Here is a 57671-nt window from a genome sequence, read left to right on the forward strand (position 1 = left end):
GACGGAGAACTGCTCAGCCAGCACGCGTTCCTCCAGGCTGCGGCCGGCGTCGAACAGCATGCGCAGGCTGATGTGGCGATCCTCCGCCACCTGCACGCTCAAGACGTTTCGCACCTCGTGGTTGTCCGCCACCGCTGAGACCGGGCGCTTGTCGGCCTCCAGAACGTCGAACGTCACCTTGGCTGTGTGGGCCAGCAGGGCGCCGCGCCAGCGACGCGGCCGGAACGCGCTGATCGGCGTCAGCGCCAGCACCCGCGCGTCCAGCGGGATGATGGGCCCGTGCGCCGACAGATTGTACGCGGTCGAGCCGGCCGGCGTAGCCACCAGCGCTCCGTCGCACGACAGCTCGCTCAGCCGCACCCGCCCGTCGATGGAGATGCGCAGCTTGGCCGTCTGCCGCGTCTGGCGCAGCATCGACACCTCGTTGATCGCCAGCGCCACGTGCTCGCCGCCATGGATGTCGCGCGCCCGCATCCGCAGGGGATGGATGGTGGCCTTCTCCGCGGCGTTGATCCGCTCCAGCAGCGCATCCTCGCTGTACTCGTTCATCAGGAAGCCGACGGAGCCGAAGTTCATGCCGTAGATCGGCCGCCCGCCTTCCAGGTGGCGGTGCAGCACTTCCAGCATGAAGCCGTCGCCGCCCAGCGCCACGACCACTTCCGCCTCGTCCTCGGGCGCGTCGCCATAGCGCCTCGCGAGCCGGTCGCGCGCCTCCTGCGCCTCGGGCCGTTCGCTGGCGGTGAAGGCCAGCCGGGTCACATAGGGTTCGGGCTTGAACATGGGCCGGCCAGAAGTCGGCGCCCGCGCCGGAATGTCAAACCGCTCTGACGCGCGTCAGCCGGCGACGGCCGCCTGGCGGAACGCTGCGCCCGCCACCTGCGGGGTCACGGGACCGAACGCGCCCGCCGCCTTGCGCGCCGCTTCGTCCCCGCCGCCGGGGCGGTTGTTGTTCAGCTCGCGCACCATCTGCAGGATGGACGGATAGACGCTGCGGTCGATGCCCACGGCCGCGCAGGCCAGGGCCAGAAGCTCGGGCCGGTCGGAGTCCAGCGCCATGCGGATCTGCCGGCTCTCGAAGCCGCCCAGGTGCGCCAGGGCGGCGATGAACAGGGTCAGGCGGCCTTCGCGCAGCGCCCGGATCAGGTAGCTCGGCCGCAGCTGGCCGGCCGCATACAGCTTGTTGACCAGGCTGCGCTCCATCTCCTCGCGCTGCCCGTCGCGCGCGATGACCACCAGGCCCTCGCCCTGCGGGCGTGCGCCGGCGTGGGCCTCGCTGATCGAGTCGGCCAGGGCGCGGTCCAGAGCCGCCTGGTCCAGCCGGAAGCGTTCCGCCAGGGCGTGGCGCACCGCCTGTCCGACCCAGACGTAGAGCTGGCGGGCCAGCGCTTCGCTGAGCTGCGGATGGCGCGCCAGCGGCGAGCGCAGGGCGGCCACGCGCCCCGCCGCGTCCACCAGCGCCTGCAAGGCGTCGTGCGTGACGTGCGCCGTGGGATTGCCCGCCAGGGCCGTCAGCACCGCCGGCTCGCCCTGCTCGATGATGGCCGAGACCACCTCGTCGCCGATGTTGGGACGCCGGGCGACCTCGATCTGGTGCTCGATGGTGGCTTCCACCAGCAGGCGCACCAGGTCGCCGTCCTTCAGCACCGGGCTGTTGGCGATGATCGGCCGGGCGATCTCAATCTCGTCCAGCGCCAGGACATTGACCAGGGCGGGCGGCGCCCATTCGGCGGACGCAAGCTTCTGGGCCAGCCGGCGGCGCACGTCGCGCTCCACCTCGACCACCAGGCCCATGAAGATGTCGGACAGGATCTGCTGGACCTCGGGCCGGCCGAGCTGGGAGCCCCCATGGCCGCAAAGGTCCGTCACCGCCATGAGCAGCCGCTCCCGGTCGGCGGGCGTACGGCCGCCGGCGAGATGCGTCAGGTCTTCACGGCCGAACGCCGAGCTCACGCCCGATCCCCCATCTTCCACTCTGAACTACCCCAGCGCCATTCTCGTCGCCGCCAATGAAAACAAGCTTAAGGTTCCGCGTTGCCCTTCGACCGGGACTTGGGAGGAAGAACACGCCATGGCCGAACCTCTGATCCTCGCGCTCGATCAGGGTACAACCAGCACAAGGGCCATTCTGTTCGCGGGCGGCCAGGCCCTCGCCGAAGCCGCCCGGCCGCTGCAGCAGTTCTATCCCGCCGACGGCTGGGTCGAGCACGACGCCGACGAGATCTTCGAGGCCAGCGTCGCGGTGCTGCGCGAGGCGCTGGAGACCGCGGGCCGCCGGGCCGAGGACATCGCCGCCGTCGGCATCACCAACCAGCGCGAAACGGTGGTGGTCTGGGACAAGGCGAGCGGCCGCCCCATTCACCGCGCCATCGTCTGGCAGGACCGCCGCACCGCCGACGTTTGCGAGCGCCTGCGCGAGGACGGGCACGAGCCGCGCCTCACCGAGATCACCGGCCTGCTAGTCGACCCCTACTTCTCGGGCACCAAGATCGCCTGGCTGCTGGATCATGTGAGCGGCGCACGCGACGCGGCGGCCCGGGGCGAGCTGCTGGCCGGCACCATCGACACCTGGCTGATCTGGAAGCTGACCGGCGGCCGCGCCCACGTCACCGACGCCACCAACGCTTCCCGCACCCTGCTGTTCGACATCCGCGCCCAGGCCTGGTCGGAGGAGATGGGCCAGATGCTCCGCGTGCCTCTTTCGCTGATGCCCGAGGTGCGCGATTGCGCGGGCCTGTTCGGCGAGACGGAGCCGCGGATCCTGGGAACGCCGGTGCCGATCGCCGGCGTGGCGGGCGACCAGCAGGCGGCGCTGATGGGGCAGGGGTGCATCCACCGCGGCCAGATGAAGGCCACCTACGGCACCGGCTGCTTCATGCTGATCAACACGGGGGAGCATGCGCCGGCTTCGCGCTCGCGCCTGCTCACCACCGTAGCGGCCCGGGTCGGCGGCCGGACCACCTATGCGGTGGAAGGCGCCATCTTCATCGCCGGCGCCGCCATCCAGTGGCTGAACGAGCAGCTGGCGGTCCCAAACGGCCCGCGCGGGGTGCTCGACCTGGCCGCTACGGCCCGGGACGACCATGGGGTGGTGCTGGTTCCGGCCTTCACCGGCCTTGGCGCCCCCTGGTGGGACCCGGACGCCCGGGGCGCCGTGATCGGCCTGACGCGGGACTCCGGCCTGGCCGAAATCTGCCAGGCGGCCCTGGACGCTTCCGCCCTCCAGACCCGCGACCTTCTGGAGGCCATGCGAGCCGACGCGCCGCATGTTTTCGAAGCGGGCGTGGAGCTGCGCATCGACGGCGGCATGTCGCGCAGCCCCTGGTTCAGCCAGCGCCTGGCCGACCTGACCGGCGTCCGCGTCTGCCGCGCCACCTATCAGGAGACCACCGCCCTGGGCGCCGCCCTGTTCGCCGGCCTCGGCGTCGGCGTCTATCGGGATCTGGAGGCCGCCGCCGCCGCCCGACCGGCCACCGAGGGGCTGGAGCCCGCCATGCCCCTCCACCGGCGCGAAGCGGCCTACGCCCGCTGGCTGGACGCCGTGGGCCGCGTGCGCACGTCTTGACGGCGAACCTGGACGGGTGGACGCTTCCTCCAAACAAGCGTTCGACACGCGATACGTTCAGGAGGAAGCACCATGGCGGATGGATCCACCGGTCCCGTCTCGCTCAAGGGCCAGGTCAGCGCCGAGGAGTGGCAGGCGCGCGTGGACCTCGCCGCCCTTTACCGGCTGGTCGCCCTGCATGGCTGGGACGATCTGATCTACACCCACATCTCGGCGCGCGTGCCGGGGCCCGAGCACCACTTCCTGATCAACCCCTACGGCATGCTGTTCGAGGAGATCACCGCCTCGTCGCTGGTGAAGGTCGATCTGAACGGCGCCGTGGTGCAGGAAACGCCTTACTTCATCAATCCGGCGGGCTTCACCATCCACTCGGCCGTCCACGCGGCGCGCGAAGATGCCCGATTTGTGATGCACCTCCACAGCGACCAAGGCGTCGCCGTCGCTTCGCAGCGCGAAGGCCTGCTGCCGCTGTCGCAGCACGCCCTGGTCGTGCAGCCGTTCCTGGCCTATCACGATTACGAGGGCATCGCCCTGAACCTGGATGAGCGCGAGCGCATCGTCGCCGACCTGGGCGACAAGCATCTGATGCTGCTCCGCAACCATGGCACCTTGTCCGTCGGCGCCAGCCCCGGCGACTGCTGGATCGGCATGTACTTCCTGGAAAAAGCCTGCGGCCAGCAGGTGATGGCGCTGTCGGCGGGGCGTGAGAACGTCCTGTTCGCACCGGAATCAGCTCAGCAGGAAGTGCGCGCCACCGTCTCGCGCGGCATGGGCGGCGGCCTCGTCTGGCCGGGCTGCCTTCGCAAGCTCGATCGGGTTCTTCCCGGCTACGACGCCTGATTTGACAGCCTGACGTTGGAGGAGCAGCAGGCGCCTTGCGCAAGGCGCCTGCGAGCCTTGCGCTGCCTGTTTCACGGCCGCAACGCGATGCCATCGTTCTGTTACTGGAAGCTGCGTAACGGAACAGGTACTCGGCCGCGGATTTAGTCGCAGCAGTTCGTTCTAAGGCTCCGGAGCACCTCGGTTTTGTTGAAGCGCCACTTCTTCCTGGTTTTCGCCGTGGCCGTGCTGGTCGTCATGCTGGTGGCAGGCGGCTTCAAGCTGGCGACTGCCAAGAACCAGGGCCCCGGCGGCGGCGGGCCTGGCGCTGCCCAGGGCGGCGGCGGCGGCGGTGGCCGTGGCCCCGGCGGACCCGGCGGCCCCGGCGGGCCGGGCGGTCGCGGCGGGACGATGTCCGTATCCGTGACGCCGGTGGGGGCCCGCACCTTCACCGACGCCATCGAAGTGCTGGGCGTGGCCAAGGGCCGTCAGTCCGTCACCCTCACGGCCGCGGCGACTCAGCTCGTGGAGCGGGTGCGTTTCACCGACGGCCAGAGCGTGCCGCGCGGCGCCGTGCTGGTTGAGCTGCGCGCCACCGAACAGAACGCGGACATCTCCCAGGCCGAAGCGCGCCTTGTGCAGGCCCAGCGGGCCTACGAGCGCTGGCGCCAGTTGGGCGAACGGGGCTTCGCCTCGCGCGCCTCCATCGACCAGTACGAAGCCGAGTACCGCACGGCCCAGGCCGATCTGGCCGCGGCGCGGGCTCGCCAATCCGACCGCCTGATCCGCGCGCCGTTCGCCGGCGTGGTGGGCCTCTCGGACGTGGCGCCGGGCGCCCTGGTGAACCCGGGCGCGCCCATCGTCACCCTGGACGACCTCAGCGCCATGCGGGTCGATTTCCCCGTGCCCGAACAGTACCTCGGCCAGATCCACCAGGGTCAGGCGATCCAGGCGCGCGTCGACGCCTTCCCGGATCAGGTGATCGCCGGGCGCATCGCCAAGATCGACACCCGCGTGGACGAGCGGACCCGGTCCATCATCGCCCGCGCTGAATTCCCGAACCCGGGCGGCCGGCTGAAGCCCGGCATGCTGATGCGGGTCTCCATCTCGCGCGGCGTCCGTCAGGGGATCGCGGTGCCTGAGTCCGCTGTGGCGGTTCAGGGCAGCTCCTCGTTCGTCTTTGTGATCCGCCAGCAGGGCCAACGGACCACCACCGAACAGCGGCCGGTGATCACCGGCCTGCGGCAGGACGGCTTCGTGGAGATCACCGATGGCGTCCGTCCGGGCGAGCGCATTGTCGCCGACGGCCTCAACCGTATCCAGGCGGGGCAACCCGTCCGCATCGCCGGCCAGCGTCCCGCTGGTCCCGGCGCGCAAGCCCAGCCTCAAGGGCGTTCGTCATGATGCTCTCCGACATCTCTGTCCGGCGGCCTGTCTTTGCGGCGGTCGCCGCGATCATGCTGTGCGTCATCGGCCTGGCGGCCTATTTCGCCTTGCCGGTCCGCGAGCTGCCCAGCGTCGATCCGCCGAACATCTCGGTGCAGACCACCTACCGCGGCGCCTCGGCCGAAGTGGTCGAGGAACGGATCACCCAGGTGATCGAGCGCCAGGTGTCCGGCATTCAGGGCATCGACCGGGTGAGCTCGTCGTCGCGGGACGGCAACTCGCGCATCAACATCGCCTTCACCCTCGACCGCGACCTGGACGAAGCCGCCAACGACGTGCGCGACGCCGTCAGCCGGGTCGCCAATCAGCTGCCGGAAGAAGTCGACCCGCCGCAGATCGCAAAGGCGAACGCGGACGCCAGTCCGATCATGTTCGTCACCCTGACCTCGACGGCCATGAACCGGCTGCAGCTGTCCGACTACGCCAACCGCTATCTGGTGGAGCGTATGTCCACGGTTCCGGGCGTGGCCCAGGTCTGGATCGCCGGCCAGCAGCTTTATTCCATGCGCATCTGGCTGGACCCGATCGCCATGGCCGCGCGCGGCGTGACCGTCGATGACGTCCGCAACGCCCTGACCACCCAAAACCTGGAGCTGCCGGCCGGCGCTATCGAGGCTCCGGCCAAGGATTTCACCATCCGCGTCGCGCGTGGGTACTCCACCGCCGCTGAATTCGCGCGCATGCCGATCCCGGTGAACGCCAACGCCGCTGCCGCGGCCGGGCGCACCACCGCCTCCGCCGCCCTCGGGGGCGCTGCGGCCAGCGCCGGCGCGGCGCAGGGCGTGACCACTGCCGTGGGCACGGCCGCCAACTCCGACCAGTACGTCGTTCGTCTCGGCGACATCGCCCGGATCGAGGAAGGGGCTGACGAGCGTCGGCGCCTGTTCCGCTCCAATGGCGAGGATCAGATCGGCCTGGCTATCACCCGTCAGTCGGGCGCCAACGACCTCGAGATCTCCGACGGCGTCAACGCGGCGATCAAGGAGATCAACGAGACCCTGCCGGCCGGCACCAAGATGCAGGTGGCGGTGGACTGGACCGGCTTCACCCGGGAAGCGATCCACGAGGTCTGGGTGACGATGGGCATCTCCCTGGTGCTCGTGGCCCTGGTGAACCTGATCTTCCTCGGCAGCTGGCGGGCGGCCCTGGTGCCCTCCATCGTGGCGCCGATCTGCATTCTCTCCAGCTTCATCGTCCTGGCGCCGCTCGGCTTCTCGCTGAACCTGCTGACCCTGCTGGCCCTGGTGCTCGCCATCGGTCTTGTGGTCGACGACGCCATCGTGGTGGTCGAGAACATCCAGCGCCGGGTGGACGAGGGCGAGCCGACGCTGGTCGCCGCCGAACGTGGGGCCCGGCAGGTGTTCTTCGCCGTCGTGGCGACCACCATCGTGCTGATCTCGGTCTTCGCGCCGCTGATGTTCATGCCGGGCTACAACGGTCGCCTGTTCGTGGAGCTGGCCGTGGCCATCGCCGCCGCCGTCGCCTTCTCGGCCCTGCTGGCGCTCAGCCTGTCCCCCATGCTGGCGTCCAAGCTGCTGAAGCCAGCCCACGGCGAAGGCTTCATCGCCCGCCAGGTGAACCGGGCCATGGACGGTCTCAAGAACTCCTACGAGACCTCCCTGATGGACATGCTCGGCCGGCGGGTCATCACCGCCGTGTCGGTGGTGCTCGTGGTCGTGCTGGGCGGACTGGCCGTCTTCCTCTTCACCACCATGCCCAAGGAGCTGGTGCCCAACGAGGATCGTGGTCGGGTCGACATCAACATCCAGGCCCCCGAAGGCGCCGGCTACGACTACACCCTGACCGCCGCCAAGCAGGTGGAGGCGCGTCTGCAGCAGCTGGTGCGCGACGGCGTGGCCGAACGCTACACCATCTCCCTGCCGGGCTTCGGCGGCTCGCAGTACAACACCGGCGGCGGCAACGTCGTGCTGCCGCACGAGCGGAAGGACGGGGTCACCTCCCAGTCGCTGGCGGCCCAGCTGAACCGGGAGTTCGGCTCGATCACCTCCGCGCGCGTCATCGCTTCGGTTCGCCCGCCGCTTCAGCGGGGCGGCGGCGGCGGCGGAGCTGGCGTCGAGATCATCCTGCTCGGCGACGAGTACCCGCAGATCAATGCGGCGGCCCAAAGCCTCATGGCGGCGGCGGAGCAGAACCCCGGCATGAGCCGTCCGCGTCTGGACTACGAGCCCAGCAGCCCGCGGGTGCTCGTCGACATCGACCGCGAGAAGGCCGCCTCGCTCGGCGTCTCGGCCCAGTCTGTCGGCCGCGCCCTGCAGGCCCTGTTCGGGTCCGAGCAGGTGACCACCTACATCCGCTCCGGCCAGGAGTACGACGTCATCCTGCAGACCGACCGCCCGCAGCGGCAGGCGCAGGAAGACCTCAACAACGTTTATGTGCGGACCACCTCCGGCCAGACGGTGCCGCTGTCGGCGGTGACCACGCTCGAGGTGCGGGGCGACACCCCGAACCGGGCTCGGGTCGACCGGCTGCGCGCCATCTCCCTCTCGGCTCAGCTGAACCCCGGCTACTCGGTGGGCGAGGCGATCCAGTTCTTCGAGACCGAGATCGAGCGCCAGGGCCTCAACGTGAACCACTCCTGGGGCGGCACGGCCCGCGACTTCCTGGAAGGGCAGGGGTCCGTGACGGTGGCCTTCGGCTTGGCGCTGCTGTTGGTGTTCCTGGTGCTGGCGGCCCAGTTCGAAAGCTGGATCCACCCGGCGGTGATCATGCTGACGGTGCCCGTCGCGGCGCTTGGCGGCCTGTTCGGGCTGCTGATGGCCGGCTCCACCATCAACACCTACAGCCAGATCGGATTGATCATCCTTGTCGGCATCGCCGCCAAGAACGGCATCCTGATCGTCGAGTTCGCCAACCAGCTGCGCGACGAAGGCCGCTCGGTGCGGGACGCGGTGATCGAAAGCGCGGCCCTGCGCCTGCGTCCGATCATCATGACCTCCATCGCCGCCGCTGCAGGCGCCATCCCGCTGATCCTGTGGGGCGGCGCGGGCGGTGAAAGCCGCAAGAGCATCGGCGTCACCATCTTCTATGGGGCGATCTTCTCGACCCTGGTGACCCTGTTCATCGTGCCGGTCTTCTACAACCTGCTGGCGCGCTTCACGAAGTCGCCCATGGCCACCGCCCGCCGGATCGAGCAGTTCGAGGAAGACGAGAAGGCCCGCGTGGCCAACGCCGCCGAGTGACATGAAAAAGGCCTCCTCCGTCGCCGGAGGAGGCCTAGTCATCGAGAACTGGATGGCTGTCGGCGGGGGTCACCGTCAGCTTCTCGGCGCCGCCTCAGGAAGACGGCTGGAGGGGATGTCGATCAGATGCAATGTCGACGACCCGAAGCATGCGCCCGGCAATCCATCGCGTCAAGGTTGTCCTTGCAATCTCTCGCGCAGAACGTGCATCACTGCGGCTTGGTCCCGCCCTCCACGGCCAGATAGGCGATCAGGTCCGCGCGGTCCTTGGGATCCTTGATCCCCACGAAGGTCATCTTGTTGCCCGGGACCAGGGTCCTCGGGTTCTCGATCCAGCGGTCCAGAGTGGCCGGATCCCAGGTCAGGTTCGCCGACTTCAGGGCCTCCGAGTAGTTGTACTTCGGATGCACGGCCGCCTTCTGCCCGACCACCCCATGCAGGTTGGGTCCCGTCATGTTCGGCCCGCCCTGTGCGATCGTATGGCAGGACCGGCAAAGGGCGAACCGCCGCTGGCCGTTCTGCAGGTCGGCGGCGTTGTAGGGCGCCGGTAGGCTGGCCAGGATCGTCTGCTTGTCCGCCTCGGTCAGCTCCGCGGCCGCCGTGGCTCCGGGCGTTGCGGGCTGTTCGGAAGAGGCGGCCTGTCCCCGCTGCTCGTCCGCCGCGGTCGGCGATTTCCCGCAGGCTGCAAGCGCCGCTCCCAGGAGTACGAGGCTGACGAGGGGCAGGGCGTGACGACGCATGAGGCAGGCTCTCCTTGAAGCGGCCGGCAAGCTAGCGCAGCGGGCAGGCGATGCAACGTCGCCGCGCCGCTTGTCCCGCCGACGATTCTCGTTGCATTCACGGCCGAGGAGGCGAGGCGCCCTGTGCCACCCAACAAGCCTGTAGAGGGATCGCCAGCCGCAAAGGCCGCCCGCCTGAAGGCTGTGCGACTGGAGCGGGAAGGCGACCTGGCGGGCGCCTTCGACGCCTACCAGCAGGCCGTCGCCTTGGCGCCTAGCGACCCCGAGCTGCTGATGGCGCTCGCGGATTTGGCCAGCCGGCTTGAGATGCACGAGCAGGCGGTGGGGCTCTGGGCCCATCTCAGTCTGTCCGACCCGGACGGCTCGGCCACCGCCCTGGGCCACGCTCGCGCCCTCGTCGCCGCGGGTCGCTTCGCCGAAGCCATGGATGTGCTGCAGGGCGCGCTTCAGCTTCATCCGCAGGAGCCGCGGCTCTGGACGACCCTCGGCCTTGCGCTGACCTACGCCGGCCGGGCGCGCGAAGCGCTGACCTTCTTCGACGAAGCCGTGCGGCTGGGCCCGAGCTTGCCGGGCGGGCTGTACAACCGAGGCCTCGCGCACTGCGATCTCGCCGAACTCGCCGAGGCTCAGGCCGATTTCGCTGCGGCCGCGCAGGTGGCGCGGAAGGGCCCCGAGCGGGCCACCATCGAGTTCTCCCAGGCCACCGTGGCTCTGGCCCGCGGCGACCTCGCCGCCGGCTGGACGCTTTACGAGAAGCGCCTGTCTCCCGACTGGCCCCGCTCGGTCACCTTCCAGGCGCCGGGCCGTCGGCTCGGCCCCAGCGATCCGCTCGCCGGGCGCACTCTGCTCGTTCTCGCCGAACAGGGGATCGGCGACGAGATCATGTTCGCCAACCTCCTGCCGGACCTGACCGGCGAACTCGGTCCGAGCGGACGGCTCATTCTGGCTGTCGAGCCCCGTCTCGTGGAGCTCTTCCGACGTAGCTTCCCGACGGCCGAAGTGGCGGCTCACGCCACCCAGCGCGTCGGCGGCCGCGCGCGGCGGCAGGTCGCGACCCCAATCTCCGGCCGCGTCGATCTCTGGACGCCGCTGGCCTCTCTCGCCCAACGCCTGCGCCCGACCCTGCAGGCCTTCCCGCGCAGGCCCTTCCTCCAGGCTGATCCGACGCGTGTGGAGCACTGGAAACGCTGGCTAGGCGAGGGGGCCTCGGTGGGCCTCACCTGGCGCAGCGGCAAGCTCACCGGGGAGCGCCAGCGCTTCTACCCCGCACTTGAGGACTGGGCAGGCCTGCTGCGAACGCCCGGCGCCCAATGGGTGAACCTGCAGTACGGCGACTGCGAGGACGAGCTGGACGCTCTCGGCGGCCTGGCCGGCGTGGAGATCCGTCGCCCGCCCGGCCTCAACATCAAGGACGACATCGACGACCTCGCCGCCCTCTGCACAGCGCTGGACCTCGTGGTCTCCGTGCAGAACGCCACCGGTGCGCTGGCCGGCGCTTGCGGCGCCTCCACCATCTTCGTCGCGGGCCCCGGCTCCTGGACCCAGCTCGGCCAAGCCTACATGCCCTGGTACGCAGACGCCGTGGTCTGCGCCACCGACACCTTCGCCGACTGGACTCCTGCGCTAACAGCCGCGGCCGCCGAACTGCGCAACAAGCTTGGCCCTAGGCCTGTATAAGCGCCGCCAGCTGCGCTGCCCGGTGCCTCCATAGACCCGACTGCAGCACCTTCTGCCGGGCCCGCGCGCCCATCCGCTCCGCCTCGCCCCCCAGCAGCCGGCTCACCACATGCGCCGCCGTGGCCGGCTTGGTCCGGTTGAAGAAGGCCACCCCGTCTCCGCCCCCCAGCAACTGGTCCAGCGAGCTGCTCTGGTCCGACACCACAGCCGCTCCCGCCGCCGCCCCCTGGATCGCCCGCTCGCAAGCCCCGTTCGCCCCGTTCAGGTTCAGGACGACCCTGGCGTTTCCATACAGTTCTGGCAGCTCGGAGAACTGTACACTGCCGACATAGGTGACGTTCTCGCGTCGTCCCAAGACATCCTCCCACCCATCGCCGCAGATCGTCAGCCGCGCGCCGGACTCCGCAACGGCCCGGATCGTTCGCAGGCGATCCAGGTGCCGGACGTAGGTCAGGGCCTCGCAGAAGAATTTGCGGAGCACCTCGTCCAGCTCCGCGCTCCTGCCGAGCCTCATGTCCAGCTTCAGTCGCGCCACGGCCTCCTCGAAGGCGGAGATCACCGACGGCTCACGAGCATCCATCAGGCGAGCAAGGGTCTCGCGCAGCAGCCGCTTGGTCGGCCCGTCCTCGAAGTCCTCCCACGGCAGGCGCGGCTCGCCGTTGAACGTCGCGGCGACAAAGACTGGCCACTCCCGCTCGGCATGCGGACGGGGCTCGTGCGTCGGCTGGTCCGCGCCAGGCAACATCACGACCGCCTTGCCCGTCACTCCCGCCGCGGCGGCGTAGCGCATGTGGGACGGCTGGGCATAGATCGCACAGCGCTCTTGGAGCGGCGGCGCCAGGCTCTGGCGGGCATAGATCGGGTGGTCCAGCTGCCAGCCCACGAACTTCACGCCGAGCGCGTCGAAGAGCAGGCCGCCATCGGGCAGGCTGGCCGCTGAATAGAACGAGCTGAACGACACCGCCGCGTCGAACACCGTGCGTTCCATCTCGGCCGCTAGCTTGACGGGCGCCGCCGCGGGATCACTCGCGTAGCCGGACAGGTCGCAGATCACGGCCTCGTGGCCGAGTTCGGTAAGCTCGCGCTGCAGCGCCAGACCGAACCGGCTGTAGATGTGACCGGCGGCAAGCGTCTGGAGCAGGAGGATCCTGAGCATGGACGCAAAAGCCTAGTGTGAATCGGAGGCCTGGAGGAGCCGTGGAGAAGGCTCACCAGATGGTGCCGGATGCAGGACTCGAACCCGCGACCTTCGGTTTACAAAACCGCTGCTCTACCAGCTGAGCTAATCCGGCAGCTGTGCGGCGAGCCGCACGATCTCGAACGCCGCTGGGCTTCTCATAGGCGCCGATGAGGTCCGACGCAATGCGTCGGCGCGCATCTAGAACCGGTAGGAGACGCCGGCGTTGGCGACGAGCGGGTCGATGGTGACATCCGCCCGGACGGGCGCCCCGCCCAGAGTGCCCTTGGCGACGGTGCTGACGTAGGCCTTCTTCAAATCGACGAAGAGACCCCAGCGCTCATTCAGCATGAAGTCGGCCCCGACCTGCACCATAGGGCCCACGCTGCTTTCGGCCTTCAGGTTCTGCAGCGCGCCGTCCTTGGTGTCGAAGACCACCAGCACAGCCACGCCAGCGCCGACATAGGGCCTCACAGCACCGATGCGGTCGAAGTGGTACTGGGCCATGACCCCAGCCGGTCCGCCCACCATCTCGCCGGCGGCGCCGAGCCCCGACAGCGTACCCGCGGCGTCCACCCGGAACGTCGGCGGCAAGCCAGCGGCCGCCGCGATAGCGACATTGGGAGTCACGAAGTAGCCGATCTCGCCTTCAACGGTCCAACGTGCGTCCACGGATACGTCGGCGCCTGGAACAGGCGCGCCGCCCGCAAGCATGTCGGCACTCTCATCCGGGATAACCTGCGCCGGGCCGACGTGAACAAACCAGCGGCTCTCGTCTTGGGCTTGGGCGCTCGTGGCGACGGCGGCGAGCGCCATCCCGGCCGCAACGGCGTATCGGAGGGTGGACATTTTCAGACGACCTTTTGGAGGAGGCTCCAATCTCGTCGCCGGATACACCCGTAAACCTTAAGATAAGCTGAGCACTTAAGGCCGTCGCCTTCTTGTGAGCCGGCTATCGACGCCCTGTCTCAAGTTACTGTGCCTGTCACTCATTCTGGGGTTTTGTCGGTCTTAAAAGATGGGCGTCCACCCTTGTTTAATAGGCCGCTGTTATCTCGGCTCAAGCAGAGGGGGTGCTGTAAGTTGTCCATCGGTGCAAGCATTGACGAGCCGCCGCCGAGGATCCTCATTGTCGACGACATCGCAGACAACAGGGCGATCCTAGGACGCCGGTTCCAGCGCCGGGGCTTTGACATCGTCGAAGCCGAGAGCGGCGCCGCCGCACTGGCGATGATCGAGCAACAGGCCGTGGACATCGTCTTGCTCGACGTGATGATGCCCGACATGAACGGCCTCGAGGTGCTGCGGCGCATACGCGCGCGCTTCAGCCTTGTTGAGCTCCCGGTGATCATGGTCACCGGTAAGACCGAGAGCCAAGATATCGTCGAGGCGCTGACTGCCGGCGCCAACGACTACATCACCAAGCCGGTCGACTTCGCCGTGGCCCTCCTTCGGGTCACCACGCAGGTGGACCGCCGACGCGCCGAACAGAAAGTCCAAGAGGCTCACCGCGCGCTTAGCTCCGCCAACGAAGATCTGGAGCGACGGATCGCCGAGCGGACAGCGGAGCTGGTGCATACCAACGCTCAGCTTCGCGTGGCCATGGCCGAGGCCCAGGCCGCGAACCGCGCCAAGGATGAGTTCCTGGTGATCGTTAGCCATGAACTGCGTACGCCGCTGAACGGCATGATCCCGATGGGCCAGCTGTTGGCCCGAAGCTCCCTGGATGACGCGCAGCGACGGATGATCGACATCATCAATACGTCGGCCGATCAGTTGGGCGGCGTCGTAAGCGACCTGCTGGATACGTTGGATCTTACTTCAGGCGGACTGCAGCTGCACGCCGCACCCGTCAATCTAGGGTCTATCGTGCGAGGCGCCGCTGAGCCGGCGGGCCAGCGGGCCATCGGGAAAGGGCTAGGCTTCCGGGTCGACATCGAGCCGGGGGCGGAGGGTGTCTTCGACGCAGACGCTCAGCGGCTCCAGCAGATTGTGAGCAAGCTGCTCGACAACGCGGTGAAGTTCACAGAGGCGGGCGAGGTCGTCCTGACAGTCCGGCGGGCCGCCGACGGCGGGCACATGATCGAAGTCCGCGACACAGGCGTGGGCTTTGATGAGGCCACGCGAGCACGGCTGTTCCGCACGTTCGAGCAAGCCGATGGCTCTTTGACCCGCCGCTTCGGTGGTCTGGGGCTGGGGTTGGCGATCTGCCGCGGGCTCGTCGAGCTCATGGGCGGAGCCATCAGCGCCGAAGGCCGAATCGGTCAAGGCGCGGTGTTCAGGGTCGACCTGCCTCTGCAGCGAAGCGCCGCCAAGGCCGCCTGAGAGCGGGCGCCCACAGCAGCGGGTAGGTCACAAGGAGCCTTCGGCCGCATTACGGGATGCCGGATCCAAAAAAAGGGGGCAGGCGCGCGGCGCCTGCCCCCTTGTCTTTGGCTGTTCAGCAGATCAGGCGGCGACCTGCTTGGCGGCGTCGCTGCCGAAGTCGGCCTGACGCTCTTCGAACTCGGCGCGTCCAGCGCCATAGGCGCTGCGAAGCGCGCTCACGGCGTCACGGATGTTGGCTTCGGTGTGCTCGGCCATCACTTGCATGCGGAAGCGAGCCTGCCCCTTCGGCACAGCCGGGAACTCGACCAGGTTGGCGATGAGGCCGGCGTCGGGCAGGCGGCGGCTCACCAGGCGAGCAAGGCCTTCGGAGCCCATCTTGACGCACACGATGGCGGAGGGATCGCCGTAGACCTCGAAGCCAGCTTCAACCAGTTGGCTCCGCAGGCTGAGGATGTTGGTCATCAGCTTGTCGCGCAGCTGCTGGCCTTCAGCGCTCTCGATGATCTCGAACGCCTTCATCACGGTCGCGGCCTGGGAGGGCGACAGCGCGTTGGAGAAGGTGCAGGGCGGGCTGTAGAACCGAAGGTACTCCTTGATCTCGCGGCTGCGGCACGCGACGAAGCCGCCGTTCGAGCCGAAGGTCTTGGAAAAGCTGCCCATGACCAGGTCGATCTTCCCGAGCATGCCCTGGTCGCCGATGAAGCCCTTGCCGTCCCGGCCGAGGTTGCCGAGGTCGTGGGCCACGTCGACCATCAGGGTGGCGTCGAACTCGTGGCAGAGAGCCTGCAGCGCCGGCAGGTCCGGCGTGTCGCTGTCCATCGAGAACAGGCCTTCGGTCACCACCATGATCCCGTTGGTGGTGTCGGTGCTGCGGATCTTCTCCAGCCAGCGGCGGCACTCGTCCACGCGGTTGTGGCGGAAGAGGTAGATGTTGCGGGTGGCGGCGTTGGCGCCTTCCTGCAGGCAGGTGTGGGCGAGGGCGTCCATGACAACGTGGTCGGTGGAGCGAACAAGGCCCTTTATCACGCCGTAGCCGGCGGCCCAGCCGGTGGGGAACAGGATCGCTTCTTCCGTTCCGAGGAAGTCTGCGATCTTGCGCTCAAGCTTGACAGAGTGGGAGGTGTTGCCGAGCAGGGCGGCCGAGCCGGCGCTGTGCACGCCGAACTCGTGGATGACGTCCAGCGCGACCTGCTTGATGGCCGGGTGGACCGAAAGGCTCAGGTAGTCCTGGCTGGCGAAATTGACGCCGCGGAACTTGCCGCCGGCGTCGTTACGCGCAGCCGTCACGGTCGACGGGCTTTCCTCCGTCGAACGCGAGAACGGCCACATACCGTGGCTGCGGCGCAGATCCTGCCACTTGTAGAAGCCACCCACGCGATCCTGCAGGTCGGCGCCGCGCGGATAGCGGTAGTCGCGCATGCTGCCGCCGAGAGCTTCGTCGGGCACGTATTCTGAATATGCATTCGGCATCTTTAGTCCCCACCGTGTTCTATGGTTGGGTACATCCTATCGATGATCAGTTATCGTCGAGTGTATAGATTTGCACGTCTTAGGTGTGCATCATGTTTAACCGTCAATAACCCTTCCCGTATGGGGTGGTATTCGCGCTTGAATGCTTTCCGGCGCATTCACCCTGTTCGGAGTGATCGGCGTTTTCCGGCGCGGAATTCATGGGCCGCAGACAACAACGGCCGCGACCCTTGTGACAGGTCGCGGCCGTCGTTGGTGCTGCTGAAACGTTCGGCGAGCTAGGCGACCGGCGTCAGGCAGGCGTTGATCTTGCCGAGCAGGCGCGGCAGGTCGACAGGCTTGGTGTCGAAGTCCGCACAGCCGACCTCGACGCTGCGTTGGCGGTCGCTGGCCAGCGCGTGGGCGGTAAGAGCGATGATCGGGATGTGCGCCGTCGAGGCCCGTCCCTTGATGAGAGTGGTGGCCTCCCAGCCGTCCATCTCCCCTAGAGCGACGTCCATCAGGATGAGCGCCGGGCTGTCCTCTTCGGCGAGACGCACGCCGGTCGGCCCGTCGGGCGCGCAGCGCACCTCAAACCCGTGACGGCTGAGCCGCCGGGTCAGCATGTCGCGGTTCATCTCGTTGTCTTCGACGAGGAGGATGCGGGTCATGGGGAGGGTCCGGGAAGAGCGTCTCGAGGGAATTATCAGGCGGCCTGACGTTCGGCGTCGGCTTCCGCGGTTCTCGCCAGCGGCGCCCGAACGGGAAGCGCCAGGCGGAAGCGGCTGCCCTGGCCGAGCTGGCTTTCGGCGGATATGTCGCCACCCATCAGGCGGCACAGCGCCATGGCAAGGGCGAGGCCCAGGCCAGCGTCGCCGTACTTGCTGGCGCTCGCGTCCTCGGCGACCGTGAACTTCTCGAACAGGCGCGGCAGCATTTCGGCCGGCATGCCCGCGCCCGTGTCACACACCGTAATGACGACGGTTTCCTCGTCCGGATCGCCAGTGCGGACGGCCGAGACGTCGATCTCGCCTGCATCGGTGAACTTCACGGCGTTCTCGATGATTTGCCCAAGCGCCTGGGTGACGCGATCGGCATCCCAGAACACGAAGCCGAGGCTGGGGGGTAGGTCTAGCCGTAGCGTCAGGCTCTTGGCCTCGGCAGGGGCCCGATGGCGTTCGGCCGCCAAGGCCAGGAATTCCGACGCCGACAGCTCCTGCGGCGCCAACTCCATTTTACCGGCTTCGATTTTCGACAGGTCGAGGACTTCGTTGACGAGGCGCAGGAGGTGCTGGCCGGCGCCGTGGATCTTGTGCAGGTCCGTCGCCGAAGCCTCGTCGTTGGTGTCCTCGGCCTCTTCAAGCAGCATCTGAGAATAGCCGATCACCGCGTTGAGCGGCGTGCGGAGCTCATGGCTCATGCTGGCCACGAACTCGGCCTTGGCGGCGCTCGCGCGTTCGGCCTCGGCCGTCGAGCGGCGGAGTTGTGCGGCGGTGGCCATGTGCCCACGCATCTCGGCTTCCAGCTCTACGCCGGAGTCGAGGATGCGCCGGTAGTACAGCGCCATCATCGCCACGTAGGCCAGGCACGCGAGGGTCGAGACGATGCCCAACCCCTGCAGGGCTTCCCGCGGCGTGTCGTCCAGCGGGGTCTTGAACAGGTGATAGATGCCGACGAACGCCAGCGCGTTCAGGCCGAACTGCGCAAAGGCCAGCAGGCGCAGCTTGGGCGAGGGGCCGAGATAGCAGAAGGTGAGAAGTGGGATCGTCAGCACCCAGGGCAGGGTGGGTGAGGTCACGCCCCCATAGTAGTAGCAGCTCCAAAGGATGCAGAAGATCAGGTTCTGCACCGAGATGAAGGACAGCAGGTTGTAGCGGCCGAAGGCCTTCAGCAGGAATGGGAACACCCAAAAGCCCGTGATGGACGTGGCCAGCACCGCCACCGGATAGCCTGGCGTCGGATCGAGGAAGTAGAGGGCGCCCGGCACCACGTTGCCGAGGAACGGCCCGAGCACGTGGCTGATCAGGAACATGCGGGCCAGTTGGCGCTTCTCGCGCTCCGCTTTCAGCTCGGGCGGGATGAACCAATCGATCACGCGATCGATCAGGCTCCCACGTTGCTTGGTCGCCGCCATGTTCTCTGCCCCGACTAGCCCAAGGATCCGCATAGAGTTCAAAGCGGATCGACTGATACAACCAAAAGTAATGGCCGGAGGAAGTCTGCCCGGAGGCTGCTTAAAATCGGGTTATCCTGCGCCACCTAGAGCTGTGCACCAGTTCTTAAGGCCTCGCTTGCCAGATGCACTGATGAAAGTCGGAGTGCGGAGGGCGCATGTGGGCGGCGGTCCTTAGACTGATCGACTGGTTCGTACCGGAAGCCGCCAAGCAGGAGCGCTCGGAGCGCGGCTTGGCGCGCAACTTCGTGTTTACGCACCTGGCTGGGCCGCTGATGGCGCAGTCCATCTGCCTGTTCCTTTACCTGACTGACCCGCAGCCGGGGCCTGTCGTCTGGACGATGATCCTGGCCATCTGTTCGTTCTGGCTGCTGCCGTTCGTGCTGAAGTTCACCGGCAATCTGCAGCTTGTCGCCCTGCTGTCGGTGCAGGTGCTCGCCTTTGCGTCCCTGTTCGGCTCCTTCCACTACGGCGGCGTGAGTTCGCCGCTGCTGCCGTGGCTGGTGGTGGCGCTGCTGCTTGGCTTCTTTTACCTCGGCGATCGGCCGTTGCTGGTGCTCGGGATGTTCGCGGGCGACGTGGCCGCCTTCTACGCCGCCTATGCGGTGAATGGGCGGTTCGCCGAGCGCGTGGCCATCGAGCAGCTGACCACCGTCGGCTGGATCTCCATCTTCTCGGCCACCGTCTACATGTCCTGGATGGCCATCTACTACGTGGGCACCATCTCCCTGCGCTCCGAACTGGAGCAGGAGGCGGAGCGCCACCGCCTGACAGCCGAGCGCGTGCGCCAGGCCAAGGAGCACGCCGATCAGGCCAACCTTTCACGCTCCATTTTCCTGGCCAAGATGAGCCACGAGTTCCGCACGCCGCTGAACGCGGTGATCGGCTACAGCGAGCTGCTGCTGGAGACTGGCGAGGACGAGGGCGCGGACGAGCAGAAGCTGGCGGATCTGCGCCGGATCAACGCGGCGGGCCAACACCTGCTGGCGCTCGTGACCGACGTGCTCGACCTGTCCCGGATCGAAGCCAACGCGGTGGAACTGAGCACCGAAACCTTTGGGTTGGCCGCCTTCATCGAAGGCGTGGTGGCCACCGCTCGTCCGCTCACCGACCAGAAGGGCAACGAGCTCGTCATCCGCACGAGCGGCGAACTCGGCGAAGTCATCACCGACCAGACCAAGCTGCGTCAGGTGGTGCTGAACCTGCTCAGCAATGCCGCCAAGTTCACTTCCGCCGGGCGTATCACTCTGACGGTCCGCCGGGATCGCACGCCGGCCGGTGACTGGGTGGAGATCCGAGTGGATGACACGGGGATCGGTATCGCCGAGAAGGACCTTCCGAAGCTTTTCCAGGACTTCGCCCAGATCAGCGCCAAGACCGCGGGCCAGTACGGCGGCACCGGTCTCGGCCTGGCTGTGAGCCAGAAGCTCTGCGCTCTGATGGGCGGCGCGATCTCGGTCACCAGCGAGGCCGGGCGGGGCTCCTCCTTCACGCTCCGCATCCCAGCCGTGCTGGCGCTGGAAGAAGTTCGGAACGAGGCCGCCGCGCCCGCCGAGGCTGCGTAAGGCTGTGGTTAACCGCAGCCGCCTTAGATGCTGCGATCCTGCGCCGGCTGCGTCCGGCATAAGAACTTCTGGAGTTGACGTGTCTGTCGAGATCTCCCCCCGCCGGCTTTCTCTGGCTCTGATGCTGGGCGGCGCCGCTGTTGCGCTGGCGCAGCCCGCGCTCGCCAACGGCTTTGCTGTTCCGGTGATCTCTGTCGAGGGGGCGGGCCGCGCGAACGCCGGTGAAGCCGCGCGCATGGGTGTCGGGGCGCTCTGGTCCAATCCGGCCGCCATCGCTCGCGAGAGCGGCGGCGTCAGCCTGGGCGCTCACTATCAGAGCCTGTCCACCGAGTTCACCGACCAGGGCAGCACGGTCGTGCGCCCAATCCCGCCGAGCGGCCTGACCACCCCGGTTGGCGGGCGCAGCCGCGTCTCCGACGCTGCAGGCGACTACGTCGGCTTCTTCGGTGCGGCGGCGACCCGGATCAACGATCGCTTCGCCGTCGGCCTGTCGGTCACTCGTCCGTTCCACATCGAGACCGACTTCGGCTCCGACGCCTGGACGCGTTACGACACGATCAGCAACAAGATCGACGCCATCGACGTGCAGGTCACCGGCGCGGTGCAGGTGAACCCCTGGCTGGACGTCGGTGTCGGGGTCAGCGCACAGCGTGTCGACGCCTTCCTGGACAGCGCCTATCCGAACCTCGACCCGTCGGCGCCGGACGGCCACTCGCACCTCAATGCGAAGGATTGGGCTTACGGCTGGACCGTTGGTGCGCAGTCGCACGTCAATGAAGTCACCTTCGGCGTCAGCTACCGCTCCGCAATCGAGCACGAGATGGACGGCGACCTGCGCGTCAGCGGCCTTCTTGGGCCGCTGGAAAGCGCCAACTTCCAGGCGCCCTCGGTCACCAGCTTCACCCTGCCTTGGAACCTGACGGCGGCCGCCCGCTGGCAAGCCACCCCCCAGCTGACGCTGAGCACCCAGCTGGTCCGGACGGGTTGGAGCAAGTACGACGCCATCCACGTGGCCTTCGCCGGCCAAGTGGCTGAGATCGAGCAGAATTTCCGGGACACCACCTCGATCAGCTTCGGCGCGGACTACACCCTGGACGACGTTTGGACCGTCCGCGCGGGCGTGGGTTTCGAGCCGACCCCGACGCGCAACACGCTGCGCGAGTCCGGCGTGTTCGACGCCGATCGCCGCGTCGTCGCGGTGGGCGCCAGCGGCGTTCTGACGTCCGTGCTGACAGTGCACGGGGCGCTGACCTACACCGACTTCGCGTCGGCCCCGATCGTTGATCTGAACGGCTTCTACCAAGGCACGCCCGCCAGCACCGTCTCGCCGGCGTTCGGCGAGTTCGACGGGCACGGCCTCGCGGCCTCGGTCGGAATGGACTGGCGGTTCTAAGGGAGAAGGGGGAGGGCGCCCGTTCGACGGGCGCCTCTCAGAGCGCGTGGGCCCTGAGGTCCACGCCTGAGGCTTCGGCCTCGGCGACAGCCCGCGAGATCGCATCCAGCAGGGCTTCCGGCACAACCGGCTTGGCGATGTGACGGTCGGCGCCAGCTTCCAAAGCGGCGGCCACATGTTCGCTCATTGCATTGGCGCTCACGGCGAGGACCGGCGTGCGGCCGCGCAGCGCTTCCTGTTCGAAGTTGCGAATGCCTCGAATGGCGGTCAGCCCGTCCATGACCGGCATCTGAAGATCCATCAGAACGACGTCGAAGGCGCCTCGCTTGAAGGCTTCGAGCGCTTGCGCACCGTCCTCAACGGCCATCAGGTCGGCGTCGATCAGGCTCAGTATGACCTCGATCACCGCACGGTTCGTCGGATGATCGTCGGCCATAAGCACGCGGAGCGGCCGATCTGTCGGGCGGTCGTACACCTGGGGACCTCGGTTACCTGAGCGCGCAAGCTGCCATCGATGGGTAACCAAGTCGTTCACTTCAAATGCACCGGCAATTAACGGCTGCGGGCGTATGGCTCCGGCCATGCAAACGGGTCTGGCAGGCGAGCGGCGACTGACGGCGGCGGCGATGGCCGCGCCGCGTCTGCTCGTCGTTGACGACCTGGAAGATAACCGCATTGTCCTTGCCCGCCCGCTGCGTCGGCGCGGTTTCGAAGTCGTCGAAGCGCCCAGCGGCGCTGCGGCCTTGGCTGCGTTGGCAGAGCAGACCTTCGACCTTGTCCTGCTGGACGTGGTGATGCCGGAAATGGACGGCTTCCAGGTTCTGAAGGCGATCCGCGAGCGGTACGACGCGCTCGAGCTGCCGGTGGTGATGGTCACGGTCCGAGACGCAGGCGAGGACGTCGTCCGCGCCCTGCGTGAAGGCGCCAACGACTACCTCACGAAGCCGATCAATCTGGACGTCACCTGCGCCCGCATCGAGGTGCAGATCGGCCGCAAGCAGGCGGTCGAGCAGATCCGCGCTGAGCAGCCCGAGCTGACCCGGCTGATCGGCGAACTGCGAGCCCAGCTCGCCCAAGCGGAAGCGGCGACGCGCGCCAAATCCGAATTCCTGGCCAACATGAGCCACGAGATCCGCACGCCGCTGAACGGGATCCTCGGTATGGCCAGCGTGCTCGCCCGCGAAGAAGCGCCGAATGATCCGCGCCCGCTCGCCCTGACCATCGTGGAATCCGCACAAGCGCTCGAACGCCTTCTGTCCGACGCGCTCGATCTTTCCCGTGCCGAGGCCGGCAAGCTCGAGGTCCGACGTGAAGCCTTCGAACTGGCGCGTGTGGTGGAGCGTTGCTTCTCGCTCTTCGCGGCGAACGCCAGCGCCAAGGGCCTGACCTACAGCTGCGACATCGACGATGCGGTGCGTGTGGCCGCCTGGGGCGATCCCCTGCGGCTGCAGCAGATCCTCACCAATCTTCTGAGCAACGCCGTCAAGTTCACCGAGCAAGGCGCTGTGCGCCTTCGAGCCACACGGGACGGCGACATGTTCCGTTTCGAGGTCCGAGACAGTGGAATCGGCTTCGATCCCGCCCGCGCGGAGCAGCTGTTTGGCCGCTTCGAGCAGGCTGATGGTTCGATCGCCCAGCGCTTCGGCGGTTCTGGGCTGGGCCTCGCAATCTCGCGTCGACTGGCGGAGTTGATGGACGGCCGGCTCACCGCCGAGGCCGCACCAGAGCAGGGCGCGGCGTTCACTCTGCTGCTGCCGATGGAGACGGCCGCCCCGGCCTCCGCGTCGCCGCAGCTCACCGGAGGCCGCGACCGGCCGCTCCGCATCCTGGCCGCCGACGACCATGCGACCAACCGTCGTGTTCTTGAGCTGACCTTGGCGCCGCTCGGCGCGGAGGTGACCCTGGTCGGCGACGGCGCTCAGGCGCTGGAGGCCTGGGGCAGCGGCGACTTCGACCTCGTCCTGATGGACGTGCAGATGCCGGTGCTGGACGGCTTGAGCGCGATCCGCGAGCTGCGCCAGCGGGAGGCGAGGAGGGGGCATGGGCGCGTGCCGGTGATCGCCCTTTCGGCCCACGCAAGCCGACGTCACGTGCAGATGTCCTTGGATGCGGGCGCCGACCAGCACCTGACAAAACCTTTGTCGCCCGAGACCCTGTTCGCGAGCCTCCAGCAAGCGCTGGACGGGAGCCAAGCCGCTGAACCTTCCGTTCAGACCCGCTCCGCCGCCACTTGTTGGTGAACCACTAGGAGACGCAGGATCGCGGCGCCCCGACAGCTGGTCTCAGTCGCCTGCGGCAGGCGCGAGGGAGATGTCGACCATGATCTCGCCGGAGATGTCTTCCAGCGCCGCCTGAACGGCGGCGGCGTCCAATGCCGACGGCAGACGCAGCCGCGCGTCCATATGGAAGAGCGGCCCGCCTGAATGCGGCTCGACGCTCAAGCGAGTCTCGAAAGCTTCGATATTCGCGCCGAGCCGGCTCAACGCGGCCGTGACCTGATGCACGATGCCAGGCTGATCCTGGCCGACGACGCTGAAGCGGACAGCGTCCCCGGTCAGTTGGGGGCCTTCCTGGGCTGGCGCGATCCGCACCTCAAGTCCCTGGGCGTCGACCTCCCGCACCGCTGCGCGCAGCGTTTCGACGCCCTCCGCGTCGAGCTCGACCAGCACCGAACCGACGTACAGACCGCCGAGTTGGCTGAGATGGCTCTCGAGCCAGTTGCCGCCGGCGGACAGGACAGCCGAAGCCAGGGCTTGGGTCAGGCCTGGCCGATCGCTGCCGATGACGCTGAGGATCAAGGTGCTCATAGCCGACACTCGCTGAAGGACGGGGCAGCGACTTTAGCGCCCTAGAGCTTTCGAACGTACTCGTAGCTGATGGCCAGGGACTCGAAAGGCGGGCGGCGGTAGGGCGCTTCCTGCTCGACGAACCAGCTGCGCACGCCGGTGGCGCGGGCGGCGGCGAACACGGCCGGCCAGTCCACGACGCCGCGGCCGACTTCGGTTGAAGCCGGCTCCGGCCCGGTGGCGTTCGGACGAGTCGCGATGTCCTTGACGTGCAGAAGGTCGACCTTGCCCGCGTGCTTGCGCAGGAAGGCCACCGGATCAGCGCCGGCCACAGCCGCCCAACCCACATCCAGCTCCGCCCGCACGCCGGCCTTGATGATCTCCTCCATGGGGATGATCCCGCCGGCTTCGGCGAATTCCATGGCGTGGTTGTGGTAGGCCAGCTGCAGACCGGCTGCGCGGACCTTTGGCGCCGCCTCGGCCAGGAAGGCGATGTTCCGCTTCCAGTCGTCGGCGCTCATAGCCCGTCCCATGGCGCGGTTCCAGCTGCCGTCCGCACCGACCTTGGGTGGCGTGGTCGGATTGGGGGACGAGCAGACCAGCCAGCTGGCCCCCATCGCCTGGGCCGCGGCGATCTTGCCCGGCAGGTCGGCCATCAGGTCGCCCGCGTTGTGGTGGACGCTGTCACAGACGAGGCCTGCGGCTTTGACCGCGGCTGCGAACTCCGCCGGGGTGCGGCCGGCGTAGCCCGCCGTCTCCACCCGTTCGTAGCCGATCTGGCGGATCCGCTTCAACGTGCCCTCGACATCCTTCTGTATCTCGGCGTTGACGGTCCACAGCTGGACCCCAGCCCGTCGCTCGAAGCTGTTCGCCTGAGCGCGGGCTGCGCTGGCCCCGAGAAGAAGCGCGCCAGCTCCCAGCAGGGCGCCGCGCCGGCTCATCGCAAGGTTGGCGTCCATGGTCAGATCTTTCCTTCTTTCAGGAACGAGGCGGCGTAATGCGCCCCGCGCGCGGACATCGCCATGTAGCTCAGCGACGGGTTCTGGCAGCCGCCGGAGGCCATGCACGCGCCGTCCGTGACGAACAGGTTCGGCACGTCGTGCGCCTGGTTGTACTTGTTCAGCACCGAGGTGTTCGGATCGCGACCCATATGGGCGGTGCCCAGCTCATGGATGCCCAACCCGACGCCGCCGTAGTGCTTGAACACCTGGACGTCCTCGCAGCCTGCGGCTTCCAGGATCGCACGTGCGTCCGTGCCGATCTGCTCGATCATCTTCTGTTCGTTGGGCCCAAGGCCGCAGTCGATGTGCACCACCGGGATGCCCCACTGATCGACCTTGTTCTTGTGCAGGGTCACCCGGTTTTCCGGGCGCGGCAGCATTTCGCCGAAGCCGCTGATGCTCAGCTCCCAGTCGCCGGGTGAACGCAGGCTCTGCTTGAACTCGGCGCCCACGCCGGGGCTGTTCATGCCCCGCCGCCAGTTCGCCCGCTGCCCGCGACCCTGGAAGCCGAAGCCCCGAGTATAGCCGTCGCCCGGTTCGGTGACGTTGCGGTAGCGCGGGATGTAGAAGCCGTTCGGACGGCGACCGCGATGGTAGCGGTCATGGTGCCCCGGCACCCGGCCCCAGCCGCCCAGCCCGCTGAGGTGGTCCATCAGGTAGCGGCCGACCGCGTCGGAGCGATTGGCGATCCCGTTGGGGAAGGCCTCCGACTTGGAGTTCAGCATGATCTGCGCCGTGCCGATGGCCGAAGCGCAGAGGAAGATCACCTTGCCCTCATAGACCCGGCCTTGCTTGGTGACCGCATCGATCACCCGCACGCCGGACGCCTTCCCGGTCTTCGGATCGTAGATCACGCTGTGGGCGATGGCGTTGGTGACCACCGTCAGGTTCCCCGTGCGCTCGGCCGCCGGGAGCGTGGCGCTGAGGCTGGAGAAGTAGGCGCCGTACGAGCACCCGCGGTCGCACAGCGAGCGGTACTGGCACTGGCCGCGGCCGAGTTCCTGGTGGTGCGGCTTGGCTTCGGTGAGGTGGGCGCAGCGGCCGGTGATCAGGCGCCGAGTCGGCCAGCGGGCCTCCAGCTTGCTCTTGAACTCCTTCTCGACGCCGGTGAGTTCCATGGGCGGCAGGTATTCGTCGCCGTCGGGCAGCTGTTCCAGGCCATCCTTGGCGCCGGAAATGCCGGCGAACCGCTCCACATGGTCGTACCAGGGGGCCATGTCCTCGTAGCGGATCGGCCAGTCCGAGCCGTAGCCGTCCTTTTTGTTGGACTCGAAGTCCATCGGGCTGAGGCGATACGACTGCCGCGCCCACATGATGGAGCGCCCGCCCAGATGATAGCCGCGGATCCACATGAACGGCTTGTCTGGCGGGGTGGTGTAAGGGTGGTCGGAATCCTTGACCCACAGGTGCTTGGTGGCCGTGGTGAAGGCATAGCACTGGCTCTGGACCGGATAGTCGGCGTGGCTCTCGGCTTCGGAGACCATGCCGTAGTTCTGCAGCTCCCAGGGCTGCACGAAGTCGGTGTAGTCCGCCTGATGCTGCAGCGGCCTGCCGCGCTCGATCACCAGGGTCTTCAGGCCCTTCTCGGCGAGCTCCTTGGCGGCCCAGCCGCCGCTCATGCCGGAGCCCACAACAATCGCGTCAAAACTCATTACGGTACCCTCAGACGGCCCAGGCGCGGGTGTCCGGCCCAGCCGGGATCCACGGCTCCCACACGCCGGGAACATGCTCGTAGCGGAGCTCTTCGGTCGCGCCGGGCTCCGACAGGTAGTAGGTCATCATCACCAGCTGCTTGAGCTGCATGTAGCCGCGGTCCTGGCGGGCGATGGCGGCGGCGTCGTAGTCGCGCAGGAAGGCCAGCCGACCGGCCGCGGGCGCGGCGGGCAGGGGCGCGCCGAGCTTGGCTCGCGATTCGGCATCGAGGGCGTCGAGCGAGGCGACCAGCCGCTGCTGGGTTTCAGCAGACGCCCAGTCGGCGAGCAGGCTGTCGATGGCGTTCGGGACGCCCGCTTCGCGCGCGCCTGGCGTATCCGTTTTTGGGATGATGAGGGCGCTGACTTCATCAAGCAGCGCGAAACGCGGGGCACTGAGGAAGCGAGGCGCAGCGCCTTGAGCGAACGCCAGATCTGGCGCGCCCACCGCAGCTGCGCCGACCAGCACCAGCACGCTCTTCAGCAGAGCGCGCCGATCTAACGGCGACATGGAACCTCCCTTAAGCCGGCTTGTGCTGCCGACTATTTCGAGCATTCTTCCGATCGATTGACAGCGTTGTCCATAGGCAACGCCCGCCTCTATAGGCGCAAGAATAACCGGAGGAGACAAGGATGAAGGGGTTGGGCGGCCTGGCGCTCGCACTGAGCGCGCTGTTCTGGTTGGGGTTCGCTGGCCCGGCGCCCGCCGCAAGCGGGCCGATCCGGGTGCTGGTCTTCTCCCACTCGACCGGCTACCGCCACGCATCGATCGGACCCGGCGTCGAAGCTATCAAGGCCATGGCGGGCAGCAGCGGCTTCACCGTCACCACAAGCGAAGATCCAGCCGTGTTCTCGGACGCGAGCCTGCGTAACGTCGATGTCCTGCTCCTGCTCAGCACCAGCACCAACCCGAAGGACCCGGCTTCCGAGTGGTTCGTGGGCGAGCGCCGCACGGCGCTGCAGAACTTCGTCCATCGCGGCGGTGGCGTCGTCGGCATCCACGCGGCTTCGGATTCGCACTACCACTGGCCGTGGTACGGCCAGCTGATCGGCGGCTATTTCGTGAGCCACCCGAAAGGTACGCCGGAGGGCGAGGTCCGGGTGATCGACGGCAAGCACCCCAGCACGACCGGCCTGCCGAGCGTCATGCGCCGGACGGACGAGTGGTACTATTTCAACGACTATGATCCCCGGAGCCACCTGCTGGCGACCCTGGACCCGGCGTCCATCGGCGAAAAGGACGTCAATCCCAACCCGGTCTCCTGGACCCGGGAATTCGAGGGGGGGCGGGTCTTCTATACGGCGATGGGGCACACGCCCGAGTCGTTCCGGGACGCCAACTTCATGAAGCATCTGGCCGGCGGGATCCGCTGGGCTGCCAAACGTTGAGCGCGCGGCGAGGGCTGGCATGACAGCGTTGCCAGCTTCGCATTCTTCGGTTCTGCTGGGATGAGACGGGGCCGCCACGAAGCCCCCAGGGAGGAAGATGTGACGTTGGAACACCGCTCGATTGCGGGAGCTTCGGCATGAGCTCGCGCAATCGTCTTTTCCTGATGATGGTGCTGCAGCTCGCCATCTGGGGCGCCTGGGCGCCCAAGCTGTTCCCGTACATGACAATGCTCGGCTTCGGGGCAGGGCAGCAGGCGCTGGTCGGCAGCTCCTGGGGCATCGCCTCCATCGTCGGCATCTTCTTCTCGAACCAGTTCGCCGACCGCAACTTCGCGTCGGAGAAGTTCCTGGCGGTGAGTCACCTGCTGAGCGGCCTGTGCCTGGTCGGTACGGCCTTCTCCACCAGCTTCTGGCCCTTCTTCGCCTGCTACCTCGCCTACAGCCTGATCTATGTGCCGACGCTTTCCGTGACCAACACGGTGGCCTTCGCCAACCTGGCCAACCCCGCGCGGGACTTTGGCGCCGTGCGGATGGGCGGCACCGTCGGCTGGGTGCTGGCGAGCTGGCCCTTCGTGTTCCTGCTCAGCGCTCAGGCGACGGTGGAACAGGTCCGTTGGATCTTCCTGGTCGCTGCGATCATCTCCTTCGCCATGGCGGCCTATTCCCTGACGCTGCCGCACACGCCCCCGCGAGCGGAGGGCGCGGTGGACAAGCTCGCCTGGCGTCGCGCCATCGGCCTGCTGCGCAAGCCCTATGTGCTGGTGCTGTTCCTCGTCACCTTCATCGATAGCGTCGTGCACAACGGCTACTTCGTCATGAGCGACGTCTTCCTCACCTCGCGAGTGGGGATCGCGGGCAACCTGTCGATGCTGGTGCTGAGCCTCGGCCAGATCGCCGAGATCCTGACCATGTTCGTGCTGGGCGCGGTGCTGGCGCGGCTGGGCTGGCGTTGGACCATGATCATCGGGATTCTCGGCCACGGCGCGCGCTTCCTGGTGTTCGCCTTCGCGGCCGACAGCGTGCCGACGATCATCTTCGTCCAGCTGCTGCACGGCGTTTGCTACGCCTTCTTCTTCGCCACCGTGTACATCTTCGTGGACGACGTCTTCCCGAAGGACGTTCGCGTCAGCGCCCAGGGTCTGTTCAACCTGCTGATCCTCGGCGTCGGCATGGTGGTGGCGAGCTTCCTGTTCCCCAGCCTGATGAAGAGCATGACGGAGACGGTGACCACCGCCACCGGCGTACAGGAGGTCGTCGACTTCCAGAGCCTGTTCATGATCCCGACGGCGCTCACCTTCATCGGCGCCCTGATGCTGGCCTTCCTCTTCAAGCCGCCGACCCGCGGTCCGGCTTCGGCTGATGAGGAGCAGGAAAGCCCCTACCTCGCCCTCGATCCGGGAGCCGCCAAGCCATGAGCCGCAGCAGCCATCCTCCTGTCCGCATGGCCATGGTCGGCGGCGGCCCGGGCGCCTTCATCGGCCCGGTTCACCGCATGGCTGCCGAGCTGGACGCCCGCATACAGCTCGTGGCTGGCGCCTTCAGCCGCGACACGGAGAAGTGCCGTGCGGCCGCCGCCCTTTGGGACGTCGCGCCGGACCGCGCCTACGCCGATTACCGCGACATGATGCGGGCCGAGGCGGCGCGGCCGGACGGCGCGCAACTGGTGGCGATCGTGACGCCCAATCACCTGCACCTTCCGGTCGCCCAGGCGGCTCTGGAAGCCGGCCTGCACGTCATCAGCGACAAGCCGGCCACGGCCACGCTCGATGAGGCCCTGGAGCTTCGGCGCGTGGTGGAGGGCTCGGGCCGCCTGTTCGGCCTGACCTACACCTACACGGGCTACCCCATGGTTCGGGAAGCGCGCGAGATCGTCCGTCGTGGTGATCTCGGCCGCATCCGCAAGGTGGTGGTGGAGTACAGCCAAGGCTGGCTTTCCGAGCCCATCGAACAAGCCGGCGACAACAAGCAGGCCGGCTGGCGCACCGATCCAACCGAGTCGGGCGCGGGCGGCTGCAGCGGCGACATCGGGGTTCACGCCTTCAACATCGCGGAGTTCGTCAGCGGCCTGCAGGTGGAGCGGGTTTGCGCAGACCTTTCCACCGTGGTGCCGGGCCGTGCGCTCGACGACGATTGCAACGTGCTGCTTCGCTTCCAGGGCGATGTGCCTGGCGTGCTGGTGGCCTCCCAGATTGCGGCCGGCGATCGCAACGGCCTGCGCCTGCGCGTTTACGGCGAGAAGGGCGGCCTCGACTGGAGTCACGAGAGCCCGAACACCCTGACGCTGAACTGGCTTTCCGCGCCCACACAGACCCTCCACGCCGGGTCCGGCTATCTGTCCGACGCCGCCGTCGCGGCCACGCGCCTGCCGACGGGCCACCCGGAAGGCTTCATCGAAGCCTTTGGCAATATCTACCGCGACTTCGCCGAAGCGATCGCGACAGGAACGCGGCCGGACACCGTGCCCGGCATCCTCGCGGGCGTGCGCGGCATGGCTTTCATCGACCGCGCCATTCTTTCGAGCCGGGAAGGCTCGACCTGGGTCAGCCTTCAGGAGTTCGCAGCGTGAAGACCATCAAAGGACCCGGCATCTTCTTGGCCCAGTTCGTCGGCGCCGAGCCGCCGTTCGACAAGCTGGAGACCCTGGCCGACTGGGCTGCGGGCATGGGCTACGTCGGCCTGCAGCTGCCGACCGGGGTCGGCGGCCTGTTCGACGTGGAGCTGGGTGCTGAAAGCCAGACCTACTGCGACGACATCAAGGGCATGCTGGCCGACAAGGGCCTGCAGGTCACCGAGCTCTCGACGCACCTGCAGGGGCAGCTGGTAGCTGTGCACCCAGCCTACAACGAATTGTTCGATGGCTTCGCACCGCCAGAGCTGCGCGGCAATCCGAGCGCTCGGCAGGAGTGGGCGGTCCGCCAGGTCAAGGCCGCTGCGATCTCCAGCCGCCGGCTCGGGTTGAACGCCCATGCGACCTTCTCCGGGGCGCTGGCCTGGCCCTACGTTTACCCGTGGCCGCAACGGCCGGCGGGGCTGGTGGAAGAGGCGTTTGCTGAACTCGCGCGTCGCTGGAAGCCGATCCTCGACGTCTTCGACGAGAACGGCGTCGACGCCTGCTACGAGATCCACCCGGGCGAGGACATCCACGACGGCGCAACCTACGAGCGCTTCCTGGAGGCGGTCGGAAACCACCCGCGCGCCTGCATCCTCTACGATCCGAGCCACTACATCCTGCAGCAGCTCGACTACCTGGCCTTCATCGACATCTACCACTCGCGGATCCGCGCCTTCCACGTGAAGGACGCCGAGTTCCGGCCAACGGGGCGCTCGGGCGTCTATGGCGGCTACCAGGGCTGGGTCGACCGGCCGGGTCGGTTCCGCTCGCTGGGCGACGGGCAGGTCGACTTCAAGGCTATCTTCTCGAAGATGGCGGCCTACGACTACCCAGGCTGGGCCGTGCTCGAGTGGGAATGCGCGCTGAAGCATCCGGAGGACGGCGCCCGTGAAGGCGCGCCCTTTATCCGCGACCACATCATCCGGGTGACGGAGCGGGCGTTCGACGACTTCGCCGCGTCGGGCATCGACGCCAGTCTCAACCGGAAAGTGCTGCTCGGCGAAGCCTGAAACCCGCAAAGACGGGGACTGGCGTACAAGGGGGGATCTGATGCGTAGCCGAAGCCTTCGGGCGATTGCGGCCGCTCTCGCTGCGGCGGGGCTGGCGAGCGGCGCTCCGGCGCCTGGAGGAAACGGCTTCGCGCCCGCCTCGCAGGATTGGCCCGCCTACGGCGGCAATCCGGCAGGGCAGCGCTATTCGGCGCTCGCCCAGATCACACCAGCGAACGTGGCCAGCCTTGCGCCGGCCTGGCGGTTCGACACGGGCGAGGGCGAGCTTCAGACCCACCCGCTGGCCATGGACGGCGTAGTGTTCGGCTTCACGCCCGGACTGAAGGTGGTGGCCATCGATGGCGCCTCCGGGCGCCAACTGTGGCGGTTCGATCCCGGACTTGAGGGCACTCAGCCCTCCCGGGGCTTCGCCTGGTGGACCGACGGCAAGACCAAGCGGCTGTTCGCCGGCGTCATGAACAGGCTCTATGCCCTCGATCCCGCCACCGGGCGGCCCGACCCCGCCTTTGGCAAGGGCGGCATGATCGACCTGCGCGAGGGCTTCGAAGGCGATCCGGCCCGCCAGGCGGTCTACAACACCACCCCGGGCGTGATCTTCGGCGACCTTATCATCCTGGGCTTCCGCACTTCCGAAAGCGCGCCCGCCACGCCGGGCGATATCCGGGCCTATGACGTGAGGACCGGCGCCCTGCGTTGGACCTTCCACACTCTGCCAAAGGCCGGCGAGCCTGGGCATGAGACCTGGTCGCGCGATCCACGGACGGTGAGCGGAGCTGCGAACAACTGGGCCGGGATGGCGCTCGATCGCGCCCGCGGCATCGTCTACGTCCCCACCGGCTCAGCGGTGAACGACTTCTACGGCGCGGATCGGCTGGGCGATAACCTCTACGCCAACAGCCTCCTCGCCCTCGATGCGCGGACTGGGAAGCGCATCTGGCACTTCCAGGCTGTCCACCACGACATCCTCGACCGAGACTTCCCTTCGCCGCCGGTGCTGCTCACCGTGCGGCAGAATGGGCGGTCCATCGATGCTGTCGCCCAGGCGACCAAGCACGGGGCGCTCTTCGTCTTCGACCGCGTCACGGGGCATCCGCTGTTCCCCATCGAGGAGCGGCCGGTTCCGGCCAGCACCGTGCCGGGCGAGCGGGCCGCGCCGACCCAGCCGATGCCGCTGAAGCCTGCCCCCTATTCGCGTCAGCAGCTCACCGAAGACATGCTCACGCGCCGCACGCCCCAGGCGCACGCCTGGGCTGTCGAGGCGTTTCGCAAGCTGATCAACGGCGGCCCCTTCCAGCCCCTGTCCGTGGGACGCGATTCCGTCGTCATGCCCGGCTATGACGGCGGCGCTGAGTGGGGCGGCCAAGCGGTCGATCCCAAGAGCGGCGTGCTCTTCATCAACGCCAACGACATGGCCTGGCTGGGCTCGCTGCGGGAGGCGGCGAGCGGCGGCGGGGCGGCTGGGGAGCGGACCTATCAGGCCCAATGCGCCGTCTGTCATGGCGCCAACCGTGAAGGCGCGCCGCCCAATTTCCCAGACTTGCGCGACGTGACCCAGCGGCTCACGGAAGCGCAGATCGACTACATCATCCGTCAGGGCCGCGGGCGTATGCCGGGCTTCCCGCAACTCAGCGACGTGCAGCGGGAGGAGGTCGTGGAGTTCCTCGCCGGCCGCACGCCGCAAGCGGGCGAGAAGCGGGAGGTGAGCAATGGGCCGGAGCGGGCGCCCTATCGCTTCACCGGCTATCGGCGGTTCAACGACCCGGATGGCTACCCGGCCGTCGCCCCTCCGTGGGGAACTCTGAACGCCATTGATCTGAACACCGGCGAGTACCTGTGGCGGATCCCGTTCGGCTCCTATCCGGACCTTGCCGCCAAGGGTCAGCCCGACACGGGGTCCGAGAGCTACGGCGGCCCGATCGTCACCGGCAGCGGCCTTCTGTTTATCGGCGCGACCGTGCATGACCGCATGTTCCGCGCGTTCGACAGTCGCACGGGCAAGCTGCTCTGGCGCCAGGAGCTGCCGTTCGCCGGAACCGCGACGCCGATCACCTACATGGCTGGCGGGCGTCAGTATGTGCTGATCGCCGCAAGTGGTGGGCGCAACAAGGCGGGGCCGCAAGGCAGCGCCTATGTGGCCTTCGCCCTGCCTGCCGGGCGCCGGGCCAACTGAACCGACCACGCTTGTATGCAGGCGATGACAGCGTCGCATCCGGGCGCCAAGGTGCGCCGCCATGACAAAGCCGCACCTTCTGCTGATCGCCGCCCTGCCGCCCTGGTTCCACCAAGAGCTGGAGCAGCGGTTCGAGGTGCACGGGCCGTTTGAGGGTGCGGCCGCCGAAGCCTTCTGGGCGGGGCAGGGGGCGCAGGTTCGGGCGGTGGTGACCACCGGCTCGCACGGCGTCGCCAATGCGGTGCTGGACGCCCTTCCGGGGCTGGAGATCGTGTCGGCTTATGGCGTCGGCGTCGATCAGATCGACCTGCCGCATGCCAAGGCGCGCGGCGTGACCGTGACCAACACCCCCGATGTTTTGACGGACGATGTTGCGGACCTGGCGATCGCCCTGACCCTGGCTGTTCAGCGCCGCATCGCCGCCAACGACCGGTTTGTGCGCGACGGCCGATGGGAGAGCGGAGAGCGGGTCCCACTCGGACGCAAGGTCAGCGGTTCGCGAGTGGGGATCCTAGGGCTTGGCCGGATCGGTCGGGCCATCGCTCGGCGCTTCGAAGGCTTCACGGACCAGATCCGCTACCACAGCCGCAACCCTGTGGAGGGCGCACCCTATCCCTACGAAGCCAGCGCCGAAAGCTTGGCGGCGTACGCCGACATCCTGGTCGTCGCCACGTCCGGCGGACCCGAAGCACGTCGGCTTGTGGATGCAGAGGTGCTGGCGGCTTTGGGCGCGCAAGGCGTGCTGATCAACATCTCACGTGGCGCTGTGGTCGATCAGGATGCGCTTGTGTCAGCGCTTGCGGAAGGCAAGCTGGCGGGGGCGGGGCTCGACGTGTTCGAGGACGAGCCGAACACGCCGCACGCGCTGTGGGCCATGGAGCAGGTGGTGCTGCAGCCGCACCAGGGCAGCGCCACGGAGGAGACCCGCCGAGCCATGGGCGAGCGGGTGCTCCAGAACCTCGATGCCTGGCTTGCCGGGCGTGAGCCGCCCGACCGAGTCGTCTAGGCGGCGGCTTCCGGAGAGGCGCGCACGCCGCCCCAATAGGCCTGTCCGCGCCGATCCAGCACCAAGTCGCCGGCTGACAGCCGCCGATCCACGGCGCCGGCGTACGGGATATCCGTCACCGCCACGTAGTCGCCGCTGGGCAGCCGGCGCACGAGGAGAACGACAGCAGGCTTGCTGGTCTGGTGAAGGCGCACCGAGCTGCGCACGGTGTTGGGGTCCAGGCCCATGCCGTCTTCCAGCTGGGCTGCGCGTTGCAGAACCGTGCGCAAGGAGATCGGCCGCCCGATCTCGGTGACGCAGGCCAGCGCACGCGAGCGCAGCGATCCGGGTTGGCAGACGATGTCGCCGCCAGTCCAGATCACATGAAGATCGATGGGGGTGCGGACCAGCGCGCTGGTCAACACGGCGTCAGGGACCAACTCGGCTGAGCGATGCCGCAAGTTACTACCTCCCTAAGCTCGGATCCCGTCGTTTAGCGGGATCATCGTCGTTGTCTTAACGTGTATACAACTCAACGAGCCGATGCTAGGCAATTCTGGTGCGGGGTTCGCCCCGAGCCTCTTTCCTCCCTTGACCAGCCGCGTTTGCGCGCGGCTGGTTTTCTTTTTCTGGCTGTCCGGCAGCCATCGCGCTCCGCATGTATGCAAACGGCGCCGCTTGTGCTGTTGACGCCGACTGGGTGGGGCGCCTAGGCAGCGGGATGAACCAGGTCGCGCCCGACCGCACGGCTTTCCGCGCTGAACTGCGAAGGTCGTTCGAGACTGCGCTCATCGCAGCGGCCGGCGCCGGTGTTTTCGTTCTGCTCAAGGTACCGGCCGGTCCGGTGCTTGGGGCTCTGCTGTTTACGGCCGCAGCGGCGCTTGCAGGCCGCAAGCTGGGATGGTCGCGCCGCGTCCGCAATCTGCTGTTCCTGCTGACCGGGTTGGGCGCTGGGGCCAGCGTCACGCCGGCGGCTGTTATGGCCGCGAAGACGTGGCCGCTTTCGCTGGCTGCGCTGGTCGTTAGCACCGCTGCGATGTGGAGCTTGGGCGCTATTGTTTTCGCGCGCCTGTCCAGGGCTGATCGAACGACCGCCATGTTCGCGTCGGCTCCGGGGGCGCTGTCCGCCGTGATGGTGCTTGCGGAGGAGCAGCAGGCGAACGTGGTGGGCGTCGCGGTCGCGCAGACGCTTCGCATCTCCACGCTTGTCGCTATGGCGCCACTGGCGCTGAGCTTTGGACATCCCACGCCCATGGAGCCGCACGCGGCCCCGCTTCTTGGGGGAGCGGTGGGCTGGCTGGTGCTTGCCGTGTCGGTGCTCGCGGGGGTCGCCTTGGCCCACCGCCTTCGCTGGCCGGTGCCGATCTTCCTCGGCGCAATGACGGGTAGCGCGCTGGTTCATGGGACGGGCTTTGTCGCTGCGGCCTTACCGCCCCAAAGCTTTCAGGTCGCCGCGGCCGGCATCGGCGCGGTGATCGGTTCGCGTTTCAGCGGCATCCGCCTCTCCGATCTCCTGCGGCTGCTGCCGCCCAGTCTGGCGAGCTTGGTGGTCATGGCCGTGGTGGGCGCTCCCTTAGGAGCGGCTGTCGGCTGGATGGTGGGGGTCGGGCCGGCCGCTGGCCTGATGGCGTTCGCGCCGGGTAGCATGGAGATGATGGTAGCGGTATCTATCACTCTGAACGCTCATCCGGCGTATGTGGCCGCGCACCATCTCTCCCGGACGATCCTGCTGCTCGCCGCGCTGCCGTGGCTGGCGCGCAGAAGACAGCCGGAAAGCTGACCGCTCCGGCGAAAACGCTTGTATGCAATGTTGACTCGGAGGTCGCCGGCCTTCAGGTTAAAAGCAGATATCCTATCGGATTTTAGATGTCGGTTGTTCCTGTCTCCGAGGCGGAGCGCGTTGCGCTGCAGGCTCTCCGGCGCGCTGGCGCTCCGGAGGAAGCCGCGCGGACTCAGGTCGGGCTGCTTCTCGAGGCGGAGCTGCGTGGCGTTCCGTCTCACGGACTCCTGCGCCTGCCGCGCCTGATCCGGCGGATCCACAACGGTGTCGCCAACCCCGCCGCAACCGGCCAGCATGAGTGGCGAGCGCCTGGCATGCTCTCCGTGAACGGGGAGAACGGACTTGGACCCGTGGTGGCTCTGGCGGCGCTTGAAGCTGTGAAGCCTCGGGCGCGAGAACTGGGCGTGGCGGTCGCCGCGATCTCCAACAGCAACCACCTGGGGATGCTCGCCTGGTATGCCGAGCAAGTCGCCGCCGACGGGCTGGCGCTGATCGCGCTGACGACCAGTGAGGCGCTGGTTCACCCCTGGGGCGGCCGGCGCGCCTTGGTCGGAACAAACCCGATCGCCGTCGGCGCGCCGACCGGGGGGCGCCCGTTCGTGATGGACACCGCCACCGGTGTTGTTTCGATGGGCAAGATCCACGACCACGCCAATCGCGGCGCGCCGCTGGAGCCGGGCTGGGCGTTGGACGCGGAGGGACGACCCACCACGAACGCTGAGGCCGCCAAGGCGGGGGCGATCGCGCCGTTTGGCGGCGCCAAAGGCTATGCGCTTGGGTTGGCGTTCGAGTTGCTGGTGGCGGGTCTGACGGGTTCGGCGCTGGGCGATGCGGTCAAGGGCACGCTCGACGACGACGCGGTCTGCAACAAGGGCGACCTTTTTATTGTCCTCGACGCGGGGCTAGCGGCTGGCGAAGGGCGGCTCGCCGCCTATCTCGATCTTATTCGCGAAAGTCCTCCTGCCGAGGGCTTCGACACTGTGCGTATTCCTGGCGATCGCGCCCACCAGGTGCGGGCCGGACGGCTCGAGAGCGGGCTGCCGATCGCCGACGAAGTTTGGTTGCAGTTACAGGCCCTCGCTGAAGGGGCCGTCCACGAGGAAACCGTTCCATGACCCTTTTCGCCGCAACGCGGGCGCCCCGTCACATCCTGGTGGGCCCCGGCCAGCGCAAGGCGCTCTCGCACTACGCCGCCAAGATCGGCTCGCGCGCGCTGATTTGCACCGACGAGCGCATGGGGCAGGACCCGGCGCTCCGCGACATGGTCGACGGCCTCACCAGCGCCGGCGTCGAAGTGCGGGTCTATGACCGCACCTTGCCGGAAGTGCCGATGAGCTCCATTCAGGAGGCGCTGGAGATCGGCCGCGCCTTTGGCCCGGACACGGTGATCGGCTTGGGCGGCGGCAGCTGCCTGGACCAGGCCAAGGTCACCGCCTTGCTGCTGACCCACGGCGGCAAGCCTTCGGATTACTACGGTGAGTTCAAGGCGCCCGGCCCCGTGATCCCGGTGATCGCCCTGCCGACCACGGCGGGCACGGGCTCGGAAGTCACGCCGGTGGCCGTTGTGGCCGATCCGGAGAAGACCCTGAAGGTCGGCATCGCCACCCCCGAGATCATTCCGCAGATCGCCATCTGCGACCCGGAGCTGACCCTGACCTGCCCGCCCGGCCTGACCGCCGCCTCGGGCTCCGACGCCATGACCCACGCGGTCGAAGCTTTCATGGCTGCGCCGCGCGATGCGACGAGCGACATCACCTACAGCCACGTGTTCCTGGGCAAGAACGCCTTCAGCGACATGTACGCGCTCCAGGCGATCGGCCACATCGCCCGCAGCCTTGAGAAGGCGGTCAAGCAAGGGTCTGACGTCGAGGCTCGCGAGAGCATGATGTGGGCCTCGATGCTGGCTGGCCTGGCCTTCGGCACGGCGGGCACCGCCGCCGCGCACGCTCTGCAGTATCCTGTGGGCGCCCTGACCCATACCGCCCACGGCCTGGGGGTCGCCTGCCTGCTGCCCTACGTGATGGAGTACAACAGCCCCAAGTGCATCCGCGAGCTGGTTCAGATCGCCGACGCCATGGGCCTGCCGAAGGACGGGCAGGGCGACGAAGCCCGCGCCTTCGCCGCCATCGATGCTATCGAGGACCTGTTCGCCCGCGTCGGCATTCCGCGGACGATCAAGGAACTAGGCCTGGCCGAGGACCAGCTCGACTGGGCGGCCGATCAGGCGATGGGCGCCGCCCGCCTCGTCAAGAACAACCCCCGCCAGCTGGATGCGGCCGCCATGGGTCACATCCTGCGCGCCGCGCAGGACGGGACCCGTCCCGAGCTGCGCAAGCTGCCCGCGTAAGAAGGAAAGTCCAACGTGTCCGTTGCTCAGAACCTCGCCGAGCCCGCCTCGGCCTACAAGACCGACCTCTACATCGACGGCGCCTGGCGCGCCGGCTCGGGCGGCAAGCGCTTTGACGTGGTCGACCCGTCGACTGGCAAGCTGATCGCCACCGTCGCTGACGGCACGGTGGAAGACGCCAAGGCCGCCGTGGACGCCGCCGCCGCGGCTGCCGCGGGCTGGGCCGCCACGCCGCCCCGCAAGCGCGCCGAGATCCTGCGCAAGGCCTTCGAGCTGATGACCGGCCGGGCGGAGGAGTTCGCCCAGCTGATCAGCCTCGAGAACGGCAAGGCGCTGCCGGACGCCCGGGGCGAGGTGGCCTACGCCGCCGAGTTCTTCCGTTGGTTCTCGGAAGAAGCCGTGCGCGTGATCGGGGAGGTGAGCACCGCCCCCAGCGGCGCCAACCGCATCTTCGTGCAGTACCAGCCGATCGGCATCGCGGTGCTGATCACGCCGTGGAACTTCCCGGCCGCCATGGCGACCCGCAAGATCGCCCCGGCGCTTGCCGCGGGCTGCACCTGCGTGCTCAAGCCCGCCGCCGAAACTCCGCTCACCGCCTTCCTGATGGCGGACGTGCTGGAAGAGGCGGGGGTGCCCAAGGGCGTGGTCAACATCGTCACGACCACCGATCCCGGCCCGGTCGTGGACACCATGCTCAACGATCCTCGCGTGCGGAAGCTGTCGTTCACCGGCTCGACCAAGATCGGCCGTCTGCTGCTGAGCGGGGCGTCCAAGCAGGTGCTCAGCTGCTCCATGGAACTGGGCGGCAACGCCCCGTTCGTGGTGTTCGACGACGCCGACCTGGAGGCCGCCCTCGACGGCGCCATGCTGGCCAAGATGCGCAACGGTGGCGAGGCCTGCACCGCGGCCAACCGCTTCTACGTCCAGGCCGGCATCTACGACGCCTTTGTGAAGGGCTTCGCCGATCGCATGGCGGCGCTGAAGGTCGGTCCGGGCTACGAGGAAGCGACCCAGTGCGGCCCGGTGATCACGCCGGTGGCGCTGAACAAGATCGACAGCCTCGTGCAGGACGCGGTGTCTGCAGGCGCCAAGGCGATCGTGGGCGGCCAGCCGCTGGAGCGTGAGGGCTTCTTCTATCCGCCGACCGTGCTGACCGAAGTGCCGGCCAGCGCCAAGATCCTCCAGGAAGAGATCTTCGGTCCCGTCGCCCCGGTGGTGAAGTTCACGGATGAATCCGAGGCGATCGAAGCGGCCAATGATACCGAATACGGCTTGATCTCCTACGTCTACACCAAGGACCTGGCCCGCGGTCTGCGCGTGTCCGAGAAGCTCGAAGCCGGCATGATTGGCCTCAATCGCGGCATCGCCTCGGACCCGGCGGCTCCGTTCGGCGGCGTCAAGCAGAGCGGCCTCGGTCGTGAAGGCGCCCACCACGGGATCCTGGAGTTCCTGGAAGCCAAGTACATCGCCGTCACCTGGTGACGGAATCCCCGGCCGGCGTTGGCACGCCGGCCGGGGGCAACTTGCGTGCAAGTACCGGCAAACGAACTGTGCTTTCCTCTGGGAGCGGTTTGCCGGATTAAATCTTGCATCCAAAAGTGATCAGATGCCGCTTGTTCATCCCACGTAGCGTGAGTAAATCCGCTCAGGATGAGCAAGAATTCAGCGTCCGAAACAGCCGCCATCGCCGATGCCGCTCCTTCGGACATGGTCCGGAAACCTCGCGTGCGCGAGCAAAAGGGCTGGCGACACAAGGATGCGGTCAGCCTTCTGAGGCAGATGATCCTGTCTGGCGAACTGGCGCCGGGCTACGCCCTTCGTGAAGTCGCCATCAGCGAACGGCTCGGGATGTCGCGCACGCCGGTGCGTGAAGCTTTCCGCACCTTGGCGGCCGAAGGTTTGGTCGAGCTGCTGCCGAACCGCAGCGTGGTGGTCGCCGAACTCGACGAGAACGAATCCATCGATGTCTTTTCGGTGCTAGGCACGCTGGAGTCTCTCGCCGGGCAGCAAGCCTGCCAACGCATGACCCCCGAACAGCTCGAACGTCTCGAGGCGCTGCAGCGCGAGATGGAGGAGCACTACAACAACCACGACCGAGCCAGCTATATCCGCGCTAACCGCGCGATCCACGAGCTGATGGTCGAGGGGTCGAACAACAACGCGCTGATCCTGGCCTGGCGGCTAATCCTGCCGCGGGCGGAGCGGGCCCGCTCGGTCAACACTCTGGACCGGCACCGCTGGGCGGAAGCGCTGGAAGAACATCGCAAGATCTTCGCGGCCCTGGCGGCGAGGGACGGCCTGCGCCTGTCTTCGCTGATGCAGGACCACTTCGCGCGCGGCGTGATCGAGCGCATGACGGACACCAAGTTCAAGAACCGGGTCCGTGTGCGCGCGGGCTCCGCCGAACGGGCTGCTGAGCCCGTGGCGGACTAGGGGCGGTGGACGGCGCGCCTCAGGCGCCCGTCCACTCCGTCTTCTTCTTTTCCTTGAAATTCCGCACCGCCGTGCGGAAGTCATTGCTGCCGTAGACCTGCTCAATGAGGTCTTCGATGTCCGGCATGGCGCGGTAGTTCAGGCGGCGCATGGCCTCTTTGCTCGCCTTCACGGTCAGCGGCGCCTGCGAGGCGAGCTTGTCGGCGAACGCGTCCACCGCAGCATCCAACTCCTCGCGCTCGACCACGCTGTAGAGCAGGCCAAGGTTCATCATCTCGGGCGCGGTGATCATCTCGCCCGCCAGCAGCATGCGCTTGGCCTGGGCGATGCCCACGTGACCCACGAGGCGCGCATAACCCCTGCCCGACAGGCAGTTGCCGATGGTGCGGCCGAGCGGCGAGCCGAACTTGGCGTCCGGTGTGGCGATGCGGAAATCGCAGGCGCAGGAGATGGCGACGCCGCCGCCCACGGCCCAACCCTCGACGACCGCCAGCGTCGGCTGGGGAATCGCTTCCACCGTGCCGATGTACTCGTCCATCTTGGCTTCGTAGGCGACGCCGTCCCGACCGCTCTCGAAGGAAAGGAAGCCGGTGATGTCGGTGCCCGAAATGAAGGCCTTGCCGCCGGCGCCGCGGAAGATCACGCAGCGCACGCTGCTGTCGGTGGCGACCGAGCGGCTGATCTCGCCCAGCTGGCCCCACATTTCCATGTTCAGCGCGTTGAGCGCCGGCTGCTGGTCGAAGGTCACCCGCGCGATGCGGCCGTCCTTCTCGTAGTGAACCTTGCCCTCGCTCATTCCGCGGCCGCTTCCGGCTGAGCTTGCAGCAGGCCCTTCTCGACCAGCTCTTGGCGGATCTGCTGGCCGTGCTCATTGAGCAGCGGGGGCGGATAGCGGACCTGTTGCGGTGTCCCGGTCAGCTTCACCGGGAAGCCGAGCGCCTTGAAGGTGCCTTCCACCGGATGCGGAATGTCCTGCACCATGTTGCGGGCCGCGACGTGATCGCTGTTCACCGCCTGCTCGTAGTCGTTGATCGGACCGGACGGGATGCCGGCGGCCAGCAGCGCCTCGACCCATTCGTCGACGGTGCGCGTGAGGAAGGTCGGCGCGAGTTCCGCGATGAGCGCCTTATGGTTGGCCACGCGGTCGCTGTTTTTCACGAAGCGCGGATCATCCGCGAGTTCCTGGCGGTCCATGACTTCCAGCAGCGACAGCCAGAGCTTCTGGTTCGCGGCGCCGATGACGAAATAGCCGTCCTTGGCCACGACCGCTTGGTAAGGGGCCGACATCCGGTTGGCGGAGCCCAGGCGCGCCGGCGACTTGCCGGTGCCCCAGTATTCCGTGGTTTCCCAGACCGAGAGGCCGAGGGCGGCCTCGAACAGCGACGCGTCGATGAATTGACCCTTGCCGGTCTTCTCGCGCCCGATCAGGGCGCCCAGGATGCCGTAGCAGGCGAACATGCCCGCGCCGAGGTCACCCACGGGGATCACGTTCTTGACCGGCTCGCTGTCGGGGAATCCCGTGGCGCTGAGCACGCCGGACATGGCCTGGGCGATCAGGTCGAAACCCGGACGCTGCGACCAGGGCCCGGTCTGACCGAAGCCCGAGATGCTGGCGTAGATGATGCGCGGGTTGATCTCGCTGAGCTTGTCGTAGCCCATGCCCAGCCGCTGGGCCACGCCCGGACGGCCGTTCTCGACCACCACGTCGGCGGTTTTGGCGAGGGCATAGAGCACGTCCCGGTCTTCCGGGTTCTTGAGGTCCAGCGTGATGCTGCGCTTGTTGCGGTTCAGCGCCAGGAAACCAGGGCTGTCCTCGCCCTTCAGACGAAAGCCCATCGAACGGCGGGTCGAATCGCCGACACCCGGGGGCTCGATCTTGACCACGTCGGCGCCGAGGTCACCGAGCAGCATGCAGCAGAACGGGCCTGCCATGACCTGGGAAATATCCAGAACCCGGATTCCGGCGAGAGGAAGCATAAGGATACAATCTCCTGGACCGGCGAAGCGGCCTGAAATTTCGGCCAGCGTGTATACAAGAATGAGTGGGGGTCAAGCGACTTCCCCCCATCAACTCCACTCCGAATGCCACCGCGAAAGACGTCTTCCGAAGGAAATCAGAGCCGGCGAACGCAGCAGCCTGCATTTAGCGGATTCGTCAAATAACGCAGGTCGCCGCTGAAGGCTCCTGTTCCGTGTACGCGGCGTAGCCGTACCTGCTTGTGCGGTTTTCGGTTGTATGCAACGCTCACCTCAAGGCCGGAACAGGTCAGTTTGGGAGGTGCGAGCGGAGTGGCCGAGGTCCGGTCCAGCCGTTTCGCCAGCGCATTCGAGCGCTGCATCGGCGTCCGCAATGACGCGCTCCACATGCTGTACGCTCATCCGGCCGCCTGTTGCAGCGGGCTGTGAAAACAAGCGTCTGGGTGGAGCCAATATCATGAAGCTGAGCCGACTTCGTCACCGTCTGGCCGCGGCCGTCGCCGCCGGTGCTTGCGCCCTGGGGCTTGGCTCCGCCGCCCAGGCCGAAACCACCGTCCTGAAGAACTTCACCCTGATCGACGGAACGGGCGCAGCGCCCGCGCCCAACTCGGGCCTGATCATCCAGGACGGCCGCATCACCTGGGTCGGCCCGGCCGCCAGCCTGCGCGCTCCTGCCGGCGCATCGACCGTCGACCTTTCCGGCAAGTACGTGATGCCGGGCCTCATCGACCTGCACGTCCACCTCGGTAACGTTGTCGGCGTCGTCCAGAACAAGAACAACTTCACCCGGGAGAATGTGGAGAAGGACCTCACCACCTTCGCCAAGTACGGGGTGACCACCGTCCAGAGCATGGGCACGGACGGGGACCTTATCTTCCCGCTTCGCGCTGAGCAGCGCGCCGGGCGCCCGAACATGGCCCGGGTCTACACGGCCGGCCAGGGCTTGGTGTTCAAGGGCGGCTACGGCGGCGTGCCCAACCTCAACAACCAAGTCTCCACCCCGGCCGAAGCCACCGCGGAAGTGAACCGCCAGGCGGACAAGGGTGTCGACTTCATCAAGATGTGGGTCGACGACGAACTCAAGACGATGCCGAAGATGCCGCCGGAGATCACCAAGGCGATCATCGATGCGGCGCACGCGCGCAAGCTTCGCGCCGTGGCCCACATCTTCTACCTGGATGACGCCAAGACGCTGGTGAACCAGGGCGTCGACGGCTTCGCCCACAGCGTGCGCGACCAAAAGGTCGACCGGGCCCTGCTCGACAGCATGAAGCGTCGTGGGGTCTGGCAGATCGCCGAGACCCTGAGCCGCGAAGAGTACATGTTCGCCTATGGCAAGCGCGCGCCCTTCCTTGACGATCCGTTCTTCGCCAAGGGCGTGTCGCCGGACGTCATCGCGACCCTCGCCAGCCCGCAGCGTCAGCAGCAGCAGGCGTCGAACCCTCACTTCCATGAGCTGCCGCAGTTCCTGGACAACGCGATCGCCAACCTTGCCGCGCAAAAGGCGGCGGGCGTGAAGATCGGCTTCGGCACCGACAGCGGCCCGCCGGCGCGCTTCCCCGGCTACTCTTCGCACCGCGAACTCGAGCTAATGGTGAAGGCCGGCTACACGCCCGCCGAAGCCCTGCACATCGCCACCGGTGTGTCGGCCGAGTTTCTCGGCTCCAAGGACCTCGGCCTCGTGAAGCCGAACCGCTGGGCTGACCTGCTGGTGCTGGACGCCAATCCGACGACCGACATCCGCAACACCCGCACGATCCGCGCCGTCTACGTCGCCGGCCGCGAAGTCCCGAACATCAACCAGTAAGGCTGGCGCCCGCGAGCGCACCGGGACGCGGGCTCGATCCCGCGTCCTGCAAACAAGACGAGTAGGAGACGCCAGATGGCGAGCGCTAGCAAAGGCCGGCCGACTGTAACTCGGCACGTAGTCCTCTGGATGACCGTGCTGATCTACATGATCACCTACATGGATCGGGTGGTGATCTCCGCCGCCGTGCCGTCGATCCAAGAGGAGTTCGGCTTCTCGACGGTGACCATCGGGTGGATCCTGGCGGCCTTCCAGCTGAGCTACGCCCTGTTTCAGATCCCGGGCGGCTGGCTGGGCGACCGGTTCGGTCCACGAAAGGCGCTCGCGGCCATCGTGATCTGGTGGTCCAGCTTCACCGCGTTGACGGCCCTGACCTGGTCGGCCACTTCGATGATCGTCTGCCGCTTCCTCTTCGGGATGGGCGAGGCGGGGGCCTATCCGATCGCCACCCGTTCGCTGTCGCGATGGATGCTGCCGTCCGAGCGGGGTTGGGCCCAGGGCGTCACCCACGCCGGCTCGCGTCTCGGCGGCGCGCTCACGCCTGTGCTGGTGGTAGCGATCATCGGCCTCTGGGGCTGGCGCGCACCGTTCCTGATCTTCGCCCTGGTGGGGATCGCCTGGGCCATCGTCTGGTTCTTCTGGTACCGGGACGACCCCAGCGAACATAGCCAGGTCAATGAAGCCGAGCGCGAGCTGATCAAGACGGCGCTGGGCCGCAAAACTGGCGGCCCACGCAAAGCGGTGCCCTGGGGCCAGATCCTGTCCAATCCCCAGATGTGGCTGCTGGCGGCGATGTACGCCTGCTACGGCTATTCCATCGGCATCTACCTGTCGTGGTTCCCCAAGTACCTCGTCGACGCCCACGGCTTCAGCCTGGCCAAGATGGGGCTCTACGCGAGCTTGCCTCTGGCCTGCGGCGTCGCCGGCGACATGGCCGGCGGCTGGGTGTCCGACAAGATCATGGAAAAGACGGGCAATCTGAAGATGGCCCGCCGCCTCGTCGCCATCGCCGGCTTCCTGCTGGCTGGCGCGATGATCCTGATGGCGATCACCTCTTCCGATCCGATGACCAGCGTGGGCTTCTTCTGCGCTGCCGTGTTCGGTCTGGAACTGACGGTGGGCGTGTCGTGGGCTGTGGCGCTGGACATCGGCGACGAGTTCGCCGGCTCGGTCTCGGCGGTGATGAACACGGCTGGCAACCTCGGCGCAACCGGCGCGGCGGCGGCGACGGGCTACCTCGTCACCTACTACGGTTGGAACAGCGCCTTCTCCGTTCTGGCAGGGCTCGCCGCGATCGCCGCCTTCCTGTTCCTGTGGATCGACGCCTCCCGGCGCGTCTACGCGGAGCCGGACGTCACCGGGTCCACCACGGCGGCCAAGCCGCCTGGCGACGGCCCGGGCGCGGTCGCCTCCGCCGACGTCTGAGCCGGAGGCAGCTGTGAACTGCGCCGATGTTGGCGACCTCCGCCTTCTGGCGCGCCGGCGCCTGCCGAGGTTCCTGTTCGAGTACGTAGACGGCGGCGCATTCGCCGAGCAGACGATGCGCCGCAATGTCGACGACCTGCAGGGGATCGCCGTTCGCCAGCGGATCCTGAAGGACGTATCCGACATCAACCTTGGCACGGAGCTGCTGGGCGATGCGGCGGCCATGCCCGTGGCCTTGGCGCCAGTTGGTCTTGCGGGCCTCTACGCCCGGCGCGGGGAGGTTCAGGCCGCCCGGGCGGCCGAAGCGGCCGGCGCGCCGTTCTGCATGTCCACTGTGGCCGGATGCTCGATGGAAGAGGTGCGCGGCGCGGTGCAGCGGCCTTTCTGGTTCCAGCTCTACATGATCCGCGACCGGGGGTTCATGCATGCGCTGCTGGACCGGGCCGAAGCGGCCGGCATCACCAACCTGTTCCTGACCGTCGACCTGCCGGTCAGCAGCACGCGCTATCGCGACATCCGCACCGGCCTCGCCGGCGGGCGAGGGGCCCTGGCGAGCATCGGCCGCATGCTGGAAGTGATGCGCCATCCGGCATGGGCGTTCGACGTGGGCGTCATGGGGCGGCCGCACGCCCTCGGCAACGTCGCCGGCGTGATGCCGCCCGGCACCGGCCTCTTCGGCTTCTTCGAATGGGTGGCCCGCAACTACGACCCCAGCGTCACCTGGAACGACATCGCCTGGCTCCGTGAGCGGTGGCGCGGGCGCCTCGTCCTGAAGGGCGTGCTGGAGCCGGAGGACGCGCAGGCCGCGGTCGCCGCCGGGGCCGACGGGATCGTCGTGTCCAATCACGGCGGGCGCCAGCTGGACGGCGCGCCATCGACCATCTCGGCGCTCCCGGCGGTGGCCGACGCCGTAGCCGGGCGCGCCACCGTGCTGATGGACAGCGGGATCCGATCTGGCCTCGACGTCCTGCGGGCGCTCGCGCTCGGTGCGGATGGGGTGATGGTTGGTCGGGCCTGGGCCTATGCGCTGGCGGCGCAGGGCGGACCCGGTGTCACCCGAATGCTCGAGATCCTGCGCCAGGAGATGAAGGTCGCGATGGCGCTGCTCGGCGAAACAGACGTCCGAAAACTCGGGCGCGAGATCCTGGTCAATCGAGGAACGCTGCCATGACGTGGAAGACGCTTCTGGCCGCCGGCGCTGCGCTCGGTGCGATCCTGGCCGCGCCAGCGCTCGCGGCGGACCTCGTCCTGGTGGGCGTCGACGCCAAGTTCGCGGACGTGAAAGGCGCGGCCGGTGATCCGCGTCCAGCGCCGAACGACAGCCTGGTGCTGCTGGACGCCGCGCGCAGCCCGCCGCGCGTGGTTCGCACGGTGACCGGCCTCGATCATTCGTTGATGGGCCCGCCTCAATCCGTGGCTCTGTCGCCGGACGGCAAACTGGCGGTGGCGTCGTCGCCAACCAGTTGGGACTTCGCGACCGGTCGGGAGAAGACCGAGACTTACATCACCCTGGCCGATCTGCGTCAGGCCGAGCCGCGGCTCGCGAAGGTCGAGCTCGGCGCGAACCCAAACGCGGTGATGTTCACGACGGATGGCCGTCGCCTCCTGGTGACCTGCACGGACGGCACCCTGAAGGTGCTCGCGGTTGAGAACGGGTCGGCCCGCCTGCTGCAGAGCCTGAAGCTCGGCCGTCGCCTGACTGGGCTGGCTGTGACCAGGGATGGCCGGCGCGCTCTTGCGGGCGTCGGCGGGGAGGGGCTCGCGCTGCTCGACCTGACGGGGGATGAGGTGCGGGTTCAGCCCGATCGCCTCCCGACTGGCCCGTCCTCTTACGACATGGAAGTGTCGGACAACGGTCGTTGGTTGGCGGTGACGAGCCTGGCCGGAACACCTGGAGCCGACGGCAAGCCGCGGTCGGACATCGGCATGGTCAGCGTGGTCGATCTTGCGGCCTCGCCGCGGAAGGTCACGCACCAGGTCCAGACTCCCGCCACGCCGGAGGGCGTCGCCATCTCCAAGGATGGCCGCTGGGTAGTCGTGCTTGCCGCAGCGGGATCGAACCTGCCGGCGACCAACCCGGCCCACAGCCCCACCGGACGCATTGCGCTCTACGAGAACCGCGCCGGGCAGCTTACGGCGGTCAACGACCTGCCCGCCGGCGCCGCCGGACAGGGGGTGGTGTTCGCCGCCGATGGCCGCACGGTTCTCGCCGAGTTCAACCTGGACAACGCGGTTGCGGTGTTCCGGGTCGAGGGAGGGCGCTTGGTCGACACCGGACAACGGGTCGCCCTGTCGGCCAGCCCTGTCGCAATCGCACGGCAGCCTTCACGCTAGTTCAGCCCGCGCGGCATTGACCGCCGCTGATCTTGTATGCAGCCTCCGTTGCAAGGGCCGGCACAGGCTCATGAGGAAGCGTCGCGGCCGTGTGTGTGCTCGGCCCGCATTCAAGGAACAAGGGCATGAGCCAGACTGCCGCGATCAACGCGTCAGCGCACCGCGGAAAGGTGCGCTGGCTGCTGGTGATCCTGATCTTCGCCGCTGCTGCGGTCTCCTATCTGGATCGCAGCAACATCTCCATCGCCGCACCGCTGATGAAGAAGGACTTGGGCATCAGCGACGCCCAGCTCGGCGCCGTGTTCAGCGCCTTCGTCTTCGGCTACGCCTTCACTCAGCCGTTGGCTGGACGACTAGCCGACCGTTTCGGCCCTTACCGCATCACCGCGATCGGCATCTTCTGGTGGTCGGTGCTGACTTCGGCCACGGCTCTGATCCCGGCAGGCTACAGCGGCGCGCTGGTCAGCCTGATCGCGGTGCGCTTCATCTTGGGCGCCGGCGAGTCCGTGATCTTCCCGGCAGGCAATCGCCTGGTCAGCGCCTGGATCCCGCCGCATGAGCGCGGTCTGGCCAACGGCCTGATCTTTGCGGGCGTCGGCGTGGGCGCCGGCATCGCGCCGCCGCTGATCACGTCGATCATGCTCTCGCACAGCTGGCGCTGGGCGTTCCACGCGAGCGCCCTGATCGGTCTGGTGTTCCTGGCTGTCTGGTTGCTGCTGGTGCGCGAAAAGCCCGCCAACCACCCGATGATGCGCAAGGCCGAACTCGACTACATCGAGAACAGCCTTCCTTCCCAAACGGTCGAGCCCGGCGCCAAGCTTGTGCCCTGGCGTACGATCATCTTCGATCGCCAGGTCGCACTTCTGACGCTGAGCTACTTCTGCTTCGGCTACGTGGCCTGGATCTTCTTCACCTGGTTCTTCACCTACCTGTCGCAGGTGCGGGGCCTCGATCTGAAGTCCAGCGGCCTCTACGGAACCTTGCCGTTCATCGCCATGGCGATCGCATCGCCCCTCGGCGGCTGGATTTCCGACCGGCTTTGCCAGCGCACCAGCAAACGGATCGGGCGTTGCTGGCCGGCCGCTATCGGCATGGCCTTCGCGGCGATCTTCGTCGCTGTCGCCATGACGGTGCAGGACGCGCGTCTCGCCGCTGTGGTGCTCGCCGCCGGATCGGGCTCGCTCTACATCTCTCAGAGCGCCTTCTGGACCCTGAGCGCTGACCTCGGGAAGGCGTCCGCCGGCTCGGTGTCCGGCGTGATGAACATGGGCTGTCAGCTGGGCGGCGCCACCGTGGCGGCGATCACGCCTCTGGTCGCCAGTCAGTTCGGTTGGTCGGGCTCGTTCCTGGTGGCGGCTGGTGCGGCCCTCGTGGGGGCCATCGGCTGGCTGTTCATCGATCCCACCGCCACCCTGGGCGGCCGCGCCTCGCGCCGCGATGCGGTGGCCGGGGCCGTGTCCGCCGCCTGATCGGCATCGGCCCCGGCTTGCGCCGGGGCCGTCTTTCTCATCGCCGTTGCGGCGCCGTCGCCAGCATGTAGGCGCGCTTGGCGTCCAGATCCTTGGCGACGCCGATCACCATCAGCTCGAGCGGCTCAGTCCCGTCATTGCGGATCGCGCGCGTCTCGCCCAGCCGCACGGGAAGGGCGTCGCCAGTCGCGAGCGGCGCAGTTTGCGCGCCCACGCGTGCAGAGCCACGCCCGCCCAGCACGTAGTAGACCTCGCTCATGTCCGGCTTTGACGCCGGACCCACCGACGCGCCCGGCGCGATCACCACGTGATCGACATAGGACCAGGCCGTGCGGAACACGGCAGGCCCGAGCGCTTGTCGGCGCAGCACCTCGCCCTGGCCGCCATCGAGATTTTGAACTGGCTTCAACAGCGACCGGTCCAGCCTCATCGTCATGAAGGTCGGGATCGGATCCAGCGGCGCGCCGACACGCGAGTCGCCCAGGTCGAAGTTGTCGTAAACCTTGGTCGTGCCGACGTTGATGTTCAGCCACTGAACCGGCTTGTCCGTCGGATTATAGATCGCGTGGGAGTGGCCCATGGTGTTGGGGGCGCCCACCGGTCCCTTCAGCTGCGACGTGCGTCCATCGATGGTGAACTGCGCTTCGCCATCGAGGATGACGAACATCTCCTCGCACGCGTTGTGGAAGTGCGCCCCGATACCGCCGCCCGGCTGTATTTCCCCGCGGTGCAGGAAGATGAAGTTGGTGTCGAGCGCATCGGTCCCGAGCAGGGATCCGAACTTCAGCTCCCCAGCGCCGCCGTGCACCGAACGAGCCGAGCGGAACTTCGCCGGATCAGTATGGGCGATCCTTTGGCTCAGAGATGCGGGCGCGGCGGGTGCGGCGGGCTGGGCCTGAGCGGCGCCGGCGAGCGGCAGGGCGAGAGCGGCGGCGAGCAGCAGCCTGGACATTGGGTTTCCTCCTGGTCGGGAGACGCTTCGCTGCTGGAAGTTCTACCCGCGCGGGAGGCGCGGCGCTCCGGTCAGCTCGACGCTCCGGTTACTCCGGCTTTTTCGCTATTGTGCAGGCAAGTTGTATGCAAATCTCACGCTCGGGGAAAGCTCGGATCTCGCGGCGCCCCGGCTCAACGAAGGCGGCGCTTCAGGCGCCCGCAAAAAGGGGATTGGAAATGAACAGAAGGTCCTTCTTCCCGGCGCTGGCCGGGCTTCTCGGCGCCGCCGGCGCCGTCTCCACTGTCCGGGCGCAGGCCCCCGCGGCCGCTGGCGCCGGTCCCATCGTCCTGTACTGCGATCTGGCCGTGGACCCGGCGCGCGAGCAGGAGATGCTTCAAGCCTTCCGCACGGTCTTCAAGCCCACGGCCCAGCGCCACAAAGGCTACATCGACCTGAAGATGCTCAAGCTGCGGACCGTGCTTCAGGGCGGGCCCAAGCCGCCGCCGGGCGTCAACTACCGCTTCCAGCTGACCTACGAGAACGAGGACCTGCGCCAGAACTGGGTGAAGTCGGATGATCACCAGCGGGTCTGGCCGCTGATCGAAAACACCGTCCTCAACAAGGACTACATCGTTCTGCTCACGGACAGCGTGTGAGGGCGCGTTCGATGTCTAAGTCTCTTATCGTGACCTGCTCAGCCGTGGCGGCCCTGGCTGTCGGCTGGGCTCCCTCGGGCGCGACGCAGTCGCAGCCGCCGGCGGCGAGCACCGCCTCCGAGATCAAGCGGCTGGACCCTGCGCTGGACCGGGTGATCGCGCCGGGCGCGCGCGTCGAAAAGGTGGCTACCGGCTTCCAGTTCACCGAAGGCCCCATGTGGCGCGACGGGCGGCTGTGGTTCTCTGACCTGGTCGGCAACCAGCTGGTGGCGGTTACACCTCAAGGGCAGACGCAGGTGCTGCTGGACAAGGCCGGCGGCCTGCAGGATCCGCCTGCTGGCTCGTACCTTGGCTCGAACGGGCTGGTCACCGGGCCTGACGGCGCGGTTCTGATGACCCAGCACGGCGCCCGTCGCATCGTGCGGCTGGACGAGCGGTTCTCGGCCGCGCCAGTGATCGAACGCTTCGAAGGCAAGCGCCTGAACAGCCCGAACGACCTGGTGTTCACCGCCGACGGCGCGTTGTGGTTCACCGACCCGCCGTTCGGCCTGGCCAAGGGCGACGAAGACCCCGGCAAGGAAGTGGCGTTCAACGGCGTCTATCGCTGGCACGACGGCAAGCTGACAGCGCCGATCCGTGATCTGCCGCGGCCGAACGGTCTCGCCTTTTCGCCCGACGGGCGCACGCTCTATGTCGCCAACTCTGGGCCCGAGATGTTCATCCGCGCCTATCCGGTGACGGCTGCCGGTGCGGTGGGGCAGGGGCGGCTGTTCGCCAGTTTCGCGGCCTCCGAAGGGGCCGGCGTGCCGGATGGCGTGAAGGTCGACAGCGCCGGGAACGTCTGGGCGACCGGACCAGGCGGCGTGCACGTCTTTGCGCCCAGCGGCCGCAAGCTCGGTCTCGTTGCGCTGCCGGAAGTGGCGGCGAACCTGGGTTGGGCTGATGGCGGGCGCACGCTCTACATCACCGGCTCGACCAGCATCTATCGGCTCGGCGTGGCCACGCCGGGGATCATGCCGCGCTACACGCGCTGAGGAGACGCCGGCCCGCCATCGCGGCGGGCCGGCGATCACATCCTACTTGGGGCTGTGGGGCTACTTGGGGCTGTCGGGGCCGTAGTTCTTGGCCAGGTAGCCGACAACGGACTCGAATTCAGCGTCGCTGAGCTTGGCGCCATAACCGATCATCTTCTCGACGGTCTCGCCCCACTGCTCGGCGGTCTTGCGCTTGGCGGTCACCTGGGTGGCCACGTGGCAGGCGGTGCAGTTCTTCTGGACGAGCGGCTTCTCGGGACCAGGACGGAAGTCGCCATTGGCCGGAGTTTGCGCGAAAGCTGCGGAGGAAAGGCTAACGGCCGCCAGTAGAGTGGAGGCGGCGAGGGTACGGCGCATACAGTAGTCCCTTTTTGTCACGACACCGAAATCCGTCCCTGTCGCGCAATCTAGCAAAACCCGAGCGCTTGCGCGCCCGGATTTTTGCGCGCAGGGCAGATTCCTACGGCAGGGCGTAGACGACCAGCTCGCCGGGCGAGTCCGGCCCCGACGAAGCTACGGCGATGTATTGCTTGCCGTCGAGCGCGTAGGTCATGGGCGAGCCCGACTGACGGCTCGGCATCCGCACCTGGCCCACTTCCTTGCCGGTGGCCTTGTCATAGGCCCGCAACCAGCCGCTGCGGACGCCATCGGCACCGGTGGTCGGCTGCCCATCGCCGATGATCACCAGTGTCTTGGTGGTCAGCGGACCGATCAGGGCGTTGCTGCCGGTGCGGGGGATGTTCATGCCCTTCAGCGCCGGGTGGTTCTTCACATAGTCCGGCGTCTCGCCGTGGGCGATCTGCCAGGCGATGTCGCCCTTGTTCAGGTCGATCGCCGTCACGCGCCCATAGGGCGGCTTGATCAGCGGCAGACCTTGGACGTCAATCCGGCCGCGGCGGCGCACGCCCGTGGCGTTGGGGTCGCGGGCGATGTTCAGGCCCATGCCTGCATCGCTGACTTCGGGGTCGATGGGGCCGATGCCCAGTGCGCCGATCAGGGTCTGGGAGAAGACGTAGACCGTGTTGGTTTCCGGATCAAACGAGCCGCCCGGCCAGTTGGTCCCGCCTTGGACGGCCGGCATCATCAGGGTCGCCAGCGGACCCGGCCACTTGCTGAGCACCGGCGGGGTATAGAGCGGCCCGATCTTGTAGTTGGACACGAGCTTCACCGCTTCGGCCCGCAGCTCGGGCGTGAAGTCGATCAGGTCGTCGATGGCCACGCCCTGCCGGTCGTAGGCAGGCGGCTTGCTCGGCATCGGCTGGGTCGGCGCGTACCACTCGCCGGGCACGTCGCCCTTCGGCACGGGCTTCTCGGGGATCGGCCACACCGGCTTGCCGGTTTCGCGGTCCAGTACATAGAGCCAGGCCTGCTTAGTCGGCTGGGCGATCGCCTTGATCTTCTTACCGCGCACGGTGATGTCGGCCAGGATCGCGGCGCAGGGCACGTCACGGTCCCACAGGCCGTGGTGGATCATTTGGTAGTGCCAGCGGCGCTTGCCGGTCTTCACGTCCAGCGCGACGATGCTCTCGCTGAACAGGTTGTCGCCAGGACGATTGCCGCCGTACCAGTCGCCGGTCGGGGATTCGACGCCGATGTAGACGAGGCCGAGCTGCGGGTCGGCGCTCATCTGCGCCCAGACGCCGGTGTTGCCGGTGTACTCGTCCGAGCCGTTCAGCCAGGTGTTGTTGCCGACCTCGCCCTTGCCCGGGATGGTGTGGAAGATCCACAGGCGCTTGCCGGTGCGCACGTCATAGCCGCGCACCGCGCCCTTCACGTTCTTCTTGTTCGGCGCATCGCCGGGCTCATGTGCGGCGCCGACCACGATGATGTCGCCCACCACCAGCGGCGTGGCGTTCAGGCCGATCTTGGCCGTGGTCGGGTCGAGCCCTTCTTGGTCGAGCTCGGCCTTCAGGTCGACGATGCCGTTCTTGCCGAACCCGGGGATCGGCAGGCCGGTCTTCGCGTCGAGGCCGATCATCTGATAGCCAGGCGTCACGTAGATGACGCGCTCTTCCTGGCCGTCGGTCCAGTACGACAGGCCGCGGCCGCTGCCTTGGCGGGGGCCTTCGCGTCCGCGCTGGCCTTCGTTGATCGAGTACTTCCACAGAAGCTCGCCGTTGCGCGCGTCCAGCGCCACGGCGGCCCGGCGGGTGCCGGCCGTCAGGTACAGCACGCCGTTCTTCATCAGCGGCGTGGCCTGCAGGTTGGTGTCCGGCGCCGGACCCATGTTGTCGGCCTTGAAGCGCCAGGCGATCTGCAGCTGGTTGAAGTTGTCCGCCTTCACCTGGTCCAGCGGCGAGTAGCGCCAGGCGCCCAGGTTGCCGGCGTAGGTCGGCCATTCGCCGTTCTGGACGCCGTCGCCGATGGACGGGCCGCCGGCGCTCTGCGCCTCGGCCGTGGTGGAGATGCCGTTGCCCGCCAGGAAGAGGGCCAGGCCGGCCGCGGAGATGGAGCGGCGCGTAAGCTCAGTCATTGTTTCCTCCCGGTCCAGCGTCGTTGCGCCGGAGGGTTCATCAGCGCCCTGCGGGCAGGGCGTAGGCGACGAAAGCGTTGCGGGTCGGCCCCTGGCCTGGCGCGGTGGACGGACGGCTGGAGGCCGCCGGAACCAGCAGGAACTGACGCCCGCGCACAGAGTACATGGAGGGCAGGCCGGCGGCCGCGCCCGGCAGCGGCGAGGTCCAGACAGTCTTGCCGCTGTTGGCCTCGATGGCGTGCAGGGTTTGGTCGCGGCCGGTGCCGACGAAGATCAGGCCGGAGGCCGTGATCAGGCTGCCCACGCGGGCGGGCGCGAGGCCGGTGGGCCCGTCCTTCGAGCGTGGATGCTTGGTGTCGGTGCCGATCGGCCGCTGCCAGACGATGTCGCCGGTGTTCAGGTCGTACGCGGTCAGCTGGGACCACGGCGGCTTGATCATCGGGTTGCTGGTGGTCTTCGACAGCACGTAGCCGTAGTCCGTCCGCCAGCGCCGATCCGCTTCCGCCTGCTCCGGCTTTTCCGGATAGGCGGCGGCTGCCTGTTTGACGAGGCGGCCGTCGGCGCTGCGGTCGTTGACCAAGTAGGCCAGGATGTCGGTCATAGTCGACCCGGCCACCCACGGGAAAGCGGGCATGTGACCGCGACCCTGGTTGATCACTGAAGCCATCTGCTCGGGCGTCAGACGCTCGCTGATGTTCACCAGCGACGGAGCAGTCTCGCTGCCGTTGCGGTCGAAGCCGTGACAGAGGGCGCAGTTCTTCAGGTAGATGCTGTCGCCCCGCGCGAGCGGCGTCGCCCCATAGGTAATGGTCCGAGGGTCCGCCTGCGTCAGCTTGATGATCGACGGGATGTCCGTCGAGATCACGTAGGCCATGCCCTTCTTCGGGTTCGCGAACAGCATGCCCCAGTTGGTGGCGCCGAGGTTGCCCGGCATCTGCACCACGTCCTTGGTGTCGGGCGGGGTGAAGAGCCCTTCGTTCCGGGCCGCCTTCATCTGGGCGATCAGCGGCTCACGCTCGTCGGCCGGCAGGGTCGGATCGATGTCGTCGATCGTAAAGGTCTGGCGCGTGAACGGCTTGAGTTTGGTGGGGAAGGGCTGGGTCGGCCAGGCCTTCTCGCCCGGCACGTGGCTCTTCGGGACCGGGCGCTCCTCGATCGGCCACAGCGGCTTACCGGTAACCCGATCGAAGGCGTAGAGGAAGCCGGTCTTCCCGGCGATCACCACCGAGTCGATCTTGCGGCCGCCGTGGTCGACGGTGAGCAGCACGGGCGGGGAGGGGATGTCCCAGTCCCACAGGTCGTGGTGCACCGTCTGGAAGTCCCAGATCAGCTTGCCGGTGCGCGCGTCGAGGGCAAGGATCGAGTTGGCGAAGCGGTTGGAGCCCTCGCGATCCACACCCCAGAAGTCGTAGGTGCTCGAGCCGGTGACCGCGTAGACGATGCCGCGCTTCTCATCGAGGGAGAAGCCGGTCCAGTCGTTGGCGCCGCCCAGCTTCTGACGTGCGTCCTTCGGCCAAGTCTCGGAACCGGGCTGACCGTTCCGCGGAATGGTGTGGAAGGTCCAGGCGTGCTTGCCGGTCTTGACGTTGTAGGCGCGGATGTCGCCCGGAGGGGCGCCGTAGTCCTCGCCAGTCACCGCCCCGATGATGATCAGGTCGCCAAAGACGACGCCAGGCGCCGACGGCTGGATGCGGTTGATGGTGGCGGGATCACGATCATCGACGCCCTGACGCAGGTCCACGTCGAAGCCCTCGATCTGAGCGCCGGTGCGGGCGTCGAGCGCTCGCAGGTGCTCGTCACGCGCATAGATGATGCGGGTGTCCTTGCCGT

The 57671-nt window shown here is 67.6% G+C and carries 47 protein-coding genes and 1 tRNA gene (2 of these 48 cut by a window edge); 27 read left to right on the plus strand and 21 right to left on the minus strand.

Translation table 11 applies throughout. The annotated features are described in order from the left end of the window. Both DJ018_RS18475 and DJ018_RS18480 read right to left on the minus strand, forming a co-directional pair. Window positions 1–780 carry the 5' portion of an NAD kinase gene (locus DJ018_RS18475; RefSeq protein ID WP_111516463.1) on the minus strand. The gene continues 3 nt to the left of window position 1, outside the view, so 780 of the gene's 783 nt are visible here — the first part of the coding sequence; the start codon lies at window positions 778–780; its stop codon lies off the left edge, out of view. 54 nt (window positions 781–834) lie between these two features. Further along, window positions 835–1950: a DUF2336 domain-containing protein gene (locus DJ018_RS18480; protein ID WP_240609612.1), complete on the minus strand. Its 1116-nt coding sequence runs from the start codon at window positions 1948–1950 to the stop codon at window positions 835–837. A gap of 118 nt (window positions 1951–2068) precedes the next feature. On the opposite strand from DJ018_RS18480, the gene glpK reads away from it, so the two are divergent. From glpK to DJ018_RS18500, 4 genes are all read left to right on the plus strand, one after another. Next, window positions 2069–3562, plus strand: coding sequence for a glycerol kinase GlpK (gene glpK, locus DJ018_RS18485; RefSeq protein WP_111516464.1), 1494 nt, complete (start codon window positions 2069–2071; stop codon window positions 3560–3562). Window positions 3563–3634: 72 nt separating this feature from the next. Next, a complete protein-coding gene (locus DJ018_RS18490; protein ID WP_111516465.1) occupies window positions 3635–4402 on the plus strand; it encodes a class II aldolase/adducin family protein in 768 nt (255 codons plus the stop codon). A gap of 189 nt (window positions 4403–4591) precedes the next feature. After that, a complete protein-coding gene (locus DJ018_RS18495) occupies window positions 4592–5785 on the plus strand; it encodes an efflux RND transporter periplasmic adaptor subunit (protein WP_240609614.1) in 1194 nt (397 codons plus the stop codon). After that, window positions 5785–9027, plus strand: coding sequence for an efflux RND transporter permease subunit (locus DJ018_RS18500; RefSeq protein ID WP_111516523.1), 3243 nt, complete (start codon window positions 5785–5787; stop codon window positions 9025–9027). Before DJ018_RS18495 ends, DJ018_RS18500 begins: the two co-directional genes overlap by 1 nt. A 209-nt stretch (window positions 9028–9236) precedes the next feature. Here the strand turns inward: DJ018_RS18500 and DJ018_RS18505 are convergent, their stop codons facing one another. Continuing rightward, a complete protein-coding gene (locus DJ018_RS18505; protein ID WP_111516466.1) occupies window positions 9237–9767 on the minus strand; it encodes a c-type cytochrome in 531 nt (176 codons plus the stop codon). A 123-nt stretch (window positions 9768–9890) separates the two neighbouring features. Here DJ018_RS18505 and DJ018_RS18510 point away from each other — a divergent pair, with 123 nt between their 5' ends. Then, window positions 9891–11444, plus strand: coding sequence for a tetratricopeptide repeat protein (locus tag DJ018_RS18510; RefSeq protein WP_111516467.1), 1554 nt, complete (start codon window positions 9891–9893; stop codon window positions 11442–11444). Here the strand turns inward: DJ018_RS18510 and DJ018_RS18515 are convergent. The 3 genes from DJ018_RS18515 to DJ018_RS18525 form a co-directional block, all read right to left on the minus strand. Beyond that, window positions 11431–12600, minus strand: a complete 1170-nt coding sequence (locus DJ018_RS18515; RefSeq protein WP_111516468.1) for a glycosyltransferase family protein — start codon at window positions 12598–12600, stop codon at window positions 11431–11433. The genes DJ018_RS18510 and DJ018_RS18515 overlap by 14 nt on opposite strands. A 60-nt stretch (window positions 12601–12660) precedes the next feature. Continuing rightward, window positions 12661–12736: transfer RNA gene (locus DJ018_RS18520), tRNA-Thr, on the minus strand. Between the two features lie 86 nt (window positions 12737–12822). Continuing rightward, on the minus strand, window positions 12823–13470 hold the full coding sequence (locus DJ018_RS18525) for an OmpW/AlkL family protein (protein WP_111516469.1): 648 nt from the start codon (window positions 13468–13470) through the stop codon (window positions 12823–12825). A 234-nt stretch (window positions 13471–13704) separates the two neighbouring features. Here DJ018_RS18525 and DJ018_RS18530 point away from each other — a divergent pair, with 234 nt between their 5' ends. Further along, window positions 13705–14946, plus strand: coding sequence for a hybrid sensor histidine kinase/response regulator (locus DJ018_RS18530; RefSeq protein WP_133254330.1), 1242 nt, complete (start codon window positions 13705–13707; stop codon window positions 14944–14946). 123 nt (window positions 14947–15069) lie between these two features. Here the strand turns inward: DJ018_RS18530 and DJ018_RS18535 are convergent, their stop codons facing one another. From DJ018_RS18535 to DJ018_RS18545, 3 genes are all read right to left on the minus strand, one after another. Continuing rightward, window positions 15070–16395 carry an aminotransferase class I/II-fold pyridoxal phosphate-dependent enzyme gene (locus tag DJ018_RS18535; protein WP_240609616.1) on the minus strand — a complete coding sequence of 442 codons (1326 nt, stop codon included), beginning with the start codon at window positions 16393–16395 and terminating at the stop codon, window positions 15070–15072. Window positions 16396–16697: 302 nt separating this feature from the next. Then, the gene (locus tag DJ018_RS18540; RefSeq protein WP_111516471.1) at window positions 16698–17069 is read right to left on the minus strand and encodes a response regulator; all 372 of its coding nucleotides are present in this window, start codon (window positions 17067–17069) and stop codon (window positions 16698–16700) included. A gap of 35 nt (window positions 17070–17104) precedes the next feature. Continuing rightward, window positions 17105–18532: a sensor histidine kinase gene (locus tag DJ018_RS18545; protein ID WP_165842976.1), complete on the minus strand. Its 1428-nt coding sequence runs from the start codon at window positions 18530–18532 to the stop codon at window positions 17105–17107. A gap of 197 nt (window positions 18533–18729) precedes the next feature. On the opposite strand from DJ018_RS18545, the gene DJ018_RS18550 reads away from it, so the two are divergent. Further along, window positions 18730–20136 (plus strand): sensor histidine kinase, encoded by a 1407-nt coding sequence (locus DJ018_RS18550; RefSeq protein WP_111516473.1) that lies wholly within the window; start codon window positions 18730–18732, stop codon window positions 20134–20136. Between the two features lie 79 nt (window positions 20137–20215). Next, window positions 20216–21529: an OmpP1/FadL family transporter gene (locus DJ018_RS18555; protein ID WP_133254331.1), complete on the plus strand. Its 1314-nt coding sequence runs from the start codon at window positions 20216–20218 to the stop codon at window positions 21527–21529. A gap of 37 nt (window positions 21530–21566) precedes the next feature. Here DJ018_RS18555 and DJ018_RS18560 read toward each other — a convergent pair whose 3' ends face one another. After that, window positions 21567–22112, minus strand: coding sequence for a response regulator (locus tag DJ018_RS18560; protein WP_240609618.1), 546 nt, complete (start codon window positions 22110–22112; stop codon window positions 21567–21569). Between DJ018_RS18560 and DJ018_RS18565 the strand changes: the two genes are divergently transcribed. After that, a complete protein-coding gene (locus DJ018_RS18565) occupies window positions 22111–23769 on the plus strand; it encodes a response regulator (RefSeq protein WP_240609620.1) in 1659 nt (552 codons plus the stop codon). The two genes, DJ018_RS18560 and DJ018_RS18565, sit on opposite strands and share 2 nt — an antisense overlap. Window positions 23770–23811: 42 nt before the next feature. Here the strand turns inward: DJ018_RS18565 and DJ018_RS18570 are convergent, their stop codons facing one another. From DJ018_RS18570 to DJ018_RS18585, 4 genes are read right to left on the minus strand one after another with little or no spacing between them, the layout of a single operon-like run. After that, window positions 23812–24336 (minus strand): glycine cleavage system transcriptional repressor, encoded by a 525-nt coding sequence (locus tag DJ018_RS18570; protein WP_111516477.1) that lies wholly within the window; start codon window positions 24334–24336, stop codon window positions 23812–23814. Window positions 24337–24377: 41 nt separating this feature from the next. Beyond that, complete coding sequence (locus tag DJ018_RS18575) at window positions 24378–25274, minus strand: sugar phosphate isomerase/epimerase family protein (RefSeq protein ID WP_111516478.1); 897 nt, start codon at window positions 25272–25274, stop codon at window positions 24378–24380. A 2-nt stretch (window positions 25275–25276) separates the two neighbouring features. After that, complete coding sequence (locus DJ018_RS18580) at window positions 25277–26968, minus strand: GMC oxidoreductase (RefSeq protein WP_111516479.1); 1692 nt, start codon at window positions 26966–26968, stop codon at window positions 25277–25279. Between the two features lie 10 nt (window positions 26969–26978). Beyond that, window positions 26979–27518, minus strand: coding sequence for a gluconate 2-dehydrogenase subunit 3 family protein (locus DJ018_RS18585; RefSeq protein WP_165842978.1), 540 nt, complete (start codon window positions 27516–27518; stop codon window positions 26979–26981). 122 nt (window positions 27519–27640) lie between these two features. On the opposite strand from DJ018_RS18585, the gene DJ018_RS18590 reads away from it, so the two are divergent. From DJ018_RS18590 to DJ018_RS18615, 6 genes are all read left to right on the plus strand, one after another. Further along, window positions 27641–28396 (plus strand): ThuA domain-containing protein, encoded by a 756-nt coding sequence (locus DJ018_RS18590; protein ID WP_111516480.1) that lies wholly within the window; start codon window positions 27641–27643, stop codon window positions 28394–28396. A 137-nt stretch (window positions 28397–28533) separates the two neighbouring features. Next, a complete protein-coding gene (locus DJ018_RS18595; RefSeq protein WP_111516481.1) occupies window positions 28534–29811 on the plus strand; it encodes an MFS transporter in 1278 nt (425 codons plus the stop codon). Continuing rightward, window positions 29808–30962 carry a Gfo/Idh/MocA family protein gene (locus DJ018_RS18600; RefSeq protein WP_111516482.1) on the plus strand — a complete coding sequence of 385 codons (1155 nt, stop codon included), beginning with the start codon at window positions 29808–29810 and terminating at the stop codon, window positions 30960–30962. The genes DJ018_RS18595 and DJ018_RS18600 overlap by 4 nt, the downstream gene beginning before the upstream one ends. After that, window positions 30959–32017 carry a sugar phosphate isomerase/epimerase family protein gene (locus DJ018_RS18605; protein WP_111516483.1) on the plus strand — a complete coding sequence of 353 codons (1059 nt, stop codon included), beginning with the start codon at window positions 30959–30961 and terminating at the stop codon, window positions 32015–32017. Before DJ018_RS18600 ends, DJ018_RS18605 begins: the two co-directional genes overlap by 4 nt. 40 nt (window positions 32018–32057) lie before the next feature. Next, window positions 32058–34187 (plus strand): outer membrane protein assembly factor BamB family protein, encoded by a 2130-nt coding sequence (locus DJ018_RS18610; protein WP_111516484.1) that lies wholly within the window; start codon window positions 32058–32060, stop codon window positions 34185–34187. Between the two features lie 61 nt (window positions 34188–34248). Beyond that, entirely contained in the window at window positions 34249–35193 is a 945-nt protein-coding gene (locus tag DJ018_RS18615; RefSeq protein ID WP_111516485.1) for a 2-hydroxyacid dehydrogenase, read from the plus strand. On the opposite strand, the gene DJ018_RS18620 is transcribed toward DJ018_RS18615, so the two are convergent. Next, window positions 35190–35633, minus strand: coding sequence for a hypothetical protein (locus DJ018_RS18620; protein ID WP_111516486.1), 444 nt, complete (start codon window positions 35631–35633; stop codon window positions 35190–35192). The two genes, DJ018_RS18615 and DJ018_RS18620, sit on opposite strands and share 4 nt — an antisense overlap. A 260-nt stretch (window positions 35634–35893) precedes the next feature. Between DJ018_RS18620 and DJ018_RS18625 the strand changes: the two genes are divergently transcribed. The 5 genes from DJ018_RS18625 (at window position 35894) to DJ018_RS18645 (ending at window position 41732) form a co-directional block, all read left to right on the plus strand. After that, window positions 35894–36952, plus strand: a complete 1059-nt coding sequence (locus DJ018_RS18625) for an AbrB family transcriptional regulator (RefSeq protein WP_165842979.1) — start codon at window positions 35894–35896, stop codon at window positions 36950–36952. A gap of 86 nt (window positions 36953–37038) precedes the next feature. Next, on the plus strand, window positions 37039–38067 hold the full coding sequence (locus DJ018_RS18630; protein ID WP_111516488.1) for an Ldh family oxidoreductase: 1029 nt from the start codon (window positions 37039–37041) through the stop codon (window positions 38065–38067). Then, window positions 38064–39299 (plus strand): iron-containing alcohol dehydrogenase, encoded by a 1236-nt coding sequence (locus tag DJ018_RS18635; protein WP_111516489.1) that lies wholly within the window; start codon window positions 38064–38066, stop codon window positions 39297–39299. The genes DJ018_RS18630 and DJ018_RS18635 overlap by 4 nt, the downstream gene beginning before the upstream one ends. Window positions 39300–39314: 15 nt before the next feature. After that, entirely contained in the window at window positions 39315–40781 is a 1467-nt protein-coding gene (locus DJ018_RS18640; RefSeq protein ID WP_111516490.1) for an NAD-dependent succinate-semialdehyde dehydrogenase, read from the plus strand. A 243-nt stretch (window positions 40782–41024) separates the two neighbouring features. Further along, window positions 41025–41732 carry a GntR family transcriptional regulator gene (locus DJ018_RS18645; RefSeq protein ID WP_165842980.1) on the plus strand — a complete coding sequence of 236 codons (708 nt, stop codon included), beginning with the start codon at window positions 41025–41027 and terminating at the stop codon, window positions 41730–41732. 19 nt (window positions 41733–41751) lie between these two features. Here the strand turns inward: DJ018_RS18645 and DJ018_RS18650 are convergent, their stop codons facing one another. After that, entirely contained in the window at window positions 41752–42528 is a 777-nt protein-coding gene (locus tag DJ018_RS18650; RefSeq protein ID WP_111516492.1) for an enoyl-CoA hydratase, read from the minus strand. Beyond that, window positions 42525–43709: a CaiB/BaiF CoA transferase family protein gene (locus tag DJ018_RS18655; RefSeq protein ID WP_205853817.1), complete on the minus strand. Its 1185-nt coding sequence runs from the start codon at window positions 43707–43709 to the stop codon at window positions 42525–42527. The genes DJ018_RS18650 and DJ018_RS18655 overlap by 4 nt, the downstream gene beginning before the upstream one ends. Before the next feature lie 457 nt (window positions 43710–44166). Here DJ018_RS18655 and DJ018_RS18660 point away from each other — a divergent pair, with 457 nt between their 5' ends. The 5 genes from DJ018_RS18660 to DJ018_RS18680 all read left to right on the plus strand — a co-directional run bounded on the left by DJ018_RS18660 (window position 44167) and on the right by DJ018_RS18680 (window position 50744). After that, window positions 44167–45516, plus strand: coding sequence for an amidohydrolase family protein (locus DJ018_RS18660; protein WP_111516494.1), 1350 nt, complete (start codon window positions 44167–44169; stop codon window positions 45514–45516). A 129-nt stretch (window positions 45517–45645) separates the two neighbouring features. After that, window positions 45646–46941, plus strand: a complete 1296-nt coding sequence (locus DJ018_RS18665; protein WP_205853818.1) for an MFS transporter — start codon at window positions 45646–45648, stop codon at window positions 46939–46941. Between the two features lie 13 nt (window positions 46942–46954). Further along, window positions 46955–48112, plus strand: a complete 1158-nt coding sequence (locus tag DJ018_RS18670; protein WP_111516496.1) for an L-lactate dehydrogenase — start codon at window positions 46955–46957, stop codon at window positions 48110–48112. After that, window positions 48109–49275, plus strand: a complete 1167-nt coding sequence (locus DJ018_RS18675) for a WD40 repeat domain-containing protein (protein ID WP_111516497.1) — start codon at window positions 48109–48111, stop codon at window positions 49273–49275. The genes DJ018_RS18670 and DJ018_RS18675 overlap by 4 nt, the downstream gene beginning before the upstream one ends. 125 nt (window positions 49276–49400) lie before the next feature. Next, window positions 49401–50744 (plus strand): MFS transporter, encoded by a 1344-nt coding sequence (locus DJ018_RS18680; RefSeq protein WP_111516498.1) that lies wholly within the window; start codon window positions 49401–49403, stop codon window positions 50742–50744. Window positions 50745–50781: 37 nt separating this feature from the next. On the opposite strand, the gene DJ018_RS18685 is transcribed toward DJ018_RS18680, so the two are convergent. Beyond that, entirely contained in the window at window positions 50782–51696 is a 915-nt protein-coding gene (locus tag DJ018_RS18685) for a cupin domain-containing protein (RefSeq protein WP_111516499.1), read from the minus strand. Window positions 51697–51914: 218 nt separating this feature from the next. Here DJ018_RS18685 and DJ018_RS18690 point away from each other — a divergent pair, with 218 nt between their 5' ends. After that, entirely contained in the window at window positions 51915–52334 is a 420-nt protein-coding gene (locus tag DJ018_RS18690) for a hypothetical protein (RefSeq protein WP_111516500.1), read from the plus strand. An 11-nt stretch (window positions 52335–52345) separates the two neighbouring features. Beyond that, complete coding sequence (locus DJ018_RS18695) at window positions 52346–53368, plus strand: SMP-30/gluconolactonase/LRE family protein (protein ID WP_111516501.1); 1023 nt, start codon at window positions 52346–52348, stop codon at window positions 53366–53368. 60 nt (window positions 53369–53428) lie between these two features. Here the strand turns inward: DJ018_RS18695 and DJ018_RS18700 are convergent, their stop codons facing one another. The 3 genes from DJ018_RS18700 to DJ018_RS18710 form a co-directional block, all read right to left on the minus strand. Further along, a complete protein-coding gene (locus DJ018_RS18700; protein WP_111516502.1) occupies window positions 53429–53725 on the minus strand; it encodes a cytochrome c in 297 nt (98 codons plus the stop codon). 103 nt (window positions 53726–53828) lie between these two features. Further along, window positions 53829–55841, minus strand: coding sequence for an outer membrane protein assembly factor BamB family protein (locus tag DJ018_RS18705; protein WP_111516503.1), 2013 nt, complete (start codon window positions 55839–55841; stop codon window positions 53829–53831). Between the two features lie 40 nt (window positions 55842–55881). Beyond that, window positions 55882–57671, minus strand: partial view of an outer membrane protein assembly factor BamB family protein gene (locus DJ018_RS18710; protein WP_165842981.1) — the 3' portion only. It continues 289 nt past the right edge of the window; 1790 of the gene's 2079 nt are visible here — the last part of the coding sequence; its start codon lies beyond the right edge, outside the window — the gene reads right to left on this strand; it ends in the stop codon at window positions 55882–55884.

The organism is Phenylobacterium deserti (assembly GCF_003254705.1).
Taxonomy (GTDB): domain Bacteria; phylum Pseudomonadota; class Alphaproteobacteria; order Caulobacterales; family Caulobacteraceae; genus Phenylobacterium; species Phenylobacterium deserti.

What these genes read in the sequence shown, in the direction of transcription:
- glpK (WP_111516464.1), top strand. Translation starts at nt 2,069, where the DNA reads ATGGCCGAACCTCTGATCCTCGCGCTCGATCAGGGTACAACCAGCACA.
- DJ018_RS18490 (WP_111516465.1), top strand. Translation starts at nt 3,635, where the DNA reads ATGGCGGATGGATCCACCGGTCCCGTCTCGCTCAAGGGCCAGGTCAGC.
- DJ018_RS18500 (WP_111516523.1), top strand. Translation starts at nt 5,785, where the DNA reads ATGCTCTCCGACATCTCTGTCCGGCGGCCTGTCTTTGCGGCGGTCGCC.
- DJ018_RS18505 (WP_111516466.1), bottom strand. Translation starts at nt 9,767, where the DNA reads ATGCGTCGTCACGCCCTGCCCCTCGTCAGCCTCGTACTCCTGGGAGCG.
- DJ018_RS18515 (WP_111516468.1), bottom strand. Translation starts at nt 12,600, where the DNA reads ATGCTCAGGATCCTCCTGCTCCAGACGCTTGCCGCCGGTCACATCTAC.
- DJ018_RS18525 (WP_111516469.1), bottom strand. Translation starts at nt 13,470, where the DNA reads ATGTCCACCCTCCGATACGCCGTTGCGGCCGGGATGGCGCTCGCCGCC.
- DJ018_RS18540 (WP_111516471.1), bottom strand. Translation starts at nt 17,069, where the DNA reads ATGACCCGCATCCTCCTCGTCGAAGACAACGAGATGAACCGCGACATG.
- DJ018_RS18545 (WP_165842976.1), bottom strand. Translation starts at nt 18,532, where the DNA reads ATGGCGGCGACCAAGCAACGTGGGAGCCTGATCGATCGCGTGATCGAT.
- DJ018_RS18550 (WP_111516473.1), top strand. Translation starts at nt 18,730, where the DNA reads ATGTGGGCGGCGGTCCTTAGACTGATCGACTGGTTCGTACCGGAAGCC.
- DJ018_RS18565 (WP_240609620.1), top strand. Translation starts at nt 22,111, where the DNA reads ATGCAAACGGGTCTGGCAGGCGAGCGGCGACTGACGGCGGCGGCGATG.
- DJ018_RS18560 (WP_240609618.1), bottom strand. Translation starts at nt 22,112, where the DNA reads ATGGCCGGAGCCATACGCCCGCAGCCGTTAATTGCCGGTGCATTTGAA.
- DJ018_RS18570 (WP_111516477.1), bottom strand. Translation starts at nt 24,336, where the DNA reads ATGAGCACCTTGATCCTCAGCGTCATCGGCAGCGATCGGCCAGGCCTG.
- DJ018_RS18575 (WP_111516478.1), bottom strand. Translation starts at nt 25,274, where the DNA reads ATGGACGCCAACCTTGCGATGAGCCGGCGCGGCGCCCTGCTGGGAGCT.
- DJ018_RS18580 (WP_111516479.1), bottom strand. Translation starts at nt 26,968, where the DNA reads ATGAGTTTTGACGCGATTGTTGTGGGCTCCGGCATGAGCGGCGGCTGG.
- DJ018_RS18585 (WP_165842978.1), bottom strand. Translation starts at nt 27,518, where the DNA reads ATGTCGCCGTTAGATCGGCGCGCTCTGCTGAAGAGCGTGCTGGTGCTG.
- DJ018_RS18590 (WP_111516480.1), top strand. Translation starts at nt 27,641, where the DNA reads ATGAAGGGGTTGGGCGGCCTGGCGCTCGCACTGAGCGCGCTGTTCTGG.
- DJ018_RS18595 (WP_111516481.1), top strand. Translation starts at nt 28,534, where the DNA reads ATGAGCTCGCGCAATCGTCTTTTCCTGATGATGGTGCTGCAGCTCGCC.
- DJ018_RS18600 (WP_111516482.1), top strand. Translation starts at nt 29,808, where the DNA reads ATGAGCCGCAGCAGCCATCCTCCTGTCCGCATGGCCATGGTCGGCGGC.
- DJ018_RS18610 (WP_111516484.1), top strand. Translation starts at nt 32,058, where the DNA reads ATGCGTAGCCGAAGCCTTCGGGCGATTGCGGCCGCTCTCGCTGCGGCG.
- DJ018_RS18615 (WP_111516485.1), top strand. Translation starts at nt 34,249, where the DNA reads ATGACAAAGCCGCACCTTCTGCTGATCGCCGCCCTGCCGCCCTGGTTC.
- DJ018_RS18625 (WP_165842979.1), top strand. Translation starts at nt 35,894, where the DNA reads ATGAACCAGGTCGCGCCCGACCGCACGGCTTTCCGCGCTGAACTGCGA.
- DJ018_RS18630 (WP_111516488.1), top strand. Translation starts at nt 37,039, where the DNA reads ATGTCGGTTGTTCCTGTCTCCGAGGCGGAGCGCGTTGCGCTGCAGGCT.
- DJ018_RS18635 (WP_111516489.1), top strand. Translation starts at nt 38,064, where the DNA reads ATGACCCTTTTCGCCGCAACGCGGGCGCCCCGTCACATCCTGGTGGGC.
- DJ018_RS18650 (WP_111516492.1), bottom strand. Translation starts at nt 42,528, where the DNA reads ATGAGCGAGGGCAAGGTTCACTACGAGAAGGACGGCCGCATCGCGCGG.
- DJ018_RS18655 (WP_205853817.1), bottom strand. Translation starts at nt 43,709, where the DNA reads ATGCTTCCTCTCGCCGGAATCCGGGTTCTGGATATTTCCCAGGTCATG.
- DJ018_RS18660 (WP_111516494.1), top strand. Translation starts at nt 44,167, where the DNA reads ATGAAGCTGAGCCGACTTCGTCACCGTCTGGCCGCGGCCGTCGCCGCC.
- DJ018_RS18665 (WP_205853818.1), top strand. Translation starts at nt 45,646, where the DNA reads ATGACCGTGCTGATCTACATGATCACCTACATGGATCGGGTGGTGATC.
- DJ018_RS18675 (WP_111516497.1), top strand. Translation starts at nt 48,109, where the DNA reads ATGACGTGGAAGACGCTTCTGGCCGCCGGCGCTGCGCTCGGTGCGATC.
- DJ018_RS18680 (WP_111516498.1), top strand. Translation starts at nt 49,401, where the DNA reads ATGAGCCAGACTGCCGCGATCAACGCGTCAGCGCACCGCGGAAAGGTG.
- DJ018_RS18685 (WP_111516499.1), bottom strand. Translation starts at nt 51,696, where the DNA reads ATGTCCAGGCTGCTGCTCGCCGCCGCTCTCGCCCTGCCGCTCGCCGGC.
- DJ018_RS18690 (WP_111516500.1), top strand. Translation starts at nt 51,915, where the DNA reads ATGAACAGAAGGTCCTTCTTCCCGGCGCTGGCCGGGCTTCTCGGCGCC.
- DJ018_RS18695 (WP_111516501.1), top strand. Translation starts at nt 52,346, where the DNA reads ATGTCTAAGTCTCTTATCGTGACCTGCTCAGCCGTGGCGGCCCTGGCT.
- DJ018_RS18700 (WP_111516502.1), bottom strand. Translation starts at nt 53,725, where the DNA reads ATGCGCCGTACCCTCGCCGCCTCCACTCTACTGGCGGCCGTTAGCCTT.
- DJ018_RS18705 (WP_111516503.1), bottom strand. Translation starts at nt 55,841, where the DNA reads ATGACTGAGCTTACGCGCCGCTCCATCTCCGCGGCCGGCCTGGCCCTC.